Below are 41,633 nucleotides of genomic sequence, written 5' to 3'. Positions count from 1 at the left end.
TTTTTAATCTTTGCTTTTTATTTAGAAATATATCCGCTAATCACAGTCTGATTTTTATCTGTATATAGCATCGCAGATGTTAACCTTTTCACCAAATACAGTTGACTTTTATTTCCCGTCATGTTAACCTTTTGTCTATATCAGTTAACAAGTGATTTATATTACACACAAAGGAAGGTAACACCATGATTTCAGAAGTTCATACACACGAAGATCCTATATTGACACGCGAAGAGGCCATCGAGATTTTAAACACTCCGGACGACCAGTTAGATGCTCTCATCGAACGTGCCGGAATCCTCCGTAAAAAATATAAAGGGAACCACGTCAGCATTCATATTCTGACCAATGTCCGCAGTGGTAACTGCTCTCAGGACTGCGCTTACTGTGCGCAATCCTGTCGCTCTAATGCAGACATCGACACTTATAAATGGGTAGAAGACGAAAAATTATACAATGATAATGATTTTGTAAATGAACATCATCTTTCCCGCCACTGTATCGGATTAAGCGGCATGGGATTCACAGATGCAGAGATCGAACAGCTTGCCGGACGTATCCGCAAGATGAAAGAAACCGGAACCCATCTCTGCTGCTCCATCGGATTCTTAACCGAAAAACAGGCAAAAATGTTAAAAGACGCCGGACTTGACCGTATCAATCATAATCTGAACAGCAGCCGTAATTATTACAGTCACATCTGCACCACACACACTTTTGACCAGCGTGTGGAAAATATACATATGCTTCAGAGACTCGGTTTCGAGATCTGCAGCGGTGGAATCATCGGTATGGGCGAAAGCAAAGAAGACGTTGTAGATATGCTTTTGGAACTGAAAGAAATTAATCCGGAAGCTCTCCCGATCAACTTCCTGCTGCCGATTCCGGGTACTCCTCTTGGCGATCAGGATATCTCGGGACTGACTTATGAATATGGCATAAAGGTGCTCTGTCTCGCAAGACTTCTGGTTCCGCAGTCAGACATCCGCTGTGCGGCAGGACGTGAAGTGTATTTCAAAGGACATGAAAAGGAATTGTTAAGTGTTGTAGATTCCATCTTTGCCTCCGGATATCTTACCGCAGGTGGTCAGGGTATTAAAGATACTATTCAGACGATAACAGATGCGGGATTCACTTATGAGATAGAGTCTGCATAAATTGTTATTCTCAGGTTAATAGATACACTTCCGGTCTCACAATAGTTACGGGGATTCTATTAATTCACTACAGCGTTAGCTACCCGGACCAGAATAAAAGTTGGACAGGAATGCTTTTCCAACTTTTATTCTGGTCCGGGTAGCTAGCTTAGTGAATTAAGTAGAAACTACATCTGCTTCCTCACCACCATATACTCATCCCCATTCCGATAATAAGGGCACTGATAATGCTGGTCTGAAATAAGACGCATATATTCATCTTCATCCATATTGATATCGCACATATAACTTTCGTAATCTTCGTCGTATGTATAATAAGTGCAGCTTTCGCAACTATTCTGAGCCATTATAATTCCCCTTTTCTTAATTTGATAATTGAGTTTTTACATTATTGCATAATTTTTTCATTATGATCTGTTTCCCATCGATTATAGCATATTTCTTAGTACTGTACGAAAAAAAGAGCATAAACATTGCGATTACGGGTTGCCCAAGATTTGTTATCCATGCTATATTTTATGTGATATTTTTATCAAAGTAATCACACAAAGAAAAAGTACTAAAGGAAAGGGTTATTATGGATTCAATGTTTAACACTCCACAGGAAGTTGTACAGGCCAACATGAATGGCGCTGTAAAAAAAGCTACAACTTCTAAAAAGAAAGTTTTTTTCATGGGAATCATGGCTGGTGTCTGCATCGCGCTTGGCGCACAGTCCAGTAATGTTGCCATGCATGATATTGCAAATGTCGGTCTTGCACGTCTGGTTGCCGGCTGCGTCTTCCCGGTCGGTCTGATGATGATCGTCTTTATCGGAGGCGAATTGTTCACCGGTGACTGTATGATGACAATGGCCTGTATTAAGAAAAAAATTAGTGTAGCTGCACTCATACGGACACTGGTTATCGTTTATATCGGTAATATGGTTGGTGCTGTTGCTCTGGCATATCTGGTATATCTGTCCGGACAATATAATTATACCAGCGGCGCTCTTGGGGCATTTACGATCAAAGTTGCTCTTGGAAAGGTCAGCTTATCTTTCCTTCCTGCTCTGATTTCCGGAATCTTATGTAACATTCTGGTATGCGCTGCAGTATTGATGGCTTCTACCGCGAAAGATATAGCAGGAAAATCACTTGCTATCTTTTTCCCGATCATGGCATTCGTTGTATCCGGCTTCGAACACTGCGTTGCAAATATGTATTATATTCCGGCCGGAATCTTTGCTTCTATGAATCCGGATTATGTTGCAAAAGCGAAAGAATTATATGGTATCACCGGCAGTCAGATTGCTGCTTTAAACTGGGGAAACTTCTTCACCATCAATCTTCTTCCTGTTACAATCGGTAACATTATCGGTGGCGGATTTATCATCGGCGGATTATTCTTCTACCTGCACGGAAAGAACTGTAAATAAAGGCTTGACGGAATCGTGGATCTTCTGACGATCATTCCCGCTTTCTTCCTTTCCGGATTTGTTATCTTTCGGATGCTGCGTGTAGCATGTCTACACTTCTTACCGTAGGCTATGGTGACATTTACCCAATCACAACTCTGGGACGTATAATGGCAATCTGCATCGCTTATCTGAGGGTTGGTGTCGTTGCTATTCCTACCGGTATTATCAGCGCCGGTTTCGTTGAACAATATCAGCGAAAAAGCAATATTTCCGATCTCAAAGATATGGATATAAAAGAAAATACATTCTACGGTTAAATGATATTATGATCATACGCACAGAAGGCCTGGATAGTTGATACGCTATCCAGACCTTCTATTCTTTTCATCATTTTCTATTCCCGAACCAATCTAGTAATCTTTCCCGGCTCTTATAAGTTTTATTTTTCCAATTCCCGGATCATTTCTACAAGCTTCTCTGCAGTTGCTTCAATTCCAAGCCTGGAACTGTTAATACACAGATCGTACTCATATGGCCTTCCCCAGTTTCTGCCGGTATAATAGTCGTAATAAGCTTTTCTGTCTTTGTCCTTTTTTCTTACCATGGCTGTTGCAGACTTTTCATCTATAGACAACTGTTCCATCTTTCTCTTCACACGCCATTCAAACGGGGCTGCAATAAACAGACTAATATGATCAATCTTTGCTTGTTCCAATATATAGTCCGCACAGCGTCCGACAAATACACAATCTCCTTTTTCTGCAAGTTCTCGTATGATCGAATTATATGCCAGATGCAAAGCATCATTCGCCGTCATTCCATTCAGTTCCTGGTTCGGCACATCATACCATACCTCATGCAGCCACGGATTACGCTTTTTCTCATCTGCTTTTTCCAGCACATCTTTTGGCATCGCTATGATCTTCTCTGCTGCCCTGTCTATTAAATCTCTGTCATATAATTCCAGTCCAAGCTTTTCTGCAACTTTTCTTCCGATTTCGTGGCCACCGCTTCCAAATTCTCTTCCGATACATATAATCATAAGCTTTTCCTCCTTTGTAAGTACCGATTCTCTCGTTTATCTTAAATATAGCTCTTTTCACTGTATTTTTAAACCAACAATCTGAAGGAAATGTCTATTATCAAAATCTTCTTTGCCCGATCTGCATATTTTCTATTTTTTTCTCACAAGCTTCACAACCGTCTCAATATGATCACAAAACGGAAAATTATCCACCGGCTGGATCTTCACAGCCTGGTATCCATGTCTGGTCAGATATTTTAAATCTCTCGCCAGTGTCTCCGGATTGCAGGACACATAGACCACTCTCTTTGGGCCAAGCTTTATCACAGAAGGAAGGAATTTCTCATCACTTCCGGCTCTCGGCGGATCCATGAATACGACGTCTGCTTTTTGGTTCTTCGAAGCCATATCTACCATGAATCTTCCCGCATCACCTGCATAGATCTCGGCATTTGTGATGCCATTTTCTTTTGCATTGATTCTTGCGTCTTTTACCGCATCTTTGTTCAGTTCTACTCCGATCACTTTCTTCGCATTCTTAGCCGCGATCAGACCAATTGTACCGGTTCCGCAGTATGCATCGATCACTGTCTCTTTTCCGGTCAGTTCCGCATAGTCCATGGCTGTATTATAGAGAACTTCTGTCTGCACCGGATTTACCTGATAGAACGATTTTGGAGAAATGCGGAATGTACATCCGCATAACTTGTCTTTGATAAATCCCGGTCCGTAGATCGGCTTTTCCTTTTCTCCCAGTACCATACTGGTCTGCTTGTTATTCACATTCAGTACTACGGTTGTGATCTCCGGATGCACTTTTCTCAAAGCCTTCACAAAGTTATTCTTTGATGGCAGGATCGGTGAGCCCAGTACCAGCACCACCATGATCTCACCAGTTTCAAATCCTCTGCGGACCAGCACATGTCTTAAAAGCCCATATCCGGTATCTTCGTTGTATGTCTTAATCTTAAAAGACGGCAGAAGTTCACGGATCGTGCGGATGATCTCCTGACTCTTCTTATCTTCGATCAGACACTCTTCCACTGCGATCACACGGTGCGTTCCTTCTGCATAAATGCCGGATATGACATTGCCCTTCTTGTCACGGTCAAATACCGCATGTACTTTATTTCTGTAAAAATATGGATGTTCCATGCCAATGATCGGGCTGACTTTGCAGAATCCGCCTAACAGCTGTTCTTCCTGCTTCTGCTTTCTTTTCAGCTGTTCTTTATACGGCATCTTCTGGAACTGGCAACCGCCACATTTTTTATCAATCTTACATGCAGATTCATTCTTTGTCTGCTTTCCGTCTTTCTGTTTCTTATTTTGTATCTTACTCTTCTGCCCGGATTGCCCAGCGCATTTTCGTGCATTTCGCACGGCTGTTGCGGAAGCATTCTTCTTTGGACGGTCGGATGACGTCTTTTGCGATCTCACTGTACAGTCCCTCCTTTTTCCATTGCTTGAATGATTTCTTTACAAGACGGTCCTCTCCGGAATGGAATGTGAGGATTGCAACTTTTCCGCCCGGCTTTAATACACCCGGCAGCTTATCCAGGAAATCATACAATACTTCAAACTCATTATTCACATCAATACGAAGTGCCTGGAATACTCGCTGGCTGGATTTCCGTACTGCTTCTTTTCTTTCTTTTTCCGGGATAAATGCAAGTGTCTCTTCGATCACCTGATGAAGTCCCGTTGTTGTCTCGATCTTGCCGCCTTTGCGGATCTTCTCTGTGATTGCTTCTGCGATTTCTTCTGCATATGGCTCATCCGAATTTTCAATCAACATGCCGGTAAGCTCTTCTTTGGAAATATCCCGCAGTCTTTCTGCTGCGCTGATTCCCTTTTCCGGATTCATACGCAGATCTAAAGGTCCCTCTGCCTTGAATGTAAAACCACGGTCCGGATTGTCAATCTGCATAGATGACACACCCAGATCTGCCAGTACGAAATCAAACTTTCCGGCCTCTTCTGCCACTTTATCGATATTTGCGAAATTCTCAAGCTTTACCGTCAGGATATTCGGCCCGAATCCCTTTTCTTCCAGTCGTTTCTTTGTCTTCGCCGATTCGATCGGGTCTACATCCAGACCATAGATATGCCCTTCTCCCTGCAGTTTTTCCAGCATCTTCGACGTATGACCGCCGTATCCCAATGTTGCATCCAATCCCTGCTGTCCCGGCTGAATGTCAAAAAAGTCCAGAATCTCATTCACACAGATAGAAATATGCATCCCCGCCGGTGTTCCGCCTTTCTTGATGACTTTGGAAATGGTATCTGCATACTTTTCCGGATTCAGCTCTTTGTATTTTTCTTTATAATTTCTCGGATGTGTTCCGGAATACCGGACTCTCCGTTTATGTTTCTTCTCCTGATTTTCCTGATTCTCCATAATCTCTCTCCCATTTTGTCAGTTGTTCCGGTATATCTACATCCCGAAGTTCTGTTTCTTCTGTTTCGCAGAGCAGCACATCATCCATATGTGCTCCGATGATCTGTTTCCCGCCTTTGTCCCCGGAAAGCCTGCTAAGTTCATCAAAAAAGCATCGATCCCACAATACAGGATTTCCCATTTTGCCCTTTCGCCCGGCACATACGATTTTTCCAGGATATTTCTTACCTATATCAAGCATACGGGCAAATGTTGCGGCTGTCAATCCCGGCTGGTCACATACAATGAACATTGCACCTTTTAATTCCGGATTTTCTTCCAGTGCTTTCTGTAGTCCTAATCTCAGGGAATGTGAGATTCCAAGATCCGGTTCCCAGTTCTCCACTACCAACATACCCTGTGCTTCTGCTGCACGTTCTATCTCTTCGAATCTCGTCACCGCTACCTGTGTACATAACGGAAATGCCCGCATCTTACGAAGGGTATGTTCGAACATTCTTCCCCCGTCCAGTTCTTCTAACAGCTTATTACTGCCATATCTGCTTGACTTTCCTGCTGCCAGAAGGATCATTGCATAATCCTTATCCGCCAGACGTGCTTCTGTCGCCCGCACTACAGAACTGCCGATCTTATTCGCCTTATCCGAAATCAGGTAACACAATTTCCTGTCTTTTCTTGGATCTACATCTCCGATCTTCAGACCTTTTTTCACCTGCACACCTTCCTGCAGCATGCCTCGGATCACACCGTCCAGCTGGGAATATACAGGTTTTCCTCCTGTTACGGCAAGAAGCTGTCCCTTCTTTACAATATCTCCGATCTGTGCCTTTGGCTCCATTCGGCCATTGCCAGACGCACGGATCAGGCGCTCCAGCGCATAACCGCCCACATATCCAGGAACGCCGGTATTCGGAATCGGCTGTCCGTCATAGATGATATCCGCAAGCGTCTCACCACGCATCGTTTCTATCACAGCATGAACATCTTTTCCCGCAGTAAATCCCGGACCGAGACCGATCACATACGGTGCATCCGTCCGTCTGGTCCCCATATTTTTCTTTGCAAGGATGGCATCCACAAGTAGATCCGGGTGAAATTCCTTGCGGATCTCGGCTTTCGGATCTACGATCACGGCAATCTTATTTTCTTCCAGTACAGCCAACGCTTCCTGATAATTCCGGACAAGGATTCCTTCTATCCCTTCCACTTTTGCCCTGCCTTCATAAACGGCTCTGGACATCGCCACTTCCCTTCTTACGGTAAGCGGCACTGCAATATCCGTCATGATCACCTGAAAGCCCGCCCGATAAAGTGCTACACCCACGCCGGTAGCCAGGTCTCCGGATCCCCGGACCAATGCCTTTTTCTTATTTTTATAAATTTCTGACATATCTACCATCTTTCTTCCAGCGGAATCAGGTCCGATGTTACGTGGACTTTGCTGATCTGTCCTGAAAACTCTGTATCTTTTGTATTCTTCTCTGATATATACTTCTCTGACAGCTTCTTTCCAATATCTTCCGCAAGCTGCATTGCCGTCTGTTTCTCTTCCTCTGTATCAGCCTGATTCAGTATAACCTGATATTCCATCTCATCCGTCACACATTTGCGTCCTGCACTCCGACTTACCGCAAGTGTCATGATATCTTCTGGACGCAAAATGTCTTCCCCTGTCTTTCCAAGAATTTTCTCCACTTCTCCGATACGAAAACATACATCCTTTATCTTTTTTCCAATCGCACGCATCCCATAGACATTCAGAACTATGCCCGTTTTCTCACAGATCACCGGCTCATGTTCTGCAGGAGCTTTCACTGGAAAATGCTTTGCCCCGTCCGCTTCCAGAAGCAAAAGTACAGGTTCCCGGCTTACTTCTTCCAGAAACTCCTTCTGAAATGATGCAAGCTTTCCTTTCCGTATCTCACGCCCCATCCACACAGCTTCGTAATCCGACAGCTTCTTCCGGAACATTTTCATCGATGGCTCTCCCAGAAAATATTCCGCATTTGTTTTTTGTATATGCGTCGTTGTTGAAACCGCGCATGGAATCCTTCCATCCGAATTTTCCATACATTCCCGGAGCATTGCACGGATCACCGTTGTCTTTCCGCCGCCCCCTACGACCGATACTATCTTGTGAAAATCTCCTTTATAAATTCCAACAGCCTGGCATAAACTGCCAGGCTCTTTCCATTCACCATTCGTATAACTTTTTATCATATATGAATTATTTCTCAGCTTTCTTTTGTGTTCTCGGAAGTGTTAAGTTTAACACAATTGCTACGATCGTTGCAAGTACCACCGGTGATTTTCCAAAGATCGTCGTTACCCATTCCGGGAACTGTGCCAGAGACGCATTTGCCTGTGTCACACCCATTCCGACTGCAACCGCAAGTCCTACTACTGTTGTATTGCGGAAATCCATCGGCTCCGTTGTGATCAGTTTGATACCTGTCATTGTGATCGATGCAAATACCGAGATTGTCGCACCGCCGAGTACACAGTAAGGAATCGTTGTCAGTAAAGAAGAAAACTTCGGAATCAGTCCTGCTGCCAGTAAGATCACGGCGGCCATTCCCATTACCACACGGCTGACTACCTTCGTTGTAGATACAATACCTACATTCTGGCTGTATGTTGCCGTCGGAAGTCCACCGAAGAATGCACAGATAATATTACTGATACCATAGCCCACGATTCCACCTGTCAGTTCTTCGTCTGTCGGCATACGGTCCATAGAACCTGTTGTCGTTGCAGAGAAGTCTCCGATTGCCTGTACCGCATTGATTGCGAACAGGATTCCAATTGCCACACATGCAGAAGGCTCGAATTTGATACCAAAATGCATTGGCTTTGGAAGTTGGAAGAATGATGCCTGTGCAACCGATGAAAAATCTATCATTCCAAAGAATAATGCCACAATATATCCTCCAATGATTCCGATCAGAATCGATGCCAGTTTCCACACACCTTTTCCATAATGGTTCAATACCGTAACGATCACAAGGGTAATCAGTGCTACCAGCCAGTTCTGCCATGCACCGTATGATTTACTGCTTGCACCGCCTGCCATATAGTTGATTGCCGTCGGATACAGAGACAGTCCAATAGAAAATACAACCGTTCCGGTAATCAGCGGCGGGAAAAATTTACGGATTCTCTTAATATTCAGTCCGACTAACAATGCGATCACACCACCAACGATCTGTGCTCCCAGAATCGTTGCAATGTCAAAATCTGCTGCGATTGCCTGCATACTCGGAACATATGCGAAACTGATTCCCATCATCACCGGAAGCGCCGATCCGATGCGGAAACTTTTTGTCTTTATAAAAGGAAATAACTGCAATAATGTAGTCAGTGCCGACATCACCAGTGCAGCCTGTATTAAAATAACGGAATCTTCCTGCGAAAGCCCCGCCACACCCGCAACAATGATCGATGGTGTTACACATCCGACGATCATCGCAAGCACATGCTGGATTGCAAGCGGCAGTGCCTGTCCGATAGAAGGTTTCCCATAAAAATCAAATAATGCCTGATCCATCTGTTTTGCTTCTTTTGTACTCATACATATCCTCCCGTGTACATTCTGCTCTCATATTTTCAACCTTAAATATTATATATTTTTCTGCTTTTTTTGGGTAGACCTGTAGTTATTGAATGTTTTAATGAAACCTTATAAGCTGTGGTTATCAGAGCTATTACATTTCGTTATACACGCATTACATTTTATCATGATAAAGTACTAAAATTCATGATACAATGACAGATAGAGATTAAAGACAAACGGAGGAATGAACAATGGGAATTTTGTCTAATATTGAACCAAAAGAAGTATTTCAGTACTTCGAAGAATTAAGTATGGTACCAAGAAGTACCTTCCACACAAAAAAGATCAGTGATTTTTGTGTAGAATTTGCGAAAGCACACAATCTGGAATATATCCAGGATGAAATGAACAACGTTATCATCAAAAAACCTGGTACTGCCGGATATGAAGACAGTGATCCGGTCATCATCCAGGGACATCTGGACATGGTTGCTACAAAGACAACTGACAGCGATCACGATTTCGAGAATGATCCTTTAGACCTTTTTGTAGATGGTGATCTGATCGGGGCAAAGAACACCACTCTCGGCGGTGACGACGGTATCGCAGTCGCTTATGCTATGGCAATTCTTGCCAGCACAGATATCCCGCATCCACCGATCGAGGCTGTATTTACAGTTGATGAAGAGATCGGTATGGGCGGTGCACATCACCTCGATACATCCGTATTAAAAGGAAAGATCTGCCTGAACATCGACTCTGAGATTGAAGGCGTTATGACAGTCGGATGTGCCGGCGGATACATTTATGATACTTTTATCCCGATCGAATGGAGTGAAGAAAGCGGAACCAAGATGACAATCTCCCTTTCCAATCTGCAGGGAGGACATTCCGGTGCCGAGATTCAGAAGCAGCTCGGAAATGCACATAAGATCATGGGACGTGTTCTGTATGCACTTGCAAAAGATTACGACTTTAACATCGTAAGTACAAACGGCGGAAATGCGGCAAACGTAATCGCACAGTACAATACGACTGAGATCATCGCAGATCCTGCACAGGCTCAGGATATCATAGATGCTGTTGCCGGACTGGAACAGACTATCTACGCTGAATTTGCCGGACAGGAACCTACTTTATCTCTGAAAGCAGTTTCCGATGGCGAGACGACCTTAAAGGCCTTTGATGCAGATACTACTTCACATGTAATCGGATTCCTTTATGGAGCGATCGACGGTGTACAGTGCTATGACCGTGCATTCCCTACCGCTGTAGAATCTTCCCTGAACACAGGTATTGTTGAGACTACTGAAGACACTGTAAAGATTAAATTCCAGGTTCGAAGCTCTGTCGCTACCAAGTTAGATGATATGCAGAACAAACTGGATCTTGCAACGGATCTTGCAAGCGCATCCCGTGAGATTTCCGGTGAATATCCGGCATGGAGCTACAATGCCGATTCTGTGATCCGTCCTAAGGCAATCGAACTTTATAAAGAACTGTTCGGAAAAGAACCTACTGTTGAGACAACTCACGGCGGACTGGAATGTGGAATCTTATACGGCAAGAAGAATGATCTTGATATCATTTCTTTCGGTCCGGATCTTACAGGTGTGCATACATATAATGAACGTGTACATATCGCATCTACACAGCGTATGTGGAACTACCTGAAAGAACTTTTAAAAGCATGTAAATAAACATAAAAATGCAGAGACTTTTGAGGGATTACTTCAATCCTTTTAAAAGTCTCTGCGTTTTTGTTATGTTCTATTACTTCTTCTACTTCATTATATCTGACATTCTAAGAACCGGACGGAATTCTCACAATCAGCTTCTCCTCATCATTTTCCATTATTGTCAGCACCGGTACATGCTTTTTACGAAGCGCATGTACTACCGGATAAGTCGAAAAGACATTTCCATTCACACATACCGCCTCCGGTTTGTATTTCAGAATTTCTTTTACCTGTTCTTTTATCCGCTTTTTCCATTCCTGCTTTTCCATCAAAACTTCTCCATAGATTCCATCTGTCTCCATCTCCGGCGGCTCTGACAGCGGCATCTTATGTACCGTTACATTCTTCATTTCCGGAAGCATATGCAGAAGTTCTTTCACTTCTTCATCACATGTTCCGTAACAGACAATACACGGCGCTTCTACATACTCTTTGAGGCTGATTTCACACGCTTTTACCGCATCCTCCAGATTCTCTGTCGACATCAGAAAGCCGCCTTTATGACAGAATCCTGCTCCTGAAAGTCCGGTTGCTTTCTGTAATGCTTCTCCCTCCAGCCCAAGCCAGGCTTCTGGGAACGCACATTTATAATTCATGGAAAATTCTTTTTTCTGTGGCTGAATGCAATATCCTCCGCGATTTGACGGGAAAATCACAAATGCAATCTCCGTCTCTGACAGCCGTTTCTGGCATGGAACAAATTCCGGAAGAATCAGGATTCTTTCATCACATTTTCCCTCTTCTACTGCATCATCATGTGCCTCCAAAATCTCTTCTATCTTCCTGTCCGCCCTTTCATTTCCACGGAATCTCTCGAACTTGCTTTCCAGTATCATTCCAGCCATACTGACTGCATGAAAGAATGCATCATCATGATTTCCTTTTGCATCCCATGCCGGATTAAAACTTCCGATCAGCGAAGCCAGTTCATTCTTCTCACCGGTATTATCATTCTGATCGAGAGGCTGGACAAAGGATTCATCAAATTTTTCTGCCAGTTCTTCTCCAAGAATCTCCGTTCCTAACTCTTCCCACAAAAGTCCAAATGCCGCATATGGAATCCCGTTTTCCCTGACACGGCTGTCCTTCTGATGATGGTCATATGCTCCCCGTCCGATGTCAAATACAATACCGTCATACTCTTCCGGCACCTGATTTCCCCTTGTAATCTGAATTTCCGGGTTCAGATATAATAACAAGGCCGATGAAAATATATCATCTGCATGAAATTTTCCCCCGTGAGTAAATGCTTTTGCATCTTTCTGTCTGATCTTATTCAATAAATTTTCTTGATTCATAGTTTCTGTTCCTTCTTTGAAAAAGGCAGTTTTTCAACATGTAAGTTCTGAAAAACCACCTTTTTATCATTCTTTATTATATTATTTTGCCAGATATACGTCTGTATTCTCTGTGTCAGAAGCAGATACCTCTGCATGGTTATTTACATAAATACTGATCTGATTTCCCTGGACTTTTCTTCCTGTATCTTCCGCTGTAAATACATGTCCTCCGATAATCACCTTGGTTCCATATGGAATTACATTCGGATCAGTTGCGATTGTCTTTCCTTCTGCAACAGGTGTTCCCGATGCCGTAACTTTAGATGCTTTATCGTAGCAGATCTCGCAAGGACAATAATATGTAATCTGGAAATTTTCAAGTTTCTGTCCATACATGTCCTCTGTTGCATTGGCCTTTTCAATTCCGTCGCCTGTAAGAGAATAATCATCTTTCAGGATACGTGTTGCCCATACTGCATTTTTGGTATTGACTTTTCCTTCGATAATTCCGAGTTTCGTACTTGCAGCCTCTATCGTCCTGCCATCTCCTGCATACATGACCACATGATATACATACCCTTCTTTAGCATAGAAGATCAGATCTCCCGGCTGGGCATCTTCTACAGGAATCTTCGTTCCATACTGGCTTTGATCTTCTGCTACTCTTGGAAGGCTGTATCCATACTGTTTATAAATCTGCTGTACGAATCCAGAGCAGTCTGCACCGTCCGTCAGGCTTGTACCACCCCACACATATGGATTACCGATAAACTGTGACGCAAATTCCAGCATGGATTCCCGGATTTCTCCACTTGGCGATCCCTCTTTTACAGAAGTCAGTGTATAATATAATGCCTGATTTTCTTCTGGTTTTACCGTTTCTTTTGCTGTCTGATATTTATCCTCACCATTCGCTTCAATCTGCTTTTTTGTTTCATCACTGAAGTCCAGATACTTCTGTTCCACAAAGCCTCTGACTGTGACATCGTGCTCTGTACATCTGCCAGAACAACCGACGGCGTACCTACGACAAGTCCAAATGCAAGCAACCCTGCAAGCGTTTTTGTTCCTAATCTTTTTGCGACTTTTACGTTTCTCAGTTTCAAAAATCTGGCTCCTTCCATATATATTTGCATTCATACATCTGTATGGTATAAACAAGATTCTTCCTTTTTTATTCTGGTATAGATTCGTATACACTGATTTTTATTATACACCCTTCATTTTAAAAATTCCACCCTTGTTATTATCCTATTTCTATCAACTACTCAAATATTTTGCTCAATCTTTTCACTGTTGGACATTTTGTTCAAGCAACAATAAAATCCGCCTGGGTAAGCTTAAATCCTTTTCCCAGACGGATTTCCTGTTTTGTCTTATTTTCTTTCGTCGTTCCTTACATATCCAGAGGATATTTTGCAGTCAGCTCTGCAACCATTCCTTTGACTTTTTCAATGTTATCTTCACTCTGAAGTACGAGTGCGATACACTCTGCGATCATATCCATGTCGTCTTCTTTTAATCCTCTTGTTGTAACCGCCGGTGTTCCAAGTCTGACACCGCTTGTCACGAACGGTGATCTTGGATCGTTCGGTACCGTATTTTTGTTACATGTGATGTGTGCGGCATCCAGACGTTTTTCCAGTTCTTTACCGGTCACATCTTCTCCTCTTAAATCAATCAGCATCAGGTGATTATCTGTTCCTCCGGATACAATCTTCACTCCACGGTCCATCAGTCCCTTACTGAGTGCCTGTGCATTTTTGATAATCTGTTTCTGATATTCTGCGAATTCAGGCTCCATGGCTTCTTTGAAGCATACCGCTTTTCCTGCGATCACGTGTTCCAGTGGTCCTCCCTGGATTCCAGGGAATACAGCTTTATTAAAGTTGAATTTATCTGCTGCTTCCTGATTACAGAGGATCAGACCGCCTCTTGGTCCGCGCAGTGTCTTATGTGTTGTCGTTGTTGTGACATCTGCGTACGGGATCGGGCTTGGATGAAGTCCTGCTGCAACAAGTCCTGCGATATGGGCCATATCAACCATCAGGTATGCTCCTACTTCATCCGCGATCTCACGGAATTTTTTGAAATCAATGATTCTTGCATAAGCACTTGCTCCCGCAATGATCATCTTTGGTTTTTCTTTTACTGCGATCTCACGTACCTTATCATAATCGATCACACCCTCGTCGTTCACTCCGTATGATACGACGTTGAAATATTTACCGGAAATATTAGCCGGAGAACCATGTGTCAGATGTCCGCCATGATCCAGGTTCATACCCATGACTTTGTCTCCGGGCTCCAGCATTGCAAAGAATACTGCCAGATTTGCCTGTGCTCCGGAATGTGGCTGTACATTGGCATAATCACAGCCAAATAACTTCTTTGCTCTTTCTCTTGCAAGATCTTCCACTACATCCACACACTGACATCCACCATAGTAACGTTTGCCCGGATAGCCTTCTGCGTATTTATTTGTAAGCGGACTTCCCATTGCTGCCATGACTGCTTTGCTTACCCAGTTCTCCGATGCGATCAGCTCCAGATGCGAATTCTGTCTCTCCATCTCGGCCTGAATGGCGTCTGCAATTTCACTGTCTGCTTTTTTAATTTCATCAAATGCATACATATTTGAGTCCTCCTGGTTTGTTAAAAATTTAATTTATTTAATATGATATCACTTTACCACGGTGAATGCCAGTGTTTTTTGTAAAAAAGAGGAAACCTCTGATGAAATTAATCATCAAAGGTCTCCTTTAATTTATCCATAAATCCTTTTTTCTTTTTGCCTTTATGTTCGTGCTCTTCCGCTTTTTCAGATTTCTCTGCTCCGAGGGAATTGCCGGTCAGCTCATCGAATTTACGCAGTGCTTCTTTTGCTTCGGCACTTAAGTGTTCCGGTGTCTGGACCACAAGTGTCACATAATGATCGCCGCGAACCTGTGCATTTCGAAGAGATGGAACTCCTTTACCTTTCAGACGTACTTTTGTATCTGTCTTGGTTCCCGGTTTTACCGTGTAGATCACTTCTCCATCTACCGTCTTGATACGGATATCCGCACCAAGCGCTGCCTGTGCAAATGTAATCGGTACCGTTGAGAAGATGTGCATATCCTGACGCTGGAAGATTGGATGTCTTGATACCACAACCTCCACCAGAAGATCTCCTCTTGGTCCGCCGTTTACACCCGGCTCACCTTTTTCACGAATTCTGACACTCTGGCCATTATCAATACCTGCAGGAATTGATACGGATATCTTCTTCTTGCTGGCTACATAGCCTGTTCCGCCGCAATCCGGACATTTTTCTTTAATAATCTTACCAGTTCCCTGGCAATCCGGACAGGTCTGTACATTCTGTACCGTTCCAAAGAATGACTGCTGTGTATATACTACCTGACCTTTACCGCCACATTTCGGACAAGTCTCCGGAGATGTTCCCGGTTTGGCACCTGTTCCGTTACATTTCGGACATGGGTCTTTTAATACAACGTCCAATTCTTTCTCGCATCCGAATACAGCCTCTTCGAATGTGATTCTGACACTCTTACGGATATTCATACCTTTCATCGGTCCCTGGTTCGCACGACCGCCTCTGCGTCCGCCGCCGAACAGATCTCCGAAGATATCTCCGAAAATGTCGCCAAAATCAGCACCGTTAAAGTCGAATCCGCCATATCCGCCGCCTGCTCCCGCACTTCCGTCAAAAGCAGCATGACCAAACTGATCATACTGACGGCGTTTTTCCGGATCACTCAAGACTGCATACGCCTCAGAAGCTTCTTTGAACTTCTTTTCAGCTTCAGCATCACCCGGATTCATATCCGGGTGATACTTCTTGGCAACCTGTCTGTATGCTTTTTTCAAAGTTGCTTCGTCAGCATCTTTACTGACCCCAAGCACCTCATAGTAATCTCTTTTTGACTCTGCCATTTCCTATTCCTCACTTAATGTTCTTAGACTTCTTTGTAATCTCCGTCTACGACATCGTCGCCCTGGAATCCTTCTGGTGCCGGGCCTGCTCCTGCATTAGCTCCTGGCTGAGGACCAGCTCCCTGAGCTCCTGCTGCTGCGCCAGCCTGCTCATACATCTTTGTGAAGAGCTTCTGAGCACTCTCTGTCAGTTTTTCTTTACCTGCTTTGATCTCTGCAACCTGCTCATCTGTAAGAGTATCTGTATTTGCTTTTTCAAGTAATTCTTTCAGAGCTTTGCAGTCAGCTTCTACTGCTGCTTTGTCTGCACCGTCAAGCTTGTCGCCAACTTCCTGCAGAGCTTTCTCTGTCTGGAATACCATAGCGTCAGCTTCGTTCTTAGCATCGATTCCTTCTTTACGTTTCTTGTCCTGAGCTTCGAATTCAGCAGCTTCTTTTACAGCTTTGTCGATATCTTCATCAGACATGTTAGATCCTGCTGTAATTGTGATGTGCTGTTCTTTTCCAGTTCCAAGGTCTTTTGCAGATACATTTACGATACCATTTGCATCGATATCGAATGTAACTTCGATCTGTGGGATTCCACGTGGAGCTGGTGCGATTCCGTCCAGTCTGAACTGTCCGAGAGATTTGTTATCTCTTGCAAACTGTCTTTCTCCCTGTACTACGTTGATATCAACGGCTGTCTGGTTATCAGCAGCTGTAGAGAAGATCTGGCTCTTCTTTGTAGGAATTGTTGTATTTCTCTCGATCAGACGAGTAGCTACACCACCCATTGTCTCGATAGACAGTGACAGTGGAGTTACATCCAGAAGAAGGATGTCGCCGGCGCCTGTATCTCCTGCAAGTTTACCACCCTGAACAGATGCTCCAAGTGCTACACACTCATCCGGGTTCAGAGATTTGCTTGGCTCTTTACCTGTCAGACGTTTTACTTCTTCCTGTACTGCAGGGATACGTGTAGATCCACCAACTAACAGTACCTGACCAAGTTCAGAAGCTGTGATACCAGCATCTGATAATGCTCTCTGTACCGGCTCAGATGTCTTCAGTACAAGATCATGTGTCAGTTCATCAAATTTAGCTCTTGTAAGGTTCATATCGAAATGTTTTGGACCTTCTGCTGTAGCTGTGATGAATGGAAGGTTGATGTTTGTTGTTGTTGCTGAAGAAAGTTCTTTTTTAGCTTTCTCAGCTGCTTCTTTTAATCTCTGAAGTGCCATCTTATCTGCAGATAAGTCAACACCTTCCTGTTTCTTAAATTCAGCGATCATGTAGTCTGTAATCTTCTGGTCGAAGTCATCTCCACCAAGTCTGTTGTTACCGGCTGTAGATAATACTTCGATAACTCCGTCACCGATCTCGATAACAGATACGTCGAATGTACCACCACCAAGGTCATATACCATGATCTTCTGTTCTTTTTCATTGTCAAGACCATATGCAAGAGCTGCTGCTGTTGGCTCGTTGATGATACGTTTTACATCAAGTCCTGCAATCTTACCTGCATCTTTTGTTGCCTGACGCTGAGCATCGTTGAAGTAAGCAGGTACTGTGATAACAGCTTCTGTTACTTTTTCTCCAAGATATCCTTCTGCATCTGCTTTCAGTTTCTGAAGGATCATTGCTGAGATCTCCTGTGGAGAATATTTCTTATCTTCAATTGTTACCTTGTAGTCGGTTCCCATCTCTCTCTTGATAGAAGAGATTGTTCTCTCTGCGTTTGTTACTGCCTGACGTTTTGCAGGTTCTCCGACAAGACGCTCACCTGTCTTTGTAAATGCTACTACAGATGGTGTTGTTCTTGCGCCTTCTGTGTTGGCGATAACTGTTGGCTGTCCACCTTCCATTACGGCTACACAGCTGTTTGTTGTTCCTAAATCAATACCTATAATTTTACCCATGATAAATTTCCTCCTGTATGATTTTTTATTCTGATAATTGTGAATGTTCTTGTTTCTAGTTTGCTACTTTTACCATGCTGTGTCTTACAACTGAATCACGGTATGTGTAGCCCTTCTGAAATTCCTCGGCAACAATATTCTCACCGAAGTTTTCATCTTCCACATGCATCACTGCGTTGTGGAAATTCGGATCAAACGGCTGGCCTACTGCTTCAATAGGCTTAACCTCGATTCCTTCCAGAGTGGTAAGCAGATGTTTATACACCTTCTCCATTCCCTGAACGAACGGATCTTCTTTGTCTTCTTCCTTCACTGCATCCAGACCTCTTTCAAAGTTGTCTACAACTGGAAGAATCTTCTCTATGATATCTTTCGCTCCAACTTCGTACATCTGGGATTTTTCCTTTTCTGTACGTTTGCGGAAGTTATCAAACTCTGCCATCTGACGGGTAAGCTTATCTGTAAGCTCTTCGATCTTCTCGTCTTTTTTATCTTTTTTCTTGCCAAATAATTTTTTGCCAGATTTCTTTTCTGTATCTTTCGCTGTCTCTTCGGCTTCTTCGTTTTCCACTTTTTCAGAAGTTTCTGTTGTCTCGTCTGTATCCGTCTCTGCTTCTTTTGCTTCAGCAGCAGATTTTTTTGCCTCTTCTACAGCTTCTTTTACCATATCTTCCTGGCTTTTTTCCTGCTTATTTTCCAAGGGTTATTCCACCTTTCTATCATTCTTATGGAACATCTGATCCAGTTCTGTCTGGAGACGTTTCATAGATTTTAAAACATGTTCATAATCCATACGTTTCGGTCCGATAATTCCTATCGTTCCCTTCATACCATCACCCAGTTCGTAGGTTGCAGTTACGACACTGCAGTCTCTCATAGTCTGTACCGGAGTCTCATCTCCGATATATACCTGAATGCCGGTATTCTCATCCTGTGCCAGGGTCTGTGTAACCAGTTCGGATAACTGCTGTTTTTCTTCAAATGCACTGATGATTTCCTGTGCGCTCTGGTTATCACTCAGCTCCGGATATTTGAAAATGTTCGTCGCACCGCTTGTGTAGATCTGCATATCATCATCTACATGAATCGCATCTGCAACTGCATCCAGTACATATCCGACTACCTGACTGTGGATTCCTGCCTGCTCCTTTAATCTGGCGATCAATCCCAGGTTGATTTCTTCGATCGACATGCCGTTGAGTGTTGTATTCAGCAGCATATTCAGCTTTAACAGATTCTCATTGCTGATCGGCTCATCAATGTTAATGATCTTATTCTTGATCACATTGCCTCCCAGTACGATGACTGCGATCACCTGTTCCTCATCTACCATAGATAACTGGATGAACTTAATCTTGTTTGAATTGTTCATCGGAGTCGAAACCATCGTTGCATAGTTGGTATTCGTTGCAAGAACCTTTGCTGCCTGTTTCAAAAGCTGATCCATCTTATCTGCTTTGTCAAGCATCTGATCCTGCATCTCATTCAGCTCCTGCTCTTTCTCCTCCATCAGCATATCTACATAGAGCCTGTATCCTTTATCCGAAGGAATACGTCCTGCCGACGTATGAGGCTGGATGATATATCCCATCTCTTCCAGATCTGCCATCTCATTACGGATCGTTGCTGAACTAAGATTCAGATCCGTGTACTTGGAAATCGTTCTGGAACCAACCGGTTCACCTGTCTCCAGATAATTCTGGATGATTGCATGAAGTATTTTCAGTTTTCTTTCACTCATCTCTTCATGATTTATCACCGGTACCTCCTCCTTTCGGTTTCTGGTTATTAGCACTCTTTTTATCTGAGTGCTAACACCTTTCGACTATTAAGATAGCACTCTCACATATTTTTGTCAACACTGTTTAGATATTTTTTAGAAAATGTAAAAAACCTTCTGATTACCACTTCTTTCGAATGCACATCAACGCAAACAGGCAGACTACTTATAATATATTGTCTGCCTGTTAATCACTTTATTCTTTTTCGTTTATATTGTTTTTAACGCAATTCCAAGGATATGTTTTGCACATCTCTGGAGATCCGCTTTGGTAATCCTTCCATTTTTTACGCCGTCTACAATATCCTCTACATTTTTCCTGCATCCTGGCATCTGAAGATCATTTCCTGCCTTAATGCACTGTACACCATCGGAATAGCTGTATTTTCCGCTTTCTGATACCATTCCAAGTGCCGTCGTATCCTGAGACGTATACCAGTCTGTCATAATAAAGCCTTCAAATCCCCATTCATCACGCGCTACATTCTGAAGCATGTCATAATGATTGGCGGCATGTGTTCCATTGATCAGATTATACGATGTCATGATCGCATATGGCTGTGCTGTCTTCACCGCAATTTCGAATCCTTTCAGATAGATTTCTCTTAATGCACGTTCGCTGATATGTGCGTTCGTGAACATACGGTTGTCTTCCTGATTATTTGCCGCAAAATGCTTGATCGTCGTTCCATGTCCTTTGTAAGACTGTACACCCTTTGTATCGGCTGCCGCACACAGTCCGGTAAGCAGTGGATCTTCCGAATAATATTCAAAGTTTCTTCCACACAATGGATTTCTGTGAATATTCATGCCCGGTGCCAGCCACAGGTGAATATGAAACTGTTCCATCTCTTCTCCGACAATCTCACCCATTCTCTTGATAAGATCCACATCCCATGACTGCGCAAGTGTCGTCGCAATCGGGATTGCCGTACAGTACTGGTAATAATCCTGCGCTCCTTCCGGCTGCTCTTTCGCAAACGGTGCAATTTCCATTCCGAACTGTTCCCCACCCGGTAATTTATTGCCTTCTTTATCCGTTTTAAAATGTGTCTGTAACCGTAATCCTGCCGGTCCATCTGCAAGGATCAGATTCGGGATCTTCCGCTTCTCGATCAGTGCCGACGTCGTATCCCCTGCTGCTCCCGGCACACATGCAGAAGATGACCCGATTACATTGCCGCCTTCTTCCAGTCGTTCGGTTCCGACACAAAGATCGGCCATCTCTTCTACCGTAAGCTGTGCAACCAATTCTTCGAGTGATGCTGCCCCCTTCTTCACATCCTCCAGTGTTAATATCTCGTCCGGTCTTTTATCTTCCAGCGTAGTACGTAGCACTTCATATTCCATGATCTTTTTCTTAAAGTTTTCCGCATAGATCAATATCGGACGCATAAATGGTGTGTCATCCAGTTCCAGGTCAAAGATTGGGACCATATGATGAATCTCTTTTACAAATTCCTTATCCTTCATCACATTCTTTAAAAGAACCGTCTGAACTGTTTCATCCAGATCTATGATCGCGGCTACTTCCGTTGTACGTGAACTGTTCCCCACACGAATCGTATACTCGCCTTCCTCCATGACCCATGCTGCATCATAACTGTCATAAGATGCCATATCTTCTGTCGCAAATGTAACTGTTACCACTTCTTTTTCTCCCGGCATGAGAAGCTTTGTCTTGGCAAATCCTGCAAGCTCCTGTGTTGGTTTTTCCATAACTCCATCCGGTGCCGAATAATAAACTTGTACGACTTCTCTTCCCGGATATACCTTACCGATATTCGTCACTTCCACTTCTACCTTTACCAGCTTTTCATCTGCGGTCACTTCTTTGGTCACCAATGAGAAATCCGTGTATCCTTTTCCATACCCAAAGCAATACAACGGCATGATTCCAAATGTATCAAAATAACGATATCCGACATAAATCCCGTCACTATAGTATTCATCATCCAGATTGTCATCGCGGTAACTGAAAGTTCTCGATGACGGATAGTCATCATAAGATCTTGCCCATGTATCTGTTAATTTTCCTGACGGAACTGTTTTAGCCATCAAGACATCCGCCACTGCATGGCCACCCATATTTCCAGTCTGTCCGGTCAGAAGGATTGCCTGCACTCCGGAAATCTTCCGCAATTCTGTCAGATCTATCACGCCTCCTGTATTCAATAATACAACACAATTCGAATAATTTTCCGTCATAAACCGGATGTTCTGCAATTCTCTGTCACTCAGATAATAATCTCCTTTTTCTGCCCGCCGGTCTTTTCCCTCTCCGGAATTTCTTGCAAGCACATAAATGGCCGCATCTGCCTCTTTGATATCTGTCTCTTCGACAATTGGCTGCTCCGGTTCCTGAAACGGATGTTTGAACCCAAGGATTACCGATGGCTCTCCCGTCTCATCTGACATATCTTTTAATTTTTTCAAATATGTTTTCTGCGCCTCTTCCAGATCCCGGTCGTATCTGTCAAGCCAGTCTTCTGTCACGATCTCAAATCCGGCTTCTTCTAATCCCCGTGCGATTGAAACTGTTTTTCTTACATTGACATCTCCGGATCCTGTTCCTCCTTTCACCGTATGTCTGGCTCCCGTTCCATATAATGCAATCTTTTTTATCTTATCTGAAAATGGTAATACACCGTCATTCTCCAAAAGGACCATACATTCCCCGGCCAGATGACGTACTTCATTCTCATGCTCTGTCTCATACTTCTGAATTTCATTTGTTTTCGATGCATAAATCTGTGCCATATATCTTCCTCTTTTCCTATATTATATTTTTCAAATTATAATGCTTCTGTTTCTGATTTTTGTATTTTGCTTGCAGAAATATCAGCTCTGTGAAAAATTTTAACACATTCTTCTGTCATTTTTCCATACTTAACATCCATTATTTCAGATACATTACGGACATCTTAATTGCGGTATTGTAATTATTTTTATTTTTGTTGTTATTCCAACAACATTCTTTTTCTTCTTTATAGTACACTAATACCTGCAAAACAACTGATACCATTTTAAACATATTTCTATTTTTTAAGAAAAGGAGAATCATTATGATCAGAAAAATAATCCATATAAATGAAGAAAAATGTAACGGATGCGGTGCATGTGCCAACGCCTGTCACGAAGGTGCCATTCAGATGGTTGATGGAAAAGCCCGATTAATGCGCGATGATTTTTGCGATGGCCTTGGTGACTGTCTGCCGGCCTGTCCGACAAATGCAATCACATTTGAAGAACGTGAAGCGGATGCTTATGATGATGATGCAGTAAAAGCACATCTTGCCGCCAAAGGACCGGAAGCACTTAAGAAACACCTTGATGCAAAAAAAGCACATGCTCACGATAATGATGCACCAGCTCCACATCATGGTGGATGTCCGGGTTCTATGGCTCGTGAAATTCAACACACTCATAATAATGTTGCAAGTGCTTCTAATAATATGTCAGGAAGTACACCGACCGCTTACTCCATGGAAAGTCAGCTTCGTCAGTGGCCGGTCCAGATCAAGCTTGCTCCGCTGAGCGCACCATATTTCCAGAACGCAAATCTGCTGATTGCAGCCGACTGTACCGCATATGCATATGGCAACTTCCACAACCAATTCATTAAGAATCACGTTGTACTGATTGGATGTCCGAAACTGGATGCAGTTGATTATACGGAGAAATTAACCGAGATCATCAAGCATAATGATTTCAAAAGTCTTACTATCGTCCGTATGGAAGTTCCTTGCTGCGGAGGACTGGAGCATGCCGCTACAGAAGCGTTAAAAGCAAGCGGGAAGTTTATTCCTTGGCAGGTGGTGACGATTGGGATTGATGGAACTATAAAGGATATTTAATACATGAAACGGTCGTTACCCGGAATAGGAGTCACTGTTTGAGCCGTATGGCGAGTTTGACTCCTAGGCCAGGTGCTTTTAGAAAATTCTGACGCCCTTATAACTTCTTCATCGTAGAATCTTAGCCCGAAGCAGAATACCAAGTCTTTCTCATGGACCGGGGTAAACCACGATACTGCATTAAACAGCAACTCACTGATCTTCCCGGATATACCTCATCCACTCTTTAATCTCCTTCTCATGCCCATTCTCGCTTGGTACATAGAATTTTTCTCCGACGATCTCGTCCGGGAGATACTGTTGTTCTACATAATGGTGCGGATAATTATGTGCATATTTATATCCGATGCCGTGTCCCAGTTTCTGGGCTCCTTTATAGTGGGCATCCTGCAAGTGTGACGGAACCGTTGTCTTTGTGCGTTTCACGCTTGCCATTGCATCAAAGATTGCATTGCATGCGGCATTACTCTTTGGTGCAGTTGCTACATACGTGACTGCCTGAGAAAGAATGATCTGTGCTTCCGGCATACCGATTCGTTCGACTGCCTGGGAAGCAGATACGGCAACCGTAAGTGCCATCGGATCTGCATTTCCGACATCTTCCGATGCGCAGATCATGATACGTCTGGCTATGAACTTGATATCTTCTCCTGCGTATAACATTTTCGCAAGATAATACACTGCCGCATCTGGATCGGAGCCACGCATACTTTTGATAAATGCAGAGATCGTATCATAATGATTATCCCCGGTCTTATCGTATTTGACTACACGTTTCTGAATGCATTCGGATGCAACATCCAGTGTGATGCGAATCTTTCCGTCTGCACTTCGTTCTGTCGTCAGGATTCCAAGTTCGACTGCATTCAATGCACTTCTGGCATCTCCTCCGGAAATGTCTGCAAGAAATTCCAGTGCATCTTCATCGATCACTGCCTGGTAACTTCCCATACCTTTTACCGTATCATAGACTGCCCTTGTGATCAGTGTCTTGATGTCTTCTTTGGCAAGCGGCTGTAATTCAAAGATGCTCGATCTGGAAAGCAACGCCCCATTCACTTCAAAATACGGATTCTCTGTCGTTGCGCCGATCAGAATGATCGTACCGTCTTCTACAAACGGCAGCAGATAATCCTGCTGTCCTTTATTGAATCTATGGATCTCATCCACGAACAGGATTGTCTTCTTCCGGTACATTCCCTGCATCTCTTTTGCTTTGTTTATCACTTCTTCCATGTCCTTTTTACCCGCAGTCGTTGCGTTGATCTGGGTAAATTCCGCACTGGTCGTATTGGCAATGACTTTGGCGAGTGTGGTCTTTCCTGTTCCCGGAGGACCGTAGAAAATAACCGAACTTAATTTGTCAGCCTTGATCGCCCTGTAAAGTAATTTGTCCTTTCCGATAATGTGCTGCTGTCCGACTACTTCCTCTAATGTGGTCGGGCGCAGTCTGGATGCAAGCGGTGCCTCTTTTTCCATGTTCTGCTCCCGCATATAATCAAATAAATCCATTCTTTCATCTCCATTTATCTATGTAAATTTTCATTCATCAGATCTGATTCATAAATTCTGCGTTTTGAATCTAATTCATAATGAGTTCATCAACCGTTACAAATTCAAATCCTTCCTTCTGCAGGATATCTACAATACGCAGTGCCGCATTCACACTGGACTCATAACAGTCGTGCAGTAAAATGATATCATTTTCCTTTGCCTGCGTCACTACTTTATTGACAATTTCATCTTCATTATTCGTTGTCCAGTCCAGAGGATCTATCGTCCACATCACAGGCATAACATCCAGTTCCCACTCCAGCTTCTTCTGCCAGGCTCCGAACGGTGGTCGCATATAAGAGACTTCTTCTCCTGTGATCCCGGTAATCACTTCATTTGTCATCAGAATTTCTTCTTTTGCCGTCTCATCCGGTACACGTGTGATTTCTACATGGTGATACGTATGATTGCCGACCAGATGCCCTTCTTCCGATTCTCTCTTTACAAGTTCCGGCGTATTTTCTGCATTTTCCCCGATCAGGAAAAATGTTGCTTTTACATTCCGCTCTTTTAATCCATCCAGTAGTTTCGGTGTCCATGCCGGGCTTGGTCCGTCGTCAAATGTGATTGCAATCTTAGGGGCCTCTTTTATCATATTCGATGCCACATACTGAATGGCCTTTTCATTACTTGAATGGGTAGTTTCTGACAGTTCCTTATGAGTTTTTTTCACTCCCACAACAGCCTCATCTTCCAACTGCACCATCTTTGTCAGAAGAAAATAGATGCCTAATATATAAATCAGCAAAATTCCCGCCATTTTCATCCTGGTCCGTCGTTTGTATGTTATATCTGATTTGCAATCGATATTTGATTCCATGTCACACCCGCATAGCATTATTTCATTTTACTATATGCAGGGACAGGGAATTCCATACCCGGGTTCTTTTTCTGACCTTACTGCAATACGAAAAAGCTGCCATTGACATTTTCCTCTTGCATACTTTGGTATACAAAAGGCGCCAGAATTCTGACGCCTTGCTTTACCTTATATTTTTCTATATTATTTCTTACGTTTTCCCGGTACCGCTTTCTTTCCTGTACTCTTCTTATTCTTTTTCGATACAGGCTTCTTTTCTGCATTCTTCTTATTCTTTCTCGATACAGAAGCTTTTCTGACGCTCCATCCAAATGTTCCAAGTGAATCTCCCAATGTCAGATATTCTCCATGAGAATACGCCAGAAGTCCGGCTTTTCCAAGCTGTAATCTTCCCTTTTCATCCAGATATTCTTCTCCTACCTGAACAGCCTCTACTTTAGCCAGAAACATATGATGTGAGCCGAGTTCTTTGATCTCGGTTACTTTACACTCAATGTTCACCGGACATTCTTCTATGATCGGTGCATAGTCAAGCTTTGATGCTCTGCCGGCTGTCAGATGCATCTCTTTCCATTTATCAACATCACGACCGGAGCGTACTCCGCACCAGTCTGTTGCCTTTTTTAACTTTTCAGTTGTCAGATTTACTACGAACTCTCCGCTGTCTTTCAGAAGATCGTACGAATATCGCTCCGGTCTTACGGATATGTACAGCATTGCCGGATTCGTACATACCGTTCCGGTCCACGCAACCGTTATGATGTTCGATTTACCGGATTTATCTGCGGTACTTACCATCACGGCCGGGAGCGGATACAGCATATTTCCCGGTTTCCAGATCTGCTTTGCCATGTCTTTTTCCCCCGCTTTTTTCTACTGCTGTAATTCACTTACCAGAGTCGGTATCAGCTGTTTCTTTCTGGATACAACTCCCTTTAAGATCATCTTTTCGCTGTCTTCTTTCAGATCGAATGCATCAATGATATACTCTTTCGCTTTTGCGCCACAGCACAATAGTTCTGTCGATTCATCCAGAATATCCGTCAGCATAAAGAATACCATCTGTACTCCATTTTTCTCCAGTACTTCCGGCAGATATGGAGTCAGCATCTCTTTCACTTCCTGCAGTTCTTCTTTACTCATCGAATTCAGCTGTCCCACGCCAAATACCATATCATTTACTGTAAACTGCTTGAAATCCTGGAAACAGATATCTTCTGCCGTCTTTCCTGCAAGACTGCTTCCTGCCTTGAACATTGCCTGCGCCTGTTCTTCCAGATTGATTCCTGCAATCTTTCCAAGTTTCTTTGCAACTTTTTCATCCAGCGATGTGCAGGTCGGCGAGCGGAATAACAGTGTATCGGAAATGATTGCCGAACACAGAAGTCCTGCAATCGTTGGTGTGATCTCTACGTCGTTTTCTTTATACATCTGATATACGATCGTTGCCGTACATCCTACCGGCTGGTTTCTGAAAAATACAGGTCCCATCGTCTCGATATTTCCCAGTCTGTGATGATCAATGATCTCCACGATCTCAGCTTCCTCGATACCGTCTACTGCCTGATTCTTCTCGTTATGATCCACCAAGATCACTTTCTTTTTACTTACATTTAAGAAACGACGTCTTGATACGAATCCCTTAAACTTCCCATGCCGGTCGATAATCGGGAAATCACGGTATTTCTTCTTTGCCATAACTTCCTTAATATCTTCCACATAATCACTCATATGGAAACAAGTAAGTGGTGTCTTCGTCATAAAGCGCTTGACCGGAACGCTCTGGTTGATCAGTCTGGCTGCCGTAAATGTATCGTGCGGTGTACTGATGATTACCGTACTCTGCTCATCTGCACGTTTGATCACTTCTTCGGATACTTCCGCATTCTGGCAGACTACCATACAGCTTACATCAATATCAAGTGCACACATCTGTGATTCTACACGGTTTCCAAGGATCACCAGATCATCTTTTTCTATAAATTCCTGCATAAGCTCCGGACTTGATGCACCGATTGCTACTTTTCCTTTTGTAAAATATCCATGTTCGTTACCGGTTACCATCTCTCCATCCAGTGTATTCATGATGTTACGATACTGCGTTCTTGCTTTGGAAAGGATCATATTATCATATACATCCATATAAGATGTCGCAATGTCTCCGGTTGAAATAACACCCAGGAGCTCTTCATCTCTTAAAATCGGAAGTGTCTTGATGTTATTCTCCTTCATCTTTGTCCATGTATCTTTCAAAGATACATTCGGTCCTACACCATCTATCTGGTGGATATCCATATCTTTTACCTGTAATTTGACATTCTCCAGAAGATTTGGAACCTTCACTCCAAATTTCTGTAATACATAGTGTGTCTCTTCATTTATCTGACCGGCTCTTTTTGCAATATAATCATTACCGGTTATTTCTCTTTTTAAATTTGCATAGGCAATTGCTGAACAGATGGAATCCGTATCGGGATTCTTATGTCCCACAACGTATATTTTTCCTGCTTTCTTAGCCATATTTTCTCTTTCACATCCCTTTTTATATCATCTCTTAAGTATTAAGCTTGCCATCTTTTTAAGAATTCGTCAACCTTTATTTCTATGTATTTCGTATTTTTCTTTGAACAATATTATACTTCTATGCTATACTTAAGACAGTATAAAAGAACATTTTCAATTATGTTCTTAATAATAAGAAGGGAACTTAATACTATGAGCGAAGAATTATTACACGAAGAAACACAGAACGAAGGAACACCTGTTACAATGGCTGATCTTGAGGAACATTTTGACGATGCAAATCCATGGAATGTAGTAAAATCTTACATGGAAAAAGGTACTGTCCTTCCTGTAAAAGTAGAAGGGATTGTAAATGGCGGCGCCATTGCCATGGTTGAAGGTTTGCGTGGATTCATCCCGGCATCCAGATTATCTCTCTCCTATATCGAAGATCTTGAAACTTACCTGTTAAAAGATATTGAAGTCAAAGTCATCGATGTAGATGAAGCAAATAACCGTCTCGTACTCTCTGCACGCGAGATTCTCCAGGAAAAAGCAAGAAAGGAAAGAGAAGCTAAGATTGCCGCTGTCAAAGTTGGAAGCATCGTAACAGGCACTGTAGAAAGCCTTCAGAATTACGGAGCATTTGTAGATCTCGGCGACGGTCTCTCCGGTCTGGTACACATTTCCCAGATCAGCTTAAAACGAATCAAATCACCTGCTGATGTATTAAATGTCGGAGACGAAGTAACTGTAAAGATCATCGGAATAAAAGATGGCAAGATCAGCCTGAGTATGAAAGCTCTCGAAGAAGAGAAAAAAGAGGAAGAAGAAATCCATGTAGAGATCCCGAAGGCTGAAGAGATCGGTACAAGTCTTGGGGATTTATTCAAAGGGTTGAAATTAGATTAGTTTCTATTTAATCGATTAACAGAGTTGGCCTCTCGGTCCTTGAAGAACACAGTATATAGTCGTTCTTGTTCAGGTTCCGTGCACTAAGAAACAGTAAGAGCGCCAAAATAACCTAAAAACAAAGGAATTACGTTCACAACTCGTCCCTTTGGGACTCAAACAAGTTCACTACATTCCTTTAACGGTTATTTTGACGCTCTAACTGTTTCTAAACACACTCTACATTCACTAGAACGGCTATTTTTTATAACCTTTACGTATAATCGGAAAATTATAATATAAGCCTTGATTTTCCAGTGCTTCTATACACTTCCGGATTCACCTTCTCCAAATCCCGCAGCCACACTTCCGAGCAAGCATCACTCGGCATTCTCCAGTCTCCTCTAGGAGATAATGCCACGGTTCCAACCTTCGGGCCATCCGGCAGACAGGAGCGTTTGAACTGCTGGATAAAGAATCTTCTGCAGAATGTGTATAACCATTTGTAGATGGTTGCATCATCATATTCACCCTCAAATGCATAACGTGCGATACGGTAGATCTTACTTGGTTCATAGCTGAATCTCAACAGATAATATAAGAAGAAATCATGTAATTCATAAGGGCCGACCAGATCTTCTGTCTTCTGCGCAATCTCGCCGTCTTTTGGCGGAAGGAGTTCCGGGCTGACCGGTGTATCCAGCACATCGTACAGTACTTCTTTCAACTCCTGATCTTCACAGGTATCTGCATAATAATGTACAAGGTGACGTACCAGCGTCTTCGGAACAGATGCATTCACTCCATACATAGACATATGGTCTCCGTTATAAGTTGCCCATCCAAGTGCAAGTTCAGACATATCTCCTGTTCCGATCACGATTCCTCCTGTCTGATTTGCTACATCCATCAATACCTGAGTTCTCTCTCTTGCCTGAGAATTTTCATAGGTTACACTATGATCCTCCGGATCATGCCCGATATCTTTAAAATGCTGTTCGACCGCTGCCCCTACCGGGATTTCCCGCAGTGTTGCTCCGAGCTTTACTGACATCTTGCATGCATTCTGATAAGTTCTGTCCGTAGTTCCAAAACAAGGCATCGTCACAGCTACAATTCCACTACGATCCATTCCTAATGCGTCAAATGCTTTTGCTGACACCAACAGTGCCAGCGTAGAATCCAGACCTCCCGAAATACCAACGACTGCACTTTTGGCATGTGCATGTGCCAGACGTTTTTTCAGCCCCATAGCCTGAATCGTCAGAATTTCTTCACAACGCAAGTTTCTCTCTGCCATCACACTTGGCACAAATGGTCTGGATGCAAATCTTCTTGTAAGCTCTGTTTCCTCTACATGGATCTCAAACGGAATACGGATCAGTGTCCTCTCTTTTTCCGTCTGGAATGTTGTATTCTTGCGGCGCTCACTTAATAAACGTTTTACATCTATCTCTGTATAGATCACTTCATTTGAGAAACGATTGCTGGATGCAAGTGTCGTTCCATTCTCTGCAATAATATTATGTCCTCCAAATACCAGATCTGTCGTAGACTCTCCTTCTCCGGCATTGGCATAAATGTATCCACAGATCAATCTTGCCGACTGCCCTTCGATCAGGCTCTCGCGATAAGCCGCCTTACCGATTGTCTCATCGCTTGCCGAACAGTTAACGATTACTGTAGCACCTTCTCTTGCTGCAAGTGTACTTGGCGGGATCGGAGACCACACATCTTCACAGATCTCTGCCGAAACGACCAGTTCCTCCATCTGTTCTGCCACAAATAGGAGCTGTGGCCCGAATGGAATTTTCTTTCCATCTAATGTAATCCACCTTGCCATTTCCGGTCCCGGACGGAATTGACGCATCTCATAAAATTCCCCATAATTCGGAAGAAATGTCTTTGTCGTAAGTCCCAGAATATTTCCACGATTTAACGCAGCCGCAACATTATAAAGTTCTCCGTCTACAGCAAGCGGGACACCTATAAATATGAGTGCATCCTTTTCTTTTGTATAATCTGCAATCTTAAATAAAGCTTCTTTTGCCTCTTTCAGTAATATATCCTGCATAAAAAGATCACTACAGGTATATCCCGTCACACACAACTCCGGAAATACAATGACTTTTGCCCCGTTTGCAACTGTCTCGTCGATCATTTTACAGATATTTTCTGTATTATAAGCAACATCTGCCACTCTGATATCCGGGGTCGCAGCCGCTGCTTTTACAAATCCGTCTTTCATGACTCTTTCTCCTTATCGTTTACAACGTTTTAAGATATCTTTCAGTTCATCTACCGTATATTTGTATGCGGTATTACAGAAATGACATTTTACTTCGATATCCTTCCCTTCATCGATCATATCCTGGATTTCTTTCTTTCCAACACTGATCACGGCTTTTTCTACACGTTCTTTTGAACAGTTACAATAGAATCTTGTCGGCATAGTGTCTGTAATTTCCAGGCCCAGATTTCCCAGCAGAATCTCCAGGATCTGCTCCGGTGTTTCTCCTTTTTTCAGATGATCTGTTACTGATGTTATGTTTTTTAAATTTTCTTCAATCTGACTGATCGTCTCTTCTTTGGCAAATGGCATCATCTGAATGATAAAGCCACCGGCACATTCTACCGTATTATCTTTTTCCATCAGTACACCAAGGCCTACCGAAGATGGTACCTGTTCTGAATTGGCAAAATAATACGTCAGATCTTCTGCTATCTCACTGGATACAAGAATTGTCTGTCCGGAATATGGTTCCTTTAATCCCATGTCTTTTATAACCTGTAAAAGACCGATTCCAACAGCACCTCCCACATCAAGCTTTCCATTCTTTGGCGGCAGCATAACATCCGGATTATTAACATATCCTTTGACATCACCTTTACTGTCTGCGGTAACGGTGATACCACCGAGCGGTCCGTCTCCTCTTACCTGCAGTGTCAGCATATCTGTCTCATTTTTCATCATGCTTCCCATCATCGCTCCTGCTGTCAGTAATCTTCCCAGTGCCGCTGTCGCAACCGGGCTGGTATTATGATGTTCTCTGGCCGTTTCTACCAGTTCTTTTGTTGTCGCAGCAAAGGCTCTTACCTGCCCTTCCGCTGCTGTTGCTCTTACAATATAATCTTTCATATGTGTATTCCCTTCTTTATTATTTCTGTCTATTTTCCATATTCTCTTGCGATCACTGTAATCCGTTCGCTTGTATACATCGGTGCTTTCTTCGTATACGCATCATATGCTGCAACGAATTTCAGTCCTGCTTTTTCTAACAATCCGCGCATTTCCCGCAATGTATATGCCTTTTGGAAATGGCTCTCCTGATATTTTCTGTACAGAGACGCCTCTTCATCCTCACGTACAAATAAAGTCAGTTCATATTCATTGATCATTGATGTATGATTGTAATAATTTTCCCAGATAAAACTGCATTCATCCCTGTCTTCCGCGATTACCTGATTTCCCAGCACTTCTCTGTACTTATATTCTGTATTAAAATCAAAAATAAAAATACCTTGCGGATCCAGATAATTATTGACCAGACGGAATACTTCCTGCAGTTCATTCTTTTCTGTCACATAATTGACACAATCACAGACACTGACTATTGCTCTCACAGTTCCGTACAGTTCAAACTCCTGCATATTCTGCAACAGATAAAGGATATCATGGCCACTCTCAATCCTTTTCTCCATGGCAATCTCCAGCATATCTTCGGAATTATCTACTCCGATCATATCATACCCTTTTTCAGCCAGGAGTTCTGTCATACTTCCGGTCCCGCATCCCAGTTCCAGAACCAGTCCGTCTTTTACTCCGTATTCTTTTAATCTGTCTTCCAGATAATCCGCCCATTCTTCATACGGCACATTATCCATAAATGTATCATAAACCTCGGCAAAACTTGTATATGCCTCCATGTATAATCTCCTTTTTCATACGTATTTAACATTTCTATTATATCGGTATTCTATTAAAAAGGCAATACGAAGAAAATATGACCAACAGTCAATTTTGTTTGACTTCTTATTTCTGATTTGCTATACTTATTATGTTGAGATATTTATTTCAGTATCTGTACAAAACTACTCTAAGCAATTTGTACAAAAAGTTATAAAAGGAAGTCTGATTACTCATGGGAAGAGTCGAGGAAAATAAAAAAAAGAAAAAGGAAGCACTCTTTCGCACTGCATATGAATTATTTACCACCAAAGGGATCAATTCAACCGCCATTTCTGACATTGTTGAAAAAGCAGGTGTAGCGAAAGGAACTTTCTATCTGTATTTTAAAGATAAGTATGACATCAAAAATAAGCTGATTGCTCACAAAACCAAAGAATTATTTGATCATGCGGAAATTGCTCTGGAGCACTCCGGCATCACCGGACTTGAAGACCAGCTGATTTTTATCATTGATGACATCATTAATATTTTAGTAAATAATAAGCCTTTGCTGAACTTTATTTCAAAAAATCTTGTAATGGGTGCATTAAAATCTGCTTTCTGGGCCGAAGACGAAGGTGACAAAATCTTCTATGAACGATACCTGGAGCTGGTAGAAGCCGATGAACACGAATATCAGGATATTGACATTATGCTATTCACTATTCTGGAATTGGCTGGTTCCACCGGATACAATTCTATACTGTTTGAAGAACCTGTATCTATCGAAAAGTACAAGCCATTTCTTTATCGAACCGTCCGTCTGATCATTCAAAGTCATAGAAAATAGTGCGCATAGTCTGAGCCGTTTCTTACGAGTGCATGACAATTTATAAAGCAGAATCCGCAGTGTAGTATGTAACATAAATATCTTTTTATGTTTCTGCAAACAAATTTGTGTTACATACTACACTGCGGATTTTATTGTCTGGTAGTTTCTTTATGATTCACACGATTACTTATACTGCGTAAGCAATTCTTTCATAGCCTTATCGGTTCCCTTCACAGATCCCTGAACCATCTCCGGCTTTCCACCACCGCGTCCTTCAAACGCGACGTTTAATGCTTTGCTGATCGGGCGTACATCCTCACTCCTGCTTCCGATTACATATCGATAACCGTCCGTATCTGTTCCGGCAAATACCGCACAGATCACTGCGCCTTTATCAAGCAGCCTGTTCATCATTTCTCTTGGAAGATTACCGGACAATGCGCTGTCGAATACAGTCACAATCTTCTCTTCTACCGGAATCTCTGCCACACGAAATTCCAGGAGTTTCTGCTGTAATTCTGCGATCTGGCTCTTCATACGTGTCTGCTCATCTTTAAGCTTACCAACCGCATCTGCCACTTCATATTCTTTTGCACATAACAGTGCCGAGATTTCTTTTGTCATGGCATCTTTTTTCTCATAATCCCGCATTGCACGTCTTCCGCAGAGCATTGTGATACGCTCACCGCCTTTATAATTGGCCATGCTTACCAGCTTGACAGCTCCGATCTCACCGGTCGTCTTCACATGTGGCGCACAGCATGCACACACATCATAACCTGGGATCTTTACAATACGTACCTGACCCTCAATCTCGATCTTGCTGCGATAATCCATATCTTTCAGCTCATCCTTCGACGGATAAAGAATCTCGATTTCAAGATCCTGATATACTGCCTCATTTGCCGCTGCCTCAATCTCTTTCAACTGTTCTTTACTGATCGTACCATCAAAATCCATTGTACAGTAATCGGCCCCCAGATGAAAACCGACATTGTTATATCCAAATCTTTCATGCACGATACCGGATACAATATGCTCCCCGGTATGCTGCTGCATCTTTTCAAAACGTTCTTCCCAGTTGATCTTTCCGGTCACAATACTTCCCACTTCCAATGGTTCAGTCGTATAATGATAGATCACATCGTCTTTTTCATGCACATCTGTAACGTTCACGGTTCCCAGAACTCCTGTATCTGCATACTGACCGCCGCCTTCCGGGAAGAATACCGTCTGGTCCAGTACCACACGGTAGCCATCCTTTGCTTCTTCACAGGAAATTACTTTTGCTGTAAATTCGGTTCTGTGACTGTCCTCATAAAATAATTTCTCTGTCATCCTACTTACATCCTTTCCGGTGCTTCAAATCCAAGTACGTCAATACATCCTTCCAGTACATCTTTTGTTACTTTCAGAAGTGCAATATAACTCTTCTGTTTCTCAGCGTTTTCTTCACCCAGAATCTTTGTCTCATGGTAGAAACGGTTAAATGCATTTGCAAGATCATAAATATATGCACAGATCTTATGCGGTGCAAGGTCCTGGAACGCATTTGCGATCACATCGTTATATTTAGCTGCTTCAAGCATCAGTGCTTTCTCGCAGTCCGCATGTGCTTCCTGTACCTTTAATCCATCCAGGCTGTTTCCCTGTGCCTGATATTTATGCAGGATTGATTTAATACGAACGATCGTATAGAGAATATACGGACCTGTATTACCTTCAAATGAAATAAATCTGTCCACATCAAAAACATAATCTTTTGATGCCTGATTTGAAAGATCTCCGTATTTAAGTGCAGCTACTCCGATCATATTAGCTGTCTTTCTTGCTTCTTCTTCTTCAATCGCATGATTTTCAGAAATTTTCTTATACATCTTCTCCGCAGTTTCCGAAATCAGTGTCTCCAGGCGCATAACTCCGCCTTCTCTTGTCTTAAACGGCTTACCATCTTTTCCATTCATAGTGCCAAATCCAAGGAATTTCAATTCAGTCTCTGCCGGAACGATTCCTGTCTTTTTCGCAGAACGGAATACCTGTGTAAAATGAAGTTCCTGACGTTTATCAACAACATAGATAACCTTATCCGGATGATAATCTTCGACACGCTGTACCAGTGTAGCAAGATCGGTTGTCCCATACAGTGAAGCTCCATCTGATTTCTGAATCATACATGGAGGGATCTCTTTTGTGTCAGTCTCCTCCTGCACATCAATAACCAGAGCCCCCTGATCTTCATGCGCAAATCCGTCTTTTTTCAACTTATCGATCATGTCAGGAATATATGCCTGTGCATCAGACTCTCCCTTCCAGAGATCAAAACTTACATTTAGATTTGCATAATTTCTTTTCAGATCAGATACAGATACATTGATAATATGATTCCAGATTGCACGATATCCTCTATGTCCATTCTGTAACAGATATGTTGCATGTAATGCATTCTCTCTGTAAGCATCATCTTCTTTCGCCTTACCACTTGCTGTTGGATAGATCTCTTCCAACTCGCTGATAGTAAACGGTGCTTCTTTTGGATATTCTCCTTCAAAAGATTCATCAAAATATGGCAGCTCTGGTTTTCTTTCTTTTAACTCTGTGATGATCAGTCCCATCTGATATCCCCAGTCGCCAAGATGGATATCTCCAAGAACCTCATGTCCCATTTTTCTCGCAATTCGTTTAACGCTTTCCCCGATAATTGCAGAACGCAGATGTCCTACATGCAGTGGTTTTGCCACATTCGGTCCGCCGTAATCCACAACGATCATCTCAGGGTTCTCTGCCTTCTGAATACCAAGATCTTCTGCTTCTTCCATCTGGTTCAGATAATCTGCAACAAATGCTTTTTTCAGTCTGATATTGATAAATCCCGGCTTTACAACCTCTACCTCTTCCATACATGCGCTGTCCTTTAACAGGGCAACTACATCCTCTGCGATCATGAACGGTGCCTTTTTATAAGCTTTTGCTCCCGCCATTGCACCGTTACACTGGTATTCACAAAGATCCGGACGATTTGATAATGTTACTTTTCCGTAAGCTCTGTCATAACCTGCTTTTTCAAATGCATCCGCAAGTTCTTCTGCAATATAATCAATGATTTTCTTCACTTTGTATCTCCTCCATTCATCCTTTTATGATATCTGATATTTCCAGAGTTTTCTAATTTCCTATGGAATTCTCATATGCATCCTTCAGCTCATCCAGCGCCTCCTTCAAAAGTGCGTCTGAATCAACTGCTTTCTGATAAGACTCCTGCGTCTGATTCATCAGAGCCTGTACGTCTTCATGTTCTGCGATCCGGTTAATATATTCCCGGATTTCTTTTTTCTTTACTTGCTGAGTTATCTGGTAATTTCCCTGAGAATCCTTTTTGACATACAATGTTCCAAGTCCGGGAACCTCTGTATATATATCTTTGATCTTCATATCATATCTGACGAACGCCACATATGTATCTTTGTACTTTCCGGATTTTGTATAGATTTTAAAATGATCATACATCTCCACAAATTCCGTATCGGCCTTCTTTTCTGTATAGTAATCTTTTACTGCCTTTATCATCTGTTCATCCGTCTCTTCTTTCAGTGGATTCGTCTGCATATTTTCGCAGCCACCGTTTACCAGAACTACTTTCTGTGAACTGACGAATTGTTCTGTCTTCTGTACTTTCTTTTCTTTCTCTTTAGTGAGTCCGAATCCGAGAATTCCTACAAGTAGAACAAGCGAAAACAACACCAGAATAAATACCAGTCTTTTATATCTGTTCTTCCTTGTCAGGACCTCATGAATCTTTACTTTCATAAGACTCCCTCCATACAAGACCCGCCACCGACAGTTCATTATGAACACATGGCGATAGAAAATAGTAAAAAAAGTACACACCCGGGCGGATTCGAACCGCCGCTCCCGCCTCCGGAGGGCGGTGCTCTATCCCCTGAGCTACGGGTGCGTATACAATTACCATATGAAATTGCCTTAGTCATATTAACACATCTTTGAACTAAAGTAAAGGAAATGCTTTCGACTTTTCTCGCATTTCCTTCACTTTTTCTACTTTTCTTACTTAAAAGAGCAGTTTTCCCGTATCGCATTCATAATAATATGCTCTGTTCGAAAGCACTTCTTCCTCTTCTACCTGCGTCTCATTGATCTCTTCAATCATCTCACACAATTCTTCCTTCCCAGGAGCTTCGCTTTCTGCCACGATGATCGTCTCATGTACGCTGCTTGGAAGTATATAATAGTTTTCTTCCAATTCTTCGCCAATTTTTCTAAGCAGATCCGGATACATCATCGCACATGCTCCGTAACTTCTCATAACATTACTTAGAATATACATTTTCCCCGTCTGTTCTTCTATTTCTCTTCCAATTTCCAAAAGTTCCATGATCACAGAACGCATTGTCGAAAAATCATATGGTAATAATTTCTGTGTATTCTTGCATGCCCGATAATAAATATCCTCCTCCGATACCTTCCACATCTTAAGATGTTCTCTTCTCACCAGCATAGAGGCCATTCCATATTCATCCATCTCCAGCAGCACATAATACACGATGGCAAGATCAAGATATTCCTTATACGGGACATCCTCAAGAAGCTTCCGATTCCGTTCCCGGTTAACCAGACGATATATGATTCTTCCTTTCACGAAATCATAACTTTTTACTTTTTCACCTTCTTTCCAGGAATTCTGGAAACGTATTTTTTCATACAACGATAAGATATCTTTCACTATCAATTCCAGTGGATAGCCTCTTTTGAATTGTTGAAAATATTCTTCCAGATATATTGTCGGTGATATATTAATACCATTCTCAGAAATCATAATTCCTGTCCGTTTCACACCATTATTTTTTATATTCGTATGAACGCTTATTTTTCTTTCTTCTTTCACCTCTTTCTTTATTTTTTCTTCTACTGCGTGGATAAACTGATAATATGTCATAGAACTCCTTCCTATCCAGCAATATTCAAAAACTGTTGTCTGAAATATGCGGTGATTCAACCGCCCGAAATAAATAGAATTATTTAAGAAATATTATGGTATTTAGATTATAAAAAAGCCCTGCAAAAAATGCAAGGCTTTTTATAAAAATCATAAAACAAATTTTATGCTCTTGAAAGATATGCTCCTGTACGGGTATCAATCTTGATTGTCTCGCCCTGATCAACGAACAGTGGAACGTTAACCTTAGCGCCAGTCTCAACGATAGCCGGTTTTGTAGCGCCTGTAGCTGTGTTACCTTTTACACCTGGCTCTGTCTCTGTTACAACTAATTCTACGCTGAGCGGTGGATCGATCGCGAACGCATTTCCCTGATAGAAGCTGATTGTTACTTCTTCATTCTCTTTTACAAATTTCATAGAATCTGCTGCATCCTCTGCGCTGATCATGATCTGTTCAAATGTCTCATTGTCCATGTAGTTGTAGAACTCACCATCGTTATACAGATACTGCATTTTCTTTCTCTCGATATGAGCCTGTTCAAATGTCTCTGTTGGACGGAATGTTGTCTCTACCACACCACCGTCAATAATATTTTTCATTTTAACACGCACGAATGCTGCACCTTTACCAGGTTTTACATGCATGAAATCGATAACCTGACATACTTTTCCGTCAACTTCGATTGTTACACCATTACGGATGTCTCCTGCTGAAACTTTAGCCATTACCTTATCCTCCTTAAATCGCGTATACACGCTTACGTAATTTCATCTCATATTATTCTATAATACATGATATTATTTTTCAACCTTTTTTTCGCACTGTAAACTTTTCTTATAAAAATGCAGCACGATTTTTTCCAGATAGCGTTTTAAAACAATCTGGATTTCCTCCTTCGGATGTATCGGTTTTACCAGAATATTCGGGATCCCGGCACGTTTTGCTCCCCACACATCGGTAAAAAGCTGGTCTCCGATAAATACCGTACTGTCTCTGTCCGTGCCCATGATCTCCATCGCCTTTAAATAATTTCTGATGGATGGTTTATGCGCATTATAGACATAATCCACCTGGATATCTTTGTTGAACATCTCCACTCTCGGTTTCTGATTATTGGAGATCAGACAACACCGAAAGCCAATCGACTTCAGTCTTTTGAACAAAGCTCTGGCCCTTTCATCTGCCGGTGCCCCGTGCGGAACTAATGTATTATCAATATCAAAGATCAGTCCACGTACACCTTCTTTATATAATCCTTCAAAATCAATCACATATGTAGATGCCACATAGCGATCCGGGAAAAATTTATCAAACATACTATTCTTCTGACTCCTGCAGACGCTGAACCAGTTCCTCACAAATCTGAAGGACTGTCTTATCATCTGTATTGATTACGATATCTGCTGCCGCTTCATATTTCTCACGACGCTGTTCCATAAGTTCTGAAATGCCTTTGACATTCTTTCTTCCATTTAATACCGGTCTGTCATTACTGTCTTTGACACGTTCGTAAATGGTCTCCGGTGTAGCGGTAAGAAGAACCACTCTTCCGTTCTTCTTCATCTCTGCCACATTTCTCTCTCTTAAGGCTGCGCCACCACCACATGAGATAACTGCATTCTTATGTGACTGCATCTCAATCAGAAGATTTGTCTCCAGATCACGGAAGTACTCTTCGCCATATGTAGCAAAGATATCCGAAATACTCATCTCTTCACGTTCTGCAATCACCTGATCCATCTCTACAATATCCATATCGAACATCGTGCTTAAGTAATCAGAGATAGTTGTCTTACCTGCTCCCATAAATCCGATCAGTACAATATTATAATCAAAGAGTTTTCTTGCCTGGATTCTCTTACTGTTGCGTAAAATGCAGCCAAATACATCAAAGATTTCTTCTTTATATCTGTTATCTGACAGCTTTTCCTCCAGACGTTTCTTCTGCTTTTCTTCCTGCTGTGGCTGTAAGATTGGCATACCATATTCTTCTTTATATGCCATGATCTTTTCAATAATAGAATTACGTTCTACCAACGCATCAATAATCTTATCATCGCATAAAGCTAATTGCTCTCTGTACATCTCCAAATCATTCATGTCCTGTACTCTCCTATTAAAAAATAAAACTTTCGTCTAATATACTCACGTATTATAG

The 41,633-nt window shown here is 42.4% G+C and carries 37 protein-coding genes and 1 tRNA gene; 7 read left to right on the top strand and 31 right to left on the bottom strand.

Going from position 1 to position 41,633, the window contains the following annotated elements:
* Nucleotides 1-185 precede the first annotated feature (185 nt).
* Nucleotides 186-1,157 (top strand): biotin synthase BioB, encoded by a 972-nt coding sequence (gene bioB / locus NCY30_RS08690; protein ID WP_006426049.1) that lies wholly within the window; start codon nt 186-188, stop codon nt 1,155-1,157.
* Nucleotides 1,158-1,324: 167 nt separating this feature from the next.
* Here the strand turns inward: bioB and NCY30_RS08685 are convergent, their stop codons facing one another.
* Entirely contained in the window at nt 1,325-1,504 is a 180-nt protein-coding gene (locus NCY30_RS08685) for a DUF6472 family protein (protein ID WP_006426050.1), read from the bottom strand.
* A 230-nt stretch (nt 1,505-1,734) separates the two neighbouring features.
* Here NCY30_RS08685 and NCY30_RS08680 point away from each other — a divergent pair, with 230 nt between their 5' ends.
* Both NCY30_RS08680 and NCY30_RS08675 read left to right on the top strand, forming a co-directional pair.
* A complete protein-coding gene (locus NCY30_RS08680; RefSeq protein ID WP_055180918.1) occupies nt 1,735-2,574 on the top strand; it encodes a formate/nitrite transporter family protein in 840 nt (279 codons plus the stop codon).
* A gap of 86 nt (nt 2,575-2,660) precedes the next feature.
* Nucleotides 2,661-2,873 (top strand): potassium channel family protein, encoded by a 213-nt coding sequence (locus NCY30_RS08675; RefSeq protein ID WP_055195119.1) that lies wholly within the window; start codon nt 2,661-2,663, stop codon nt 2,871-2,873.
* Between the two features lie 122 nt (nt 2,874-2,995).
* On the opposite strand, the gene NCY30_RS08670 is transcribed toward NCY30_RS08675, so the two are convergent.
* The 6 genes from NCY30_RS08670 to NCY30_RS08645 all read right to left on the bottom strand — a co-directional run bounded on the left by NCY30_RS08670 (nt 2,996) and on the right by NCY30_RS08645 (nt 9,552).
* Nucleotides 2,996-3,598 carry a cytidylate kinase-like family protein gene (locus tag NCY30_RS08670; RefSeq protein WP_006426053.1) on the bottom strand — a complete coding sequence of 201 codons (603 nt, stop codon included), beginning with the start codon at nt 3,596-3,598 and terminating at the stop codon, nt 2,996-2,998.
* Nucleotides 3,599-3,730: 132 nt separating this feature from the next.
* Nucleotides 3,731-5,020, bottom strand: coding sequence for a 23S rRNA (uracil(1939)-C(5))-methyltransferase RlmD (gene rlmD, locus NCY30_RS08665; protein ID WP_330376462.1), 1,290 nt, complete (start codon nt 5,018-5,020; stop codon nt 3,731-3,733).
* Nucleotides 4,917-5,981 carry a 16S rRNA (cytosine(1402)-N(4))-methyltransferase RsmH gene (rsmH, locus tag NCY30_RS08660; RefSeq protein WP_006426055.1) on the bottom strand — a complete coding sequence of 355 codons (1,065 nt, stop codon included), beginning with the start codon at nt 5,979-5,981 and terminating at the stop codon, nt 4,917-4,919. Before rsmH ends, rlmD begins: the two co-directional genes overlap by 104 nt.
* Entirely contained in the window at nt 5,947-7,371 is a 1,425-nt protein-coding gene (gene yqeB / locus NCY30_RS08655; RefSeq protein ID WP_044919272.1) for a selenium-dependent molybdenum cofactor biosynthesis protein YqeB, read from the bottom strand. The genes rsmH and yqeB overlap by 35 nt, the downstream gene beginning before the upstream one ends.
* Before the next feature lie 2 nt (nt 7,372-7,373).
* Entirely contained in the window at nt 7,374-8,201 is an 828-nt protein-coding gene (yqeC, locus tag NCY30_RS08650) for a selenium cofactor biosynthesis protein YqeC (RefSeq protein WP_161169839.1), read from the bottom strand.
* Nucleotides 8,202-8,208: 7 nt separating this feature from the next.
* Entirely contained in the window at nt 8,209-9,552 is a 1,344-nt protein-coding gene (locus NCY30_RS08645; protein ID WP_022415402.1) for a uracil-xanthine permease family protein, read from the bottom strand.
* 233 nt (nt 9,553-9,785) lie between these two features.
* On the opposite strand from NCY30_RS08645, the gene NCY30_RS08640 reads away from it, so the two are divergent.
* A complete protein-coding gene (locus NCY30_RS08640; RefSeq protein ID WP_173817809.1) occupies nt 9,786-11,234 on the top strand; it encodes an aminoacyl-histidine dipeptidase in 1,449 nt (482 codons plus the stop codon).
* Nucleotides 11,235-11,338: 104 nt separating this feature from the next.
* Here NCY30_RS08640 and NCY30_RS08635 read toward each other — a convergent pair whose 3' ends face one another.
* The 9 genes from NCY30_RS08635 to NCY30_RS08595 form a co-directional block, all read right to left on the bottom strand.
* The gene (locus tag NCY30_RS08635) at nt 11,339-12,571 is read right to left on the bottom strand and encodes an MYG1 family protein (protein WP_022415401.1); all 1,233 of its coding nucleotides are present in this window, start codon (nt 12,569-12,571) and stop codon (nt 11,339-11,341) included.
* 81 nt (nt 12,572-12,652) lie between these two features.
* Complete coding sequence (locus NCY30_RS08630; RefSeq protein WP_330620039.1) at nt 12,653-13,519, bottom strand: C40 family peptidase; 867 nt, start codon at nt 13,517-13,519, stop codon at nt 12,653-12,655.
* Nucleotides 13,426-13,659, bottom strand: a complete 234-nt coding sequence (locus NCY30_RS08625; RefSeq protein ID WP_173792730.1) for a hypothetical protein — start codon at nt 13,657-13,659, stop codon at nt 13,426-13,428. The genes NCY30_RS08630 and NCY30_RS08625 overlap by 94 nt, the downstream gene beginning before the upstream one ends.
* Nucleotides 13,660-13,949: 290 nt before the next feature.
* The gene (gene glyA, locus NCY30_RS08620) at nt 13,950-15,188 is read right to left on the bottom strand and encodes a serine hydroxymethyltransferase (RefSeq protein WP_250818633.1); all 1,239 of its coding nucleotides are present in this window, start codon (nt 15,186-15,188) and stop codon (nt 13,950-13,952) included.
* A 107-nt stretch (nt 15,189-15,295) separates the two neighbouring features.
* Nucleotides 15,296-16,492, bottom strand: coding sequence for a molecular chaperone DnaJ (gene dnaJ, locus NCY30_RS08615; protein WP_006427032.1), 1,197 nt, complete (start codon nt 16,490-16,492; stop codon nt 15,296-15,298).
* 23 nt (nt 16,493-16,515) lie between these two features.
* A complete protein-coding gene (dnaK, locus tag NCY30_RS08610) occupies nt 16,516-18,396 on the bottom strand; it encodes a molecular chaperone DnaK (protein WP_006427033.1) in 1,881 nt (626 codons plus the stop codon).
* Nucleotides 18,397-18,451: 55 nt separating this feature from the next.
* Nucleotides 18,452-19,063, bottom strand: a complete 612-nt coding sequence (grpE, locus tag NCY30_RS08605; RefSeq protein ID WP_006427034.1) for a nucleotide exchange factor GrpE — start codon at nt 19,061-19,063, stop codon at nt 18,452-18,454.
* Between the two features lie 36 nt (nt 19,064-19,099).
* Nucleotides 19,100-20,137, bottom strand: coding sequence for a heat-inducible transcriptional repressor HrcA (gene hrcA / locus NCY30_RS08600; protein ID WP_006427035.1), 1,038 nt, complete (start codon nt 20,135-20,137; stop codon nt 19,100-19,102).
* Nucleotides 20,138-20,386: 249 nt separating this feature from the next.
* The gene (locus NCY30_RS08595; protein WP_195369686.1) at nt 20,387-22,936 is read right to left on the bottom strand and encodes a glycoside hydrolase family 3 protein; all 2,550 of its coding nucleotides are present in this window, start codon (nt 22,934-22,936) and stop codon (nt 20,387-20,389) included.
* Between the two features lie 305 nt (nt 22,937-23,241).
* Between NCY30_RS08595 and NCY30_RS08590 the strand changes: the two genes are divergently transcribed.
* Nucleotides 23,242-24,033 (top strand): ATP-binding protein, encoded by a 792-nt coding sequence (locus tag NCY30_RS08590; protein WP_055195131.1) that lies wholly within the window; start codon nt 23,242-23,244, stop codon nt 24,031-24,033.
* 192 nt (nt 24,034-24,225) lie between these two features.
* Here NCY30_RS08590 and NCY30_RS08585 read toward each other — a convergent pair whose 3' ends face one another.
* From NCY30_RS08585 to NCY30_RS08570, 4 genes are all read right to left on the bottom strand, one after another.
* Complete coding sequence (locus tag NCY30_RS08585; RefSeq protein ID WP_006427040.1) at nt 24,226-25,545, bottom strand: replication-associated recombination protein A; 1,320 nt, start codon at nt 25,543-25,545, stop codon at nt 24,226-24,228.
* A gap of 70 nt (nt 25,546-25,615) precedes the next feature.
* Nucleotides 25,616-26,407: a polysaccharide deacetylase family protein gene (locus tag NCY30_RS08580; RefSeq protein ID WP_250818632.1), complete on the bottom strand. Its 792-nt coding sequence runs from the start codon at nt 26,405-26,407 to the stop codon at nt 25,616-25,618.
* Between the two features lie 183 nt (nt 26,408-26,590).
* The gene (locus NCY30_RS08575; RefSeq protein WP_006427042.1) at nt 26,591-27,259 is read right to left on the bottom strand and encodes a flavin reductase family protein; all 669 of its coding nucleotides are present in this window, start codon (nt 27,257-27,259) and stop codon (nt 26,591-26,593) included.
* Nucleotides 27,260-27,280: 21 nt separating this feature from the next.
* Nucleotides 27,281-28,927, bottom strand: coding sequence for a putative manganese-dependent inorganic diphosphatase (locus NCY30_RS08570; protein ID WP_006427043.1), 1,647 nt, complete (start codon nt 28,925-28,927; stop codon nt 27,281-27,283).
* Nucleotides 28,928-29,122: 195 nt separating this feature from the next.
* Here NCY30_RS08570 and NCY30_RS08565 point away from each other — a divergent pair, with 195 nt between their 5' ends.
* Entirely contained in the window at nt 29,123-29,821 is a 699-nt protein-coding gene (locus NCY30_RS08565; protein WP_044919788.1) for a S1 RNA-binding domain-containing protein, read from the top strand.
* 271 nt (nt 29,822-30,092) lie between these two features.
* On the opposite strand, the gene NCY30_RS08560 is transcribed toward NCY30_RS08565, so the two are convergent.
* From NCY30_RS08560 to NCY30_RS08550, 3 genes are read right to left on the bottom strand one after another with little or no spacing between them, the layout of a single operon-like run.
* The gene (locus NCY30_RS08560) at nt 30,093-32,048 is read right to left on the bottom strand and encodes an NAD(+) synthase (protein ID WP_250818631.1); all 1,956 of its coding nucleotides are present in this window, start codon (nt 32,046-32,048) and stop codon (nt 30,093-30,095) included.
* Nucleotides 32,049-32,060: 12 nt separating this feature from the next.
* Nucleotides 32,061-32,939: an Hsp33 family molecular chaperone HslO gene (gene hslO, locus NCY30_RS08555; RefSeq protein ID WP_022415390.1), complete on the bottom strand. Its 879-nt coding sequence runs from the start codon at nt 32,937-32,939 to the stop codon at nt 32,061-32,063.
* Between the two features lie 29 nt (nt 32,940-32,968).
* Nucleotides 32,969-33,727 carry a class I SAM-dependent DNA methyltransferase gene (locus tag NCY30_RS08550; protein WP_006427047.1) on the bottom strand — a complete coding sequence of 253 codons (759 nt, stop codon included), beginning with the start codon at nt 33,725-33,727 and terminating at the stop codon, nt 32,969-32,971.
* Between the two features lie 215 nt (nt 33,728-33,942).
* On the opposite strand from NCY30_RS08550, the gene NCY30_RS08545 reads away from it, so the two are divergent.
* Nucleotides 33,943-34,539: a TetR/AcrR family transcriptional regulator gene (locus NCY30_RS08545; protein ID WP_139009673.1), complete on the top strand. Its 597-nt coding sequence runs from the start codon at nt 33,943-33,945 to the stop codon at nt 34,537-34,539.
* Between the two features lie 165 nt (nt 34,540-34,704).
* Here NCY30_RS08545 and NCY30_RS08540 read toward each other — a convergent pair whose 3' ends face one another.
* From NCY30_RS08540 to NCY30_RS08505, 8 genes are all read right to left on the bottom strand, one after another.
* Nucleotides 34,705-35,859: an alanyl-tRNA editing protein gene (locus NCY30_RS08540; protein WP_250818630.1), complete on the bottom strand. Its 1,155-nt coding sequence runs from the start codon at nt 35,857-35,859 to the stop codon at nt 34,705-34,707.
* Between the two features lie 5 nt (nt 35,860-35,864).
* Nucleotides 35,865-37,631, bottom strand: coding sequence for an arginine--tRNA ligase (gene argS, locus NCY30_RS08535; RefSeq protein ID WP_044919791.1), 1,767 nt, complete (start codon nt 37,629-37,631; stop codon nt 35,865-35,867).
* Between the two features lie 52 nt (nt 37,632-37,683).
* Nucleotides 37,684-38,325, bottom strand: a complete 642-nt coding sequence (locus tag NCY30_RS08530; RefSeq protein WP_250818629.1) for a hypothetical protein — start codon at nt 38,323-38,325, stop codon at nt 37,684-37,686.
* 76 nt (nt 38,326-38,401) lie between these two features.
* A tRNA-Arg gene (locus NCY30_RS08525) sits at nt 38,402-38,473 on the bottom strand.
* Between the two features lie 114 nt (nt 38,474-38,587).
* Entirely contained in the window at nt 38,588-39,472 is an 885-nt protein-coding gene (locus NCY30_RS08520) for a DUF5688 family protein (RefSeq protein ID WP_006427053.1), read from the bottom strand.
* A gap of 164 nt (nt 39,473-39,636) precedes the next feature.
* A complete protein-coding gene (gene efp / locus NCY30_RS08515; protein ID WP_006427054.1) occupies nt 39,637-40,200 on the bottom strand; it encodes an elongation factor P in 564 nt (187 codons plus the stop codon).
* A gap of 72 nt (nt 40,201-40,272) precedes the next feature.
* Nucleotides 40,273-40,791: a YqeG family HAD IIIA-type phosphatase gene (locus NCY30_RS08510; protein ID WP_006427055.1), complete on the bottom strand. Its 519-nt coding sequence runs from the start codon at nt 40,789-40,791 to the stop codon at nt 40,273-40,275.
* Between the two features lies 1 nt (nt 40,792).
* Nucleotides 40,793-41,575: a shikimate kinase gene (locus tag NCY30_RS08505; RefSeq protein WP_006427056.1), complete on the bottom strand. Its 783-nt coding sequence runs from the start codon at nt 41,573-41,575 to the stop codon at nt 40,793-40,795.
* Nucleotides 41,576-41,633 lie beyond the last annotated feature (58 nt).

Origin of the sequence: Dorea sp. MB18-49, from assembly GCF_023669465.1 — a bacterium.
In the GTDB taxonomy this organism is placed as follows: Bacteria; Bacillota; Clostridia; order Lachnospirales; family Lachnospiraceae; genus Dorea_A; species Dorea_A longicatena.
Note: the sequence above shows the minus strand (reverse complement) of the source record. Positions and strands in the feature narration are given on the sequence as shown.

Excerpts from the sequence above, each read along its gene's own strand:
- bioB (WP_006426049.1), top strand. The coding sequence starts at position 186 with ATGATTTCAGAAGTTCATACACACGAAGATCCTATATTGACACGCGAA.
- NCY30_RS08635 (WP_022415401.1), bottom strand. The coding sequence starts at position 12,571 with ATGAATCAAGAAAATTTATTGAATAAGATCAGACAGAAAGATGCAAAA.
- NCY30_RS08540 (WP_250818630.1), bottom strand. The coding sequence starts at position 35,859 with ATGACAGAGAAATTATTTTATGAGGACAGTCACAGAACCGAATTTACA.
- NCY30_RS08560 (WP_250818631.1), bottom strand. The coding sequence starts at position 32,048 with ATGAAAGACGGATTTGTAAAAGCAGCGGCTGCGACCCCGGATATCAGA.
- dnaJ (WP_006427032.1), bottom strand. The coding sequence starts at position 16,492 with ATGGCAGAGTCAAAAAGAGATTACTATGAGGTGCTTGGGGTCAGTAAA.
- NCY30_RS08520 (WP_006427053.1), bottom strand. The coding sequence starts at position 39,472 with ATGACATATTATCAGTTTATCCACGCAGTAGAAGAAAAAATAAAGAAA.
- NCY30_RS08645 (WP_022415402.1), bottom strand. The coding sequence starts at position 9,552 with ATGAGTACAAAAGAAGCAAAACAGATGGATCAGGCATTATTTGATTTT.
- NCY30_RS08680 (WP_055180918.1), top strand. The coding sequence starts at position 1,735 with ATGGATTCAATGTTTAACACTCCACAGGAAGTTGTACAGGCCAACATG.
- dnaK (WP_006427033.1), bottom strand. The coding sequence starts at position 18,396 with ATGGGTAAAATTATAGGTATTGATTTAGGAACAACAAACAGCTGTGTA.
- NCY30_RS08530 (WP_250818629.1), bottom strand. The coding sequence starts at position 38,325 with ATGAAAGTAAAGATTCATGAGGTCCTGACAAGGAAGAACAGATATAAA.
- NCY30_RS08685 (WP_006426050.1), bottom strand. The coding sequence starts at position 1,504 with ATGGCTCAGAATAGTTGCGAAAGCTGCACTTATTATACATACGACGAA.
- NCY30_RS08570 (WP_006427043.1), bottom strand. The coding sequence starts at position 28,927 with ATGGCTAAGAAAGCAGGAAAAATATACGTTGTGGGACATAAGAATCCC.
- NCY30_RS08550 (WP_006427047.1), bottom strand. The coding sequence starts at position 33,727 with ATGGAGGCATATACAAGTTTTGCCGAGGTTTATGATACATTTATGGAT.
- NCY30_RS08510 (WP_006427055.1), bottom strand. The coding sequence starts at position 40,791 with ATGTTTGATAAATTTTTCCCGGATCGCTATGTGGCATCTACATATGTG.
- NCY30_RS08590 (WP_055195131.1), top strand. The coding sequence starts at position 23,242 with ATGATCAGAAAAATAATCCATATAAATGAAGAAAAATGTAACGGATGC.
- hslO (WP_022415390.1), bottom strand. The coding sequence starts at position 32,939 with ATGAAAGATTATATTGTAAGAGCAACAGCAGCGGAAGGGCAGGTAAGA.
- efp (WP_006427054.1), bottom strand. The coding sequence starts at position 40,200 with ATGGCTAAAGTTTCAGCAGGAGACATCCGTAATGGTGTAACAATCGAA.
- NCY30_RS08595 (WP_195369686.1), bottom strand. The coding sequence starts at position 22,936 with ATGGCACAGATTTATGCATCGAAAACAAATGAAATTCAGAAGTATGAG.
- yqeC (WP_161169839.1), bottom strand. The coding sequence starts at position 8,201 with ATGATAAAAAGTTATACGAATGGTGAATGGAAAGAGCCTGGCAGTTTA.
- NCY30_RS08565 (WP_044919788.1), top strand. The coding sequence starts at position 29,123 with ATGAGCGAAGAATTATTACACGAAGAAACACAGAACGAAGGAACACCT.
- NCY30_RS08675 (WP_055195119.1), top strand. The coding sequence starts at position 2,661 with ATGTCTACACTTCTTACCGTAGGCTATGGTGACATTTACCCAATCACA.
- NCY30_RS08580 (WP_250818632.1), bottom strand. The coding sequence starts at position 26,407 with ATGGAATCAAATATCGATTGCAAATCAGATATAACATACAAACGACGG.
- yqeB (WP_044919272.1), bottom strand. The coding sequence starts at position 7,371 with ATGTCAGAAATTTATAAAAATAAGAAAAAGGCATTGGTCCGGGGATCC.
- glyA (WP_250818633.1), bottom strand. The coding sequence starts at position 15,188 with ATGTATGCATTTGATGAAATTAAAAAAGCAGACAGTGAAATTGCAGAC.
- grpE (WP_006427034.1), bottom strand. The coding sequence starts at position 19,063 with ATGGTAAAAGAAGCTGTAGAAGAGGCAAAAAAATCTGCTGCTGAAGCA.
- NCY30_RS08640 (WP_173817809.1), top strand. The coding sequence starts at position 9,786 with ATGGGAATTTTGTCTAATATTGAACCAAAAGAAGTATTTCAGTACTTC.
- rsmH (WP_006426055.1), bottom strand. The coding sequence starts at position 5,981 with ATGGAGAATCAGGAAAATCAGGAGAAGAAACATAAACGGAGAGTCCGG.
- NCY30_RS08575 (WP_006427042.1), bottom strand. The coding sequence starts at position 27,259 with ATGGCAAAGCAGATCTGGAAACCGGGAAATATGCTGTATCCGCTCCCG.
- NCY30_RS08505 (WP_006427056.1), bottom strand. The coding sequence starts at position 41,575 with ATGAATGATTTGGAGATGTACAGAGAGCAATTAGCTTTATGCGATGAT.
- hrcA (WP_006427035.1), bottom strand. The coding sequence starts at position 20,137 with ATGAGTGAAAGAAAACTGAAAATACTTCATGCAATCATCCAGAATTAT.
- NCY30_RS08545 (WP_139009673.1), top strand. The coding sequence starts at position 33,943 with ATGGGAAGAGTCGAGGAAAATAAAAAAAAGAAAAAGGAAGCACTCTTT.
- NCY30_RS08585 (WP_006427040.1), bottom strand. The coding sequence starts at position 25,545 with ATGGATTTATTTGATTATATGCGGGAGCAGAACATGGAAAAAGAGGCA.
- NCY30_RS08670 (WP_006426053.1), bottom strand. The coding sequence starts at position 3,598 with ATGATTATATGTATCGGAAGAGAATTTGGAAGCGGTGGCCACGAAATC.